At 43.7% G+C, this 57,671-nt stretch carries 44 protein-coding genes (2 of these 44 running past the window's edge); 23 read left to right on the plus strand and 21 right to left on the minus strand.

Annotation, left to right across the window (positions count from 1 at the left end; genetic code table 11):
- Positions 1–964 carry the 5' portion of a hypothetical protein gene (locus ABIB50_RS08975; protein ID WP_429379082.1) on the minus strand. It extends 923 nt beyond the left edge of the window, so the window shows 964 of its 1,887 coding nt (coding positions 1–964); the start codon lies at positions 962–964; its stop codon lies beyond the left edge, outside the window.
- Between the two features lie 881 nt (positions 965–1,845).
- Here ABIB50_RS08975 and ileS point away from each other — a divergent pair.
- From ileS to ABIB50_RS09015, 8 genes are all read left to right on the plus strand, one after another.
- Positions 1,846–5,268 (plus strand): isoleucine--tRNA ligase, encoded by a 3,423-nt coding sequence (gene ileS / locus ABIB50_RS08980; protein ID WP_429379084.1) that lies wholly within the window; start codon positions 1,846–1,848, stop codon positions 5,266–5,268.
- Positions 5,269–5,652 carry a TraR/DksA family transcriptional regulator gene (locus ABIB50_RS08985; protein ID WP_429379086.1) on the plus strand — a complete coding sequence of 128 codons (384 nt, stop codon included), beginning with the start codon at positions 5,269–5,271 and terminating at the stop codon, positions 5,650–5,652. It abuts the gene before it with no gap.
- Positions 5,653–6,258, plus strand: a complete 606-nt coding sequence (locus ABIB50_RS08990) for a lipoprotein signal peptidase (protein ID WP_429379088.1) — start codon at positions 5,653–5,655, stop codon at positions 6,256–6,258.
- Between the two features lie 200 nt (positions 6,259–6,458).
- Positions 6,459–6,824 carry a hypothetical protein gene (locus ABIB50_RS08995; protein WP_429379090.1) on the plus strand — a complete coding sequence of 122 codons (366 nt, stop codon included), beginning with the start codon at positions 6,459–6,461 and terminating at the stop codon, positions 6,822–6,824.
- Positions 6,825–6,936: 112 nt separating this feature from the next.
- On the plus strand, positions 6,937–8,244 hold the full coding sequence (gene amt / locus ABIB50_RS09000) for an ammonium transporter (RefSeq protein WP_429379092.1): 1,308 nt from the start codon (positions 6,937–6,939) through the stop codon (positions 8,242–8,244).
- Positions 8,245–8,649: 405 nt separating this feature from the next.
- Positions 8,650–10,179 (plus strand): ammonium transporter, encoded by a 1,530-nt coding sequence (locus ABIB50_RS09005; RefSeq protein ID WP_429379094.1) that lies wholly within the window; start codon positions 8,650–8,652, stop codon positions 10,177–10,179.
- Positions 10,180–10,268: 89 nt separating this feature from the next.
- Positions 10,269–11,486 carry a Na+/H+ antiporter NhaA gene (gene nhaA, locus ABIB50_RS09010; RefSeq protein ID WP_429379096.1) on the plus strand — a complete coding sequence of 406 codons (1,218 nt, stop codon included), beginning with the start codon at positions 10,269–10,271 and terminating at the stop codon, positions 11,484–11,486.
- 5 nt (positions 11,487–11,491) lie between these two features.
- Positions 11,492–11,683 carry a hypothetical protein gene (locus ABIB50_RS09015; RefSeq protein WP_429379098.1) on the plus strand — a complete coding sequence of 64 codons (192 nt, stop codon included), beginning with the start codon at positions 11,492–11,494 and terminating at the stop codon, positions 11,681–11,683.
- Between the two features lie 1,030 nt (positions 11,684–12,713).
- Here ABIB50_RS09015 and ABIB50_RS09020 read toward each other — a convergent pair.
- Complete coding sequence (locus ABIB50_RS09020; protein ID WP_429379100.1) at positions 12,714–14,351, minus strand: DUF6600 domain-containing protein; 1,638 nt, start codon at positions 14,349–14,351, stop codon at positions 12,714–12,716.
- Between the two features lie 164 nt (positions 14,352–14,515).
- Here ABIB50_RS09020 and ABIB50_RS09025 point away from each other — a divergent pair, with 164 nt between their 5' ends.
- Entirely contained in the window at positions 14,516–15,481 is a 966-nt protein-coding gene (locus ABIB50_RS09025) for an isopenicillin N synthase family dioxygenase (RefSeq protein ID WP_429379102.1), read from the plus strand.
- A 164-nt stretch (positions 15,482–15,645) separates the two neighbouring features.
- On the opposite strand, the gene ABIB50_RS09030 is transcribed toward ABIB50_RS09025, so the two are convergent.
- The 3 genes from ABIB50_RS09030 to tilS form a co-directional block, all read right to left on the minus strand.
- Positions 15,646–16,968 carry a DUF3472 domain-containing protein gene (locus ABIB50_RS09030; protein ID WP_429379104.1) on the minus strand — a complete coding sequence of 441 codons (1,323 nt, stop codon included), beginning with the start codon at positions 16,966–16,968 and terminating at the stop codon, positions 15,646–15,648.
- 58 nt (positions 16,969–17,026) lie between these two features.
- Positions 17,027–17,515: a hypothetical protein gene (locus tag ABIB50_RS09035; protein ID WP_429379106.1), complete on the minus strand. Its 489-nt coding sequence runs from the start codon at positions 17,513–17,515 to the stop codon at positions 17,027–17,029.
- 76 nt (positions 17,516–17,591) lie between these two features.
- Positions 17,592–18,932: a tRNA lysidine(34) synthetase TilS gene (tilS, locus tag ABIB50_RS09040; protein ID WP_429379249.1), complete on the minus strand. Its 1,341-nt coding sequence runs from the start codon at positions 18,930–18,932 to the stop codon at positions 17,592–17,594.
- A gap of 47 nt (positions 18,933–18,979) precedes the next feature.
- On the opposite strand from tilS, the gene ABIB50_RS09045 reads away from it, so the two are divergent.
- Positions 18,980–21,556 (plus strand): OstA-like protein, encoded by a 2,577-nt coding sequence (locus ABIB50_RS09045; RefSeq protein ID WP_429379108.1) that lies wholly within the window; start codon positions 18,980–18,982, stop codon positions 21,554–21,556.
- 2 nt (positions 21,557–21,558) lie between these two features.
- Here ABIB50_RS09045 and ABIB50_RS09050 read toward each other — a convergent pair whose 3' ends face one another.
- Positions 21,559–22,137, minus strand: coding sequence for a non-canonical purine NTP diphosphatase (locus ABIB50_RS09050; RefSeq protein WP_429379110.1), 579 nt, complete (start codon positions 22,135–22,137; stop codon positions 21,559–21,561).
- Positions 22,137–22,727 (minus strand): hypothetical protein, encoded by a 591-nt coding sequence (locus ABIB50_RS09055; protein WP_429379112.1) that lies wholly within the window; start codon positions 22,725–22,727, stop codon positions 22,137–22,139. The genes ABIB50_RS09050 and ABIB50_RS09055 overlap by 1 nt, the downstream gene beginning before the upstream one ends.
- Positions 22,728–22,902: 175 nt before the next feature.
- Here ABIB50_RS09055 and ABIB50_RS09060 point away from each other — a divergent pair, with 175 nt between their 5' ends.
- Both ABIB50_RS09060 and ABIB50_RS09065 read left to right on the plus strand, forming a co-directional pair.
- A complete protein-coding gene (locus ABIB50_RS09060) occupies positions 22,903–24,270 on the plus strand; it encodes a foldase protein PrsA (protein ID WP_429379114.1) in 1,368 nt (455 codons plus the stop codon).
- Positions 24,271–24,275: 5 nt separating this feature from the next.
- Positions 24,276–25,238, plus strand: a complete 963-nt coding sequence (locus ABIB50_RS09065) for an AAA family ATPase (RefSeq protein ID WP_429379116.1) — start codon at positions 24,276–24,278, stop codon at positions 25,236–25,238.
- Between the two features lie 142 nt (positions 25,239–25,380).
- Here the strand turns inward: ABIB50_RS09065 and ABIB50_RS09070 are convergent, their stop codons facing one another.
- From ABIB50_RS09070 to mutL, 6 genes are all read right to left on the minus strand, one after another.
- The gene (locus tag ABIB50_RS09070; RefSeq protein WP_429379118.1) at positions 25,381–26,247 is read right to left on the minus strand and encodes a hypothetical protein; all 867 of its coding nucleotides are present in this window, start codon (positions 26,245–26,247) and stop codon (positions 25,381–25,383) included.
- 85 nt (positions 26,248–26,332) lie between these two features.
- Positions 26,333–27,796, minus strand: coding sequence for a cysteine--tRNA ligase (cysS, locus tag ABIB50_RS09075; protein ID WP_429379120.1), 1,464 nt, complete (start codon positions 27,794–27,796; stop codon positions 26,333–26,335).
- Positions 27,797–27,914: 118 nt separating this feature from the next.
- On the minus strand, positions 27,915–29,027 hold the full coding sequence (locus ABIB50_RS09080; protein WP_429379122.1) for an endonuclease/exonuclease/phosphatase family protein: 1,113 nt from the start codon (positions 29,025–29,027) through the stop codon (positions 27,915–27,917).
- Positions 29,024–29,887, minus strand: a complete 864-nt coding sequence (locus ABIB50_RS09085; protein WP_429379124.1) for a rhomboid family intramembrane serine protease — start codon at positions 29,885–29,887, stop codon at positions 29,024–29,026. Before ABIB50_RS09085 ends, ABIB50_RS09080 begins: the two co-directional genes overlap by 4 nt.
- A gap of 13 nt (positions 29,888–29,900) precedes the next feature.
- Positions 29,901–30,614, minus strand: a complete 714-nt coding sequence (locus tag ABIB50_RS09090; RefSeq protein WP_429379126.1) for a rhomboid family intramembrane serine protease — start codon at positions 30,612–30,614, stop codon at positions 29,901–29,903.
- 19 nt (positions 30,615–30,633) lie between these two features.
- Entirely contained in the window at positions 30,634–32,496 is a 1,863-nt protein-coding gene (gene mutL / locus ABIB50_RS09095; RefSeq protein ID WP_429379128.1) for a DNA mismatch repair endonuclease MutL, read from the minus strand.
- Between the two features lie 122 nt (positions 32,497–32,618).
- On the opposite strand from mutL, the gene ABIB50_RS09100 reads away from it, so the two are divergent.
- Both ABIB50_RS09100 and ABIB50_RS09105 read left to right on the plus strand, forming a co-directional pair.
- On the plus strand, positions 32,619–34,250 hold the full coding sequence (locus tag ABIB50_RS09100) for an amidohydrolase (protein ID WP_429379130.1): 1,632 nt from the start codon (positions 32,619–32,621) through the stop codon (positions 34,248–34,250).
- Positions 34,237–36,042 carry a serine hydrolase domain-containing protein gene (locus ABIB50_RS09105; protein WP_429379132.1) on the plus strand — a complete coding sequence of 602 codons (1,806 nt, stop codon included), beginning with the start codon at positions 34,237–34,239 and terminating at the stop codon, positions 36,040–36,042. Before ABIB50_RS09100 ends, ABIB50_RS09105 begins: the two co-directional genes overlap by 14 nt.
- A 77-nt stretch (positions 36,043–36,119) precedes the next feature.
- Here ABIB50_RS09105 and ABIB50_RS09110 read toward each other — a convergent pair whose 3' ends face one another.
- A complete protein-coding gene (locus ABIB50_RS09110) occupies positions 36,120–36,542 on the minus strand; it encodes a VOC family protein (protein ID WP_429379134.1) in 423 nt (140 codons plus the stop codon).
- Positions 36,543–36,973: 431 nt separating this feature from the next.
- Between ABIB50_RS09110 and bshA the strand changes: the two genes are divergently transcribed.
- A complete protein-coding gene (gene bshA / locus ABIB50_RS09115) occupies positions 36,974–38,131 on the plus strand; it encodes an N-acetyl-alpha-D-glucosaminyl L-malate synthase BshA (protein WP_429379136.1) in 1,158 nt (385 codons plus the stop codon).
- A 300-nt stretch (positions 38,132–38,431) separates the two neighbouring features.
- Here bshA and ABIB50_RS09120 read toward each other — a convergent pair whose 3' ends face one another.
- The 3 genes from ABIB50_RS09120 to ABIB50_RS09130 form a co-directional block, all read right to left on the minus strand.
- A complete protein-coding gene (locus ABIB50_RS09120) occupies positions 38,432–39,124 on the minus strand; it encodes a response regulator transcription factor (RefSeq protein ID WP_429379138.1) in 693 nt (230 codons plus the stop codon).
- The gene (locus ABIB50_RS09125; protein ID WP_429379140.1) at positions 39,125–40,678 is read right to left on the minus strand and encodes a sensor histidine kinase; all 1,554 of its coding nucleotides are present in this window, start codon (positions 40,676–40,678) and stop codon (positions 39,125–39,127) included.
- Positions 40,679–40,996: 318 nt separating this feature from the next.
- A complete protein-coding gene (locus ABIB50_RS09130) occupies positions 40,997–41,467 on the minus strand; it encodes an Lrp/AsnC family transcriptional regulator (protein WP_429379142.1) in 471 nt (156 codons plus the stop codon).
- Between the two features lie 226 nt (positions 41,468–41,693).
- Between ABIB50_RS09130 and ABIB50_RS09135 the strand changes: the two genes are divergently transcribed.
- The 6 genes from ABIB50_RS09135 (at position 41,694) to ABIB50_RS09160 (ending at position 48,598) form a co-directional block, all read left to right on the plus strand.
- Complete coding sequence (locus ABIB50_RS09135) at positions 41,694–42,689, plus strand: fumarylacetoacetate hydrolase family protein (RefSeq protein WP_429379144.1); 996 nt, start codon at positions 41,694–41,696, stop codon at positions 42,687–42,689.
- 3 nt (positions 42,690–42,692) lie between these two features.
- Positions 42,693–43,331: a flavin reductase family protein gene (locus tag ABIB50_RS09140; RefSeq protein WP_429379146.1), complete on the plus strand. Its 639-nt coding sequence runs from the start codon at positions 42,693–42,695 to the stop codon at positions 43,329–43,331.
- A 3-nt stretch (positions 43,332–43,334) separates the two neighbouring features.
- A complete protein-coding gene (locus ABIB50_RS09145; RefSeq protein ID WP_429379148.1) occupies positions 43,335–44,492 on the plus strand; it encodes a homogentisate 1,2-dioxygenase in 1,158 nt (385 codons plus the stop codon).
- Positions 44,493–44,543: 51 nt separating this feature from the next.
- On the plus strand, positions 44,544–45,695 hold the full coding sequence (gene hppD / locus ABIB50_RS09150; RefSeq protein ID WP_429379150.1) for a 4-hydroxyphenylpyruvate dioxygenase: 1,152 nt from the start codon (positions 44,544–44,546) through the stop codon (positions 45,693–45,695).
- 123 nt (positions 45,696–45,818) lie between these two features.
- A complete protein-coding gene (locus ABIB50_RS09155; RefSeq protein ID WP_429379152.1) occupies positions 45,819–47,528 on the plus strand; it encodes an aromatic amino acid hydroxylase in 1,710 nt (569 codons plus the stop codon).
- A gap of 35 nt (positions 47,529–47,563) precedes the next feature.
- Positions 47,564–48,598 (plus strand): phosphotransferase enzyme family protein, encoded by a 1,035-nt coding sequence (locus tag ABIB50_RS09160; RefSeq protein ID WP_429379154.1) that lies wholly within the window; start codon positions 47,564–47,566, stop codon positions 48,596–48,598.
- Between the two features lie 9 nt (positions 48,599–48,607).
- Here ABIB50_RS09160 and ABIB50_RS09165 read toward each other — a convergent pair whose 3' ends face one another.
- Both ABIB50_RS09165 and ABIB50_RS09170 read right to left on the minus strand, forming a co-directional pair.
- A complete protein-coding gene (locus tag ABIB50_RS09165; protein WP_429379156.1) occupies positions 48,608–49,807 on the minus strand; it encodes a DUF1624 domain-containing protein in 1,200 nt (399 codons plus the stop codon).
- 101 nt (positions 49,808–49,908) lie between these two features.
- Positions 49,909–51,420, minus strand: a complete 1,512-nt coding sequence (locus ABIB50_RS09170) for a glycoside hydrolase family 76 protein (protein ID WP_429379158.1) — start codon at positions 51,418–51,420, stop codon at positions 49,909–49,911.
- Positions 51,421–51,606: 186 nt separating this feature from the next.
- Here ABIB50_RS09170 and ABIB50_RS09175 point away from each other — a divergent pair, with 186 nt between their 5' ends.
- Positions 51,607–53,319 carry an FAD/NAD(P)-binding protein gene (locus ABIB50_RS09175; protein ID WP_429379160.1) on the plus strand — a complete coding sequence of 571 codons (1,713 nt, stop codon included), beginning with the start codon at positions 51,607–51,609 and terminating at the stop codon, positions 53,317–53,319.
- An 8-nt stretch (positions 53,320–53,327) separates the two neighbouring features.
- A complete protein-coding gene (locus tag ABIB50_RS09180; RefSeq protein ID WP_429379162.1) occupies positions 53,328–53,912 on the plus strand; it encodes a DUF1543 domain-containing protein in 585 nt (194 codons plus the stop codon).
- 455 nt (positions 53,913–54,367) lie between these two features.
- On the opposite strand, the gene ABIB50_RS09185 is transcribed toward ABIB50_RS09180, so the two are convergent.
- Together ABIB50_RS09185 and ABIB50_RS09190 are read right to left on the minus strand one after the other, a co-directional pair.
- Positions 54,368–56,110 carry an arylsulfatase gene (locus tag ABIB50_RS09185; RefSeq protein WP_429379164.1) on the minus strand — a complete coding sequence of 581 codons (1,743 nt, stop codon included), beginning with the start codon at positions 56,108–56,110 and terminating at the stop codon, positions 54,368–54,370.
- 127 nt (positions 56,111–56,237) lie between these two features.
- On the minus strand, positions 56,238–57,671 hold the 3' end of the coding sequence (locus tag ABIB50_RS09190; protein ID WP_429379166.1) for an efflux RND transporter permease subunit. 1,704 nt of this gene lie beyond the right edge of the window; the window shows 1,434 of its 3,138 coding nt (coding positions 1,705–3,138); the start codon falls outside the window, past its right edge — the gene reads right to left on this strand; its stop codon occupies positions 56,238–56,240.

Below are 57,671 nucleotides of genomic sequence, written 5' to 3' on the forward strand. Positions count from 1 at the left end.
CCAGCGCTGCTTTCTGTTCTAACTGGCGCGCGCTTTTCCAATAAAACCCTTTGCCGTTCTTATCACTCATAAAACCCCAGGCCATCAGGTCCCACGGCTTGCCTTGCGGGGCCAGGGCGCGTGCCTCAAAATTTACATCGGGTACGGCGTCGCTGGTAAAATCGCCCGATAAATAGTCGACCGGCGATTCAACCGACCCCGGCATAAACGAAGAAAACGACCAATTGCTGGTGATAAGGAACCTGGGATTAAATTTATGTACCGCGTTAAAGTAATGGTTTAAATACTGCCTGAAGGCATAGCGCGTAAATTGTATATAATTTGCCCAGTCGGCATCTTTTCTTGAGTGCGGCACATCCACCTTACCGCTAAATTTTTTGTAGGCTTCTATGGCTGCCGGCGAGAAATCGGCTTGCAGCGCCCAGCATTCGCCATCAACCCAGGCACCGTTAATATTGTATTTATCACTCAGCTCTTTTAACTGCGGGATAAAATAAGCATCGGCATAGTTGCCAAAAATGGATGTCGCGCCGGCATCGGGCTTGCCATTGGCGTTTATGCGCGCCCAATCGGGATGATCTTTTACCGCCTGCGCATCCAGCACGCCCGAAAAATGCGAGAACAGGGCAACGCTTTTCTTAGCCGTTTCTTCGCGGAAGATCAGCAGCGGGTCCTTTGCAATTTCGGGTACGGCAACACCCACCTTTGTTGGGTAGCTTGAGATGCCGGGATGGCCCTTGGTATCTACCTGGATATAGTCGGGCTGTACATTGTTCAGCATGTAGGCCACATCTTCGTTGGTCAATGTTTTGCCTATGCCTTTGGTATCGGGGTTGGCATGAAAATCAAAATGTACGCCAAAAAACCTGTCGGTAGCTTTAAAGTTGTTGCTGCTTTGGGCGTAAGTGCCAAGGGGCAGGGCTATCAAAACAATTATATATCGCGTTAATTTATGTCTGATCATGCTGGTTCAAGATTGATTGTGGTTAGGGTAAATTTAATGAAAATTTATTGCGATGTGTTAAAGCTAAGTTATATGCATCGTACCTACGGCACTCGTTAAATGTTATTTAATCTTCACCACGGGTTAAAACCCGTGGCTACAAAATAAATCGAGCCTACGGCTCTTTATTAATTTGGCGTTATAAGTGAATTAATAGGCAAATAATCAAAGAAGAGGCGTAGCCCCGACCAATATTGCAATAATTATATGGATCGTACCTACGGCACTCGTTGCGAATTGTGTAACGTTTCCCACGGGTTAACACCCGTGGCTACAATATAAATCGAGCCTACGGCCCTTTATTTGGTGGTATAGGTGAATTAACGGGCAATTGCTCAAAGAAGAAGCGTAGCCGCGGCCAATATTGCAATAATTATATGGATCATACCTACGGCACTCGTTGCGAATTGTATAACGTTTCCCACCGGTTAACACCTGTGGCTACAATATAAATCGAGCCTACGGCTCTTTATTTGGTGGTATAGGTGAATTAATGGACAATCAATCAAGAGGGGTAGCTTCGCCAAATATTATAGCACAGGGGTTTAACGGTGTAATAAATAATAAAAAGAGGCGTAGCCTCGACCAATATTGTAGCGCCGGGTTTTAACCCGGCGAAAAAGAAAAAAAATAAATTGAGTGCCGTAGGCACGATCCATATAATAAAACGCTAATGGCAAACACCTACTACTAAATCTATCTGCAGACGCGGCTCTCTTCGCTGCGCCGAAAGCGGGTTTTGTTATTTTAATAACATAACCACAATTTCATCTTATAATATATGTATTACGCTGTAAATTACCTATTTTTGCAACCTCTAAAATTTGAGGTGTAATAGGCTAATGTACAAGGAATATAAGCAGTTAAATTTATCGGAAACAGGCAAAGATGTGCTGGAGTTTTGGAAGAAGCATAACATCTTCGAAAAAAGCATTAGCAGCCGCCCTGCCAATAACCCATATACATTTTACGAAGGCCCGCCAAGTGCCAATGGCATGCCGGGCATTCACCACGTTATGGCCCGCGCCATAAAGGATATTTTTTGCCGTTACAAAACTTTAAAGGGCTACCAGGTAAAACGCAAAGGCGGCTGGGATACCCACGGCCTGCCTATTGAGCTGGCGGTAGAGAAAGCTTTGGGCATCACCAAAGAAGACATCGGCAAAAAAATCACCGTAAAAGAATATAACGATGCCTGCCGCAAGGAGGTTATGCGTTATACCGATATCTGGAACGATTTGACCGAAAAGATGGGCTACTGGGTTGACCTGGAGCACCCGTATGTAACTTACGAGAACAACTATATCGAGTCGCTTTGGTGGATACTGAAGCAATTGCATGATAAAGGATTTTTATATAAAGGCTATACCATCCAGCCTTATTCGCCAAAATCGGGTACCGGCCTAAGCTCGCACGAGCTGAACCAGCCGGGCACTTATAAAATGGTGAAGGATACTACCATTACCGCGCAGTTTAAAGTTAAGCGTGATCAGGATTCGGAGTTTTTGTATGCTGATATTACTTCTGACCTATTTATCCTGGCCTGGACTACCACACCGTGGACCTTACCATCAAACAGCGCTTTAGCTGTTGGCGAAAAGATCAGCTACGTAAAAGTATCAACCTTTAACCCTTATACTTTCGAGCCTATTGCCGTTGTATTGGCAAAGGACCTGGTTAGCAAGTTATTTAAAGCTGATGGCGAAAATGCTTCGTTTGCTGATTATAAAGCCGGTGATAAGATCATCCCCTGGGAAATAAAAGGGACCTATAAAGGGGCTGAACTGGTTGGTGTGCACTATGAGCAATTAATGCCGTACGTAACCAACGACGATCTTCAAACAAATGGTTTCCGTGTTATAGCGGGCGACTTTGTTACTACCGAAGATGGTACCGGCATAGTACACATTGCCCCAACCTTTGGTAGCGATGACTTTAGGGTAGCTAAAGAAAACGGTGTACCTGCCGTAATGGTGAAGGACGAAGCAGGCAAAGATGTGCCGTTGGTTAACAAGCAGGGTAAGTTTGTTGATGAGGTTACCGAATTTGCAGGCTACTACGTTAAAGAAGATTATTGCAGCGCCGATGAGCGCGCGGTTGAAGGTTTTAAACCGACCGACGTACTAATATCGATAAAATTAAAGACCGAGAACAAAGCGTTCGACGTTAAGAAATACGAACACAGCTACCCGCACTCGTGGCGCAGCGATGAGCCTATTTTATACTATCCGCTGGATAGCTGGTTCATTAAAACCACTGCCGTTAAGGATAAAATGGTGGAGCTGAACAAAACCATCAACTGGAAACCGGAGTCGACCGGCACCGGCCGTTTTGGTAACTGGCTGGAGAATTTGGTGGATTGGAACCTGTCGCGCTCGCGCTACTGGGGTACACCACTTCCTATCTGGCGTGAAGAAGATGGCGGCGAGGAGCTTTGTATAGGCTCTATAAAAGAGTTAAAAGACGCACTGGCAGCTGCAGTTGAAAGCGGCGCTTTATCTGCCGAACAATTGGAGAAAAACAAATCAATAATTCAATCACTCCATAATTCAGAATTTGATTTGCATAGGCCTTATGTTGATGATGTGATCCTGGTTTCATCAACCGGCAACAAAATGTTCCGTGAGCCTGACCTGATCGACGTTTGGTTTGATAGCGGCGCTATGCCTTACGCGCAATGGCATTTCCCGTTTGAGAATAAAGAAGAATTTAAAAACTCCTACCCGGCCGATTTCATTGCCGAAGGTGTGGATCAAACCCGTGGCTGGTTCTTTACCCTGCACGCTATAGCGGTAATGCTAAGCGAAGCCAGCGACGAGATAAAAGCAGTTAATGCAGCCGTTGGCAATAAAGGTGTAGCGTTTAAAAACGTGATATCAAACGGGTTGGTGCTGGATAAAAACGGCAATAAAATGTCAAAACGCTTAGGTAACGGTGTCGATCCGTTTGCTACTATTGAGCAGTTTGGCGCCGATGCCCCGCGCTGGTACATGATTAGCAATGCCGCGCCGTGGGACAACCTGAAGTTTAACGTTGATGGTATTGATGAGGTCCGCCGTAAATTCTTCGGTACGCTTTACAATACTTATACATTCTTTGTGATGTATGCCAATATCGATAAGTTTACCTATGCCGAGCCGGAGATAGCCATTAATGACCGCCCTGAAATTGACCAGTGGATCATATCATTATTAAACAGCCTGAGCAAAGAGGTTGACGGTTTTTATGCTGATTTTGAGCCTACCAAAGCCGCCCGCGCTATCCAGGATTTTGTGGATATCAACTTAAGTAACTGGTTTGTGCGTTTAAGCCGCCGCCGTTTCTGGAAGTCGGACAACTCGGCCGATAAGCTTTCGGCTTATCAAACGTTATATACCTGCTTAATTGCGGTAGCTAAGCTGATGTCGCCGATAGCGCCGTTCTTTGCCGAGCGTTTATATACCGATCTGAACAGCGTAACCGGGAAAGAAGCTTTTGAATCTGTTCACCTGTCTTACTTCCCCGAATATAATGCTGATCTGGTAAACACCAAACTGGAAGAGCGTATGCAAATGGCTCAGGATATATCGTCGTTGGCATTGTCATTACGTAAAAAGGTAGAGATACCGGTACGCCAGCCGTTAAGCAAAATATTATTGCCGATACTGGATAAAGGCTTTAAAGCACAGGTCGACCAGGTTAAAAACCTGATCCTTTCTGAAACAAATATTAAGGATATAGAGTACATTACCGATACCGCCGGCTTTATTAAAAAGAAGATCAAGCCAAACTTTAAAGCATTAGGCGCAAAAGTGGGCAAGGATATGAAAGCCGTTGCAGAAGTGATCAACAATTTTACGCAGGACGATATAGCCGAACTGGAAGAAAAAGGAGAGATTGCAGTACTTGATACTAAATACTTGATACTAAATACTGACGTAGAAATCATCGCCGAAGACGTTCCGGGATGGCAGGTAGCAAATTTAGGCAAACTAACCGTGGCTTTAGATGTTACCCTTACCAACGAATTAAAAGAGGAGGGGATATCGCGTGAGTTTATTAACAGGGTACAAAACATGCGTAAAAACACAGGTTTTGAAGTTACCGACAGAATAACTGTTATAACAAACGCGGCCGCAATTATTCAAGAAGCGGTAAATAAGAATTTATTATATATTTGCGCCGAAATTTTAGCTGACAGCATAACCTTTGATAATCAGCTAAATGACGGTGAAAAACACACCATTGGTGAACACGAATTAATTATTGCTATTAATAAAGTATAAATGAAAGTAGAAAACGAAAAGACCAGGTATAGTGATACCGAGTTGAAAGAATTTAAAGACCTGTTATTAGATAAATTAGCAAGCGCTAAAGAAGAATTAAATGCCCTGGCAACTTCTTTAAGCTCGCCAAACGCTAACGGTACAGATGATACCGCCGGTACTTATAAAACGCTTGAAGACGGATCGGCAACTTTAGAGAAAGAGCAGATCAATCAATTAGCCGCGCGCCAGAAAAAATTTATTGAGCAATTAGAGGCCGCATTAGTGCGCATTGAAAATAAAACTTACGGTATTTGCCGCGAAACCGGTAAATTAATACCGAAAGAGCGTTTACGTGCCGTGCCGCACACCACCCTTACAATGGAAGCTAAATTGAAGCAATAAATGAAGGCTGTTTACGTCAAACCTTTTTTAACCGCTTTATTAATAATTATTGCCGACCAGATCATTAAGATCTGGGTGCATACCCATATGTACCAGGGCGAGGAAATAAAATTCCTGGGCGACCGCGGCATGCTGCACTATACTGAAAACAATGGCATGGCCTTTGGCATGGAGCTGGGTGGCGATTGGGGTAAACTGGCTTTGACCTTATTCCGCATTGTGGCGGTGGTGGTTATTTGCTGGGGTATTGTTTATTTAATTAAACATAAATACCACCGTGGCTTAATAATGAACGGCGCTTTAATATTAGCCGGCGCGGTTGGCAATATCATCGACTCTACTTTTTATGGTGTTATCTATCACTATGCGCCGTTGTTTCATGGCCGTGTGGTTGATATGTTTTATTTCCCGCTGATATCCGGCGTGTTCCCTAACTGGGTACCGCTTTGGGGCGGGCAGGATTATATATTTTTCCGCCCGGTGTTTAACCTGGCTGACGCTTCTATATCTGTAGGCGTTATTTTAATCCTGATTTTCCAAAAACACTATTTTAAACAGGAAACCGTAGAAGAAAGCGCTCCAAACAGCGAAATGGTCGAAGATTAACCCATCTTTTACTTTATATAATAAAAAAAGCCTTTTCGGAACTAACCGAAAAGGCTTTTTTTATTAAAATGATTTTTTTAGCCTCACAAATCGTTAATAAATTTCCATAATTATATTTTATACATTCAAATTATACTTTTTTTACTAAAATTTACGCTATTGATCTATTTTTTTAAATAAATTGTACTTTTAGAGCCTAAATGAAAGCAAATAGTAAATTTTTTATATTTTTTATCATTCTTTTAGCCTGTTTTATACATTCAGGGCAATTATTTGCTGCAAATGCCAATCAAAAAGGGAATCCACAAGCCCATCAGTTAAAAACGGGGCAAATCCGACACGATAATTCCGAAAACAACAGCGATGTGTTTTCAAACAATGGCAATCCACTACAAATCGCCCATTACCGACTCGTAAAATCGGCCCACTTTCTTAAAATATTTTTTATTGACCTGTTTAGCACAGTTATCCTGCTGCGCTACTTAAAGAATAATCGTAAGCGTATTTTCAGCAGTTATACTCGAAAGCTCAAACTGCTTTTATATCCCAATCATGTATTTTGGTAAGATCAAACCTTTGATCATTATTTATCGTGCTTAATATTTTTTTTCACTTTAAATGTGTGCAGTTACTTGCGCTCTCCAATTCACAGTATTTTAACTATTAAACTTATCAAAAATGAAAAAAGTTATACCCTTTGGTATTCTTGTAATTGTGGTTATCCTGGCATTTGCATTTCCGGGTAATAAAGCAGCAACACCGGCTGCAACAACTTATAATGGCGCAGATATTGCCTGGATGCTTATTTCGACAGCGCTTGTATTATTAATGACCCCCGGCCTTGCCTTCTTCTACGGCGGAATGGTTAGGAAGAAAAACGTAATCTCAACTATGCTGCAAAGCTTTGTTTGTATGGGCTTGATCACTATCATCTGGGTAGTATTTGGTTTTAGCATGGCTTTCGGTACTGACGTTGGCGGCTACGGCATCATTGGTAATCCCGGCTCATTCTTTATGATGCAAAACACATTGGGCGTTGCCTGGTTAGGTGGTACCATACCGGTTATATTGTTTGCTATGTTCCAATTAAAATTCGCGGTTATTACACCGGCGTTAATCACTGGTGCATTTGCAGAGCGGATCCGTTTCAACTCTTACTTAATTTTCATCACCCTGTTTATCATCATCATCTATATCCCGCTTGCCCACGCAACCTGGCACCCTGAAGGTATCTTCTATAAATATGGCGTATTGGATTTTGCGGGCGGTACCGTAGTACACATGTCTGCAGGTTGGGCAGCTTTAGCATCGGCCTTATATCTTAAAAAACGTACCGGTGCAGAAGAAGCACACACTCCGGCCCGTATCAGCTACGTAATATTGGGCACCGGCTTACTATGGTTCGGTTGGTTTGGCTTTAACGCTGGTTCTGCATTAGCGTCTGGCGAGTTAGCTGCTACCGCATTGGCTACTACAACTACAGCATCAGCTGCCGCTGCCATGTCATGGATCTTTTTTGATATCTTAAGAGGTAAAAAACCATCTGCATTAGGTGCCTGTATCGGCGCAGTTGTAGGTTTGGTAGCTATTACGCCTGCTGCAGGGTATGTAACCGTATCAAGCTCATTAATTATTGGTATAGTCGCCGCAGTGGTAAGTAACCTGGTAGTTATCTGGAGAAGCAGAACCAATATTGATGATACGCTTGACGTATTCCCCTGCCACGGTGTTGGCGGTATGGTTGGTATGCTAATGACGGGTATATTTGCCACAAAAGCAGTAAACGGCGCAGCTGCCGAAGGTTTATTTTACGGCGAGACTACCTTATTTGTTAAACACCTGGTAGCGCTGGTTGCTGTATCGGCATTTGCATTTTTAGGTGCATTTGTCCTGTTAAAAATAACAGACCTTATAAGCCCATTGCGTGTTACTGAAGAAGAAGAACTTGCAGGCTTGGATATGAGCCAGCACGACGAAGAACTATAAAATTATTTTATCTTTCGAAAAAGCCCATATTTATCAATTAAATATGGGCTTTTCAATTAAAAAAATTTAAAAAGGCTTTTATAAACTCTAATAAGTCAAATTCTATTTAACTATTACAATAATTAACAAAACTTTGATAAATAATACTATAATAAACAACTAATTCTATTATTTAATCCAAAATACTTTAATAACAACATTAAAAATGCACTAAAAAAGTGTTTTTGCTAATTTTATTTGATTTTTTTTATTAATTTTTATAGGAAAATTAAAATGTATTATTAATTTAGCAAAAGCAATCTTTCAAATCATCGTTTTTTCTATAAGTTTTAACCTTTTGTTGAATAATTTCGTGCAATCAACTCAAACACATATATTATTAACACTATTTAACCGTAAACAACTATGATTTTTAAAACTTTACTCAAAAAACCATCAACGTACCTATACTTAGGTATTGCGCTGATCATGCTCTGTTCGGTGTGTCAACCCCTTAACGCACTCGCACAAGATGCCACCGGCGCCAAAACAGGTACCATTAATGATGTAACTGCAGCCAAAGCAGGCGCGCCTACACTTACTGAAGTAGCAGAAGCAGCAGGCCACAACAAAATTGCCATTAACATTGTGTGGACCTTAATTGCAGGCTTCCTGGTAATGTTTATGCAGGCCGGTTTCGCCCTCGTTGAAACAGGTTTTACACAAAAGAAAAACGTTGCCCATACCATAGGCATGAACTTTATGGTTTATGCAGTAGGTATGTTTGGTTTCTGGCTATGCGGCTTTGCATTTATGTTTGGCGGGGCCTTGAACGCAGGCACCCTTGGTGGTGCACCCGGCGTTATCCCTCATGAATATGTTGTACATATGTTCGGCCATGATTTTGGTTTAGTAGGCTATGTAGGCTTTTTCTTAAACAGCAAAGTTTATGACGTTGGCGTTTTCACATTATTCTTATTCCAAATGGTATTCATGGACACTACAGCAACTATTCCTACCGGCTCTATGGCCGAAAGATGGTCGTTTAAGTCATTCCTTCTTTTTGGTTTCTTCATCTCTATGTTTGTTTACCCAATTTATGGCAACTGGGTATGGGGCGGCGGCTGGTTATCGCAATTAGGTGCTAACTTTGGTTTAGGCCATGGTGTAGTTGACTTTGCAGGCTCATCCGTTGTTCATCTTGTTGGCGGTGTAGCTGCTCTTGCGGGCGCTATTATTATAGGCCCACGTATTGGTAAATTTAATGCAGATGGCACTCCTAATACCATTCCAGGGCATAACATCCCGATGGCAATGTTGGGTACTTTCATTCTTGCTTTAGGCTGGTTTGGGTTTAACCCAGGTTCAACCTTAGCAGGTGGCGACTTCCGTTTGGCGATTGTTGCTGTAAACACCATGATGGCAGGTACTGCCGGTACTTTAGCTGTATTGGTTATACTTTACATGCAAGGTAAAAAACCCGATCCGGGTATGCTGGCAAACGGTATGCTGGCAGGTTTGGTTGCAATTACCGCACCTTGCGCGTTTGTAAACTCAATCGGATCAGTAATTATTGGTGCAATAGCCGGGGTACTTGTTGTAGCTACTATTTATATAATGGACCATAAATTGAAAATTGACGATCCGGTAGGTGCTTTTGCTGTACATGGCGTTAACGGTGCCTGGGGCGTTATTGCATTAGGCTTATTTGCTGATGGATCATACGGAGACGGCTGGAACGGCGTAAAAGGAACTGTTACAGGTTTATTTTATGGCGATGGCAGTCAACTTGGCGCACAATGTATAGGTGTAGTTGTATGTTTTGTATTTGTATTTGTAATAATGTACGCATTCTTCAAAATATCAAATAAAATTACTCCTATCAGAGTATCTGCCGAAGATGAAATTCAAGGCCTTGACATGCCGGAAATGGGTGTTATGGGCTACGTAGACTAAAATATTTTTTGTACGTTGATTCAAACAGATGGCCGGCTGCACTTTGCAGCTGGTCATTTTTTACCACTGATTTTTAAAGGTACAGGACCATGCGAAAGGTTATAGGAAGAGCGGTTGATCCACTTTGGTTGTTAATTAATGATAGCCGCTTTACAGGTATAATGCTTATAGTATGTACAATAGGCTCGATCTTTTTAGCCAATTACCATGAGTCGGCCGATGCATATAAAAGCATTTGGGCCGTTCAATTATTCCCATCTTCCTTTCATCTCCCTGAAACTTTTATTAGTTGGATAAATAATTACATGATGGCTTTCTTTTTTATGATGGCCGGAATGGAAATAAAAAGAGAACTGATTAGTGGCGAGTTATCATCATTAAAAAAAGCAATATTACCTTTTGGAGCTGCTTTGGGTGGCATGATCGTACCCGCATTGATCTATGTTGCTTTTAACGCACATACCCAATATGCAAAAGGCTGGGGTATCCCTACAGCAACCGACATCGCGTTTTCTGTAGGTATTGCTTCTATATTGGGCAAGCGTGTACCGGTAGGTTTAAAAATATTATTAATGGCATTAGCCATAATTGATGACCTGGGTGCTATAATAGTAATAGCATTATTTTACGGCGGCCACCTTAACTGGATGTTTTTAGGTTTAGCTGCTGCACTTTATGGGGTGATTATCTTTTTAAACTATAAAAAAATATCATCACCATTCATTTGGATAGTAGCTTCTCTGGGGCTTTGGTTCGCTTTATACAATTCGGGTGTAGAGGCGAGTATCGCCGGAGTTTTAATTGCATTTGCGATGCCTGTAGACATGTTGCCTAAAGTAGAGCAACGCATCCACCGGTACGTCAACTTTTTAATTTTACCGCTTTTTGCCTTTGCTAATACAGCTATAATTTTACCAAACGATGTTATGGGTTCGTTTGGCAGCACCTTAAGTTTGGGCATTATGTTTGGCCTGGTAATAGGCAAGCCAATTGGGATATTTTTATTTAGCCGTGTTTTAGTAGCATTAAAAATAGCCAGCCTTCCTAATAAAGTTCAATGGAAACAACTGTTTGGCATGGGTACTTTGGCTGGCATTGGTTTTACAATGTCAATATTTACTACTATGCTGGCATTTAAGCAGCAGGAGTTTCAAGACATTGCAAAGGTTTCTATTTTAGCAAGCGTGCTTTTGTCATTAATATTAAGCCTGGTTTATTTTGTTGCGATAAATGTTAAAGAAAGTATAGATCACGCGCCCGAAAAAGACAAAAAAATAGCAGGCAATACCGCATTAAACATATCCTGACGCGTATGGCACTAAGCATACTTAAGATTGCACTCCTGCTCTTTATTTTGATCATCCCGCTTCGGGGGCCATCAAAAAGAAAAGAGTCAAATTGGAATGTCCGCCTTGACAAATCTATAAGACGTTCTAAGTATGGGGTAAATGAAGATGGCAACCTTGAAGAGTTACCCGACGAAAAAGACAAAAAAGGAGATTAATAATTTACTTTAAATTATTTTTTGTACATTTAAAACAAGGGCATATTTTATTGAAATGGAGCTAAAAAATTTCATAAAATTATTTTTTTTACTGCTTTTTTGCTGTTCATTCTTTGCCAGCAAAAGCAATCCGCATGCTCCTGAAAATCAAACTAAAAAATCAACTTTCTATTCAAAAGTTTACGGCAGTACAACCTGCCCTTTTGCACCTTTTATAAAATTCACTCTTGTTGATAATAACCAGGAAGCAATACGACAGGTGCATAAAACAACCAATCCTGTTTTTACATTTTATTTACTGCCGCACAAAACAACCACCTGTGTAAAGTATTTTAATTTTTTCTCCGGATATAACGACCACAGATATACGCTTCGAAACGCAGATTTTCTGTTTCCTTTCCACGCCTTTTGGTAGCACCAGTAAGGTATCTGTCGCTTGCTAAAACCTATCAATATTATTGATAATAAGTGCTTGCTTTATGCAGGTATCTATAGGTTTATGCCAGCGGATACTTACCCAAATCTTACTATTGCTTGCTACAAGCAGTACGGCACCCAATAATTAAATCATTGCCTTATGCAATCTTTATTGGGCCAGCCTTACAAGCACACATTATTAGATTTGATTGATTGCTACAACAACCCTAACATACGTGCATTATTTGTAAGTGCTGACCCTTTATCCCAACTGAATCAACACCAGGGGTTAATAAAGATACCATAGCAGGGAAGGCTGGTCCCAGGGGATCAGCCTTTATTTAAGCTTTACAACGCCGTACCGGTAAACAGGTATAAAATTATATTCCACTTGTAGTATATCCCGAGGATAAATTTATCCGGGATAATACATTGCAATAAAGATTTTTAATCGTTTGTTGTTGATCGGTTAAATGTGAGGGCCTGCATCCTGTTAACAGGGGCAGGCTTTTTTGTGGAGTTTAATGATCAAATATTCGATCCTGATCGCCCGTTACAATAAAGGCCGTCCCGGTATTATCGGGACGGCCTTTATGCGCTATAATAACAGGTATTAATTAACCGGTTTTACAGGTGGCTCTGGCGGCCTGCGCTGCTGCCTTTGTGGCTGCTGCTGTTGTTGCTGGCGTTGCTGTTGCTGAGCCTGTTGTTGGGCACGTTGCTGCTGAGCCTGCTGGGCGGCTTGTTGTTGCTGGGCGGCTTGCTGAGCCTGTTGTTGTTGGGCACGTTGAGCGCGTTGTTGTTGGTCGGCCTGCTGTTGGGCCTGACCATGTTGTTGCTGTACCTGCTGAGCGGCTTGTCTCTGCTGCTCGCGCTGTGCTTGTTGTTGTATCTGCTGAGTCTGTTGCGCACGTTGCTGTTGCTCTTGCTGCCATTGTAGCTGGCGGCGCTGCCCTCTTATAGCACCCTGCTGCTGTTGTTGCGGTGTTTGGCCGTTAATGGCCGGCGCTTGCTGAGTTTGCCCTACACTTTGCAACTGCTGCTCGCGCTGATATTGCTGGCGTCGCTGCTCGCGCAAAGTACGCTGCTCGTCATTTAGCTGTTGTTGCTTTTGCTGCAGGTCATTATTTGGCGGCGTTGTAGCGGGGCGGTTATCATTACCGTTGCGCCCGCCGCCCCTGTTAAATACGGGCTGTTGGCCGGGTTGCGTTTGCGTTGGCGGCGTTTGGGCGGGCTGCGATTGGTTAGGCCTGTTAGCTTGTCCCTGTTGATTTGGTTGACGGTTACCCTGTTGATCCGGACGACGTCCCTGCTGATCGTTATCAGGCCTGTTGTTTACGCGCACCACGTTATTATTGCCGTTGGCGCTACGGGCCACGTTAGCCAGTTTTGCAGCATTATCATGATTAAAACCTGGCGCACCACCGGGGCCGCGGCGGGCGATACCCTGGTTAGGGTTTTGCTGCTTGTAAGCATTAGCATCAACAACGCGTTGCGGGCGTGCATCCCCGTTGCGCCTAACAGCTGGCCTGAATATACTGACCGTATTATTTTGCACATTCATGGCGCCCGGTCTTGCGGCATTATTTATAGCATAAACGCGTGGGCGCTGGTGTGTATAACGCGCGATGTCAACAGCCCGCGGACCGGCAATATACTGTCGGCCACCGCTTGAATAAGTATAGTTTACTGTTGTTGTATTGCGGATAATACTTCCCACCCTGGTATGCGGCACATAATAATTATAAATATTAGGGCGGTTGATATAAGCCTCGGGAGCGAACGCCCAATAGCTATCCGGCACGCGGTAATTGCTGCCAACTGATAAACCGATACTCATGCCCGGTATTAAAGGTGCCCAGCCATAATAACCGCCGCCATGGCGCCAGCTAACCCAGGCAGGAGCCCATTCATAACCCGGGATCCATTCCCAACCGTAAAAATCATCATAACGCCAGCGGCCATAATGGAAAGTTGCCCACCCCCATGGATACTCAGATACCCAGGTGTTACCATACTCTGTTAATACCCAATGGCCCTGTGTTTGGTAGGGCCTAAAATCTTCGGCAACATCCGGGATCCAAACGTCGCCATATTGCGGGTCGCTTACCCAGGTACCGTAAGGTGCCAGTTCATCATAAAAGTCCTGCTCAGAAATATATTCATCCTGTGCTTTACTTATATGCGGGGCGGCGGCTATCAGCAATAACGCCAACAGGCCTATGCCCCATATTTTATTTAAGATTTTCATAGCTTTATAGTTTACGGCGTAATACTTACGCTTTTGTTATATGGACATAACAAACTATAAAACGTTTAGCCCGTTAATTGTTTTAATATGTTTAGTTAGCTAAGTTTACAATAGCGGTTTTCTATTTAATAATTAATAATTTTACCTTTTATATTTGATATACTATGAGCACAGAAATAAATATCCCACGCCTTGACCTGAATACCTACACCAATGGTACCGAAGCCGAGCGCAAACAATTTTCGGACGAGATAGGCAAGGCTTTTAACGAAACCGGTTTTGTTACTATTACCAACCACGGTTTAAGCAAAGAGCTGATTGACGAATTATATGCACAGGTTAAAGCCCTTTTCGCATTACCTGATAGCGTAAAATCAAGCTACGAGATAGCCGAGCTTGCTGGCCAGCGCGGTTATACCGGCAAAGGCAAAGAAACCGCCAAGGGCTTTAAAACGCCCGATTTGAAAGAGTTTTGGCAGATAGGCCAAACGGTTGAGGGCAATGACGCGCTTAAAGCCGAATACCCTGAAAACCTGGTTGTAAAAGAACTGCCCGCTTTTAACCCTACTACTTTAGCGATCTACAAAAAGCTGGAAAATGTTGGCAAGCAATTATTGCAAGCTATTGCTGTTTACCTTGGCCTTGATGAGCATTACTTTGATAACAAGGTAAATAACGGTAATTCGATATTACGCACGTTGCATTACTTCCCTATTGAAAACCCGGATGCTGTGCCTGCTGATGCGGTACGTGCCGGCGCGCATGAGGATATTAACCTGATTACTTTGCTGATAGGCGCCAGTGCCGATGGGCTGGAAGTGCTTACCCGCACCGGTAGTTGGTTCCCGGTAAAAGCGCATGGCGAGGATTTGGTGGTTAACGTTGGCGATATGTTGCAGCGTTTAACCAACAACAAGCTAAAATCAACCACGCACCGTGTGGTTAACCCGCCGCGCGAGCTGATGAAAAATTCGCGTTACTCGGTGCCTTTCTTTTTACACCCGGTATCTGATATGGATCTGACCTCGTTACCGTCAACCGTTGATGCCGGGCATCCTAAATTATACAGCGATATCACCGCCGGCGAGTATTTAGATGAGCGCCTGCGTGAGATTGGATTGAAGAAATAAGTTGGCAGTTATTAGTTTGCAGTAGGCCGGCTAAAATCAATAAACACCCCTTCATCGCGAGCGTAGCGTGGTGATCTCTACACGATAGATAAACGCAATACAGTTTTTCCGCCTGGCGTGTAGAGATTGCCACACTCGTACCTCGTTCGCAATGACGGGTTATTTTATGGCAGTTTGCTAAAATCGATCTGCGGACGTGGTTTTGCAGATGGCGTTTTGGTAAACGATGTTTTAAGGGGAACAAAATCATCAAAGAAACCGCAATTGCGCAGGTAAAATTGATCGCCCTGCACACCGCCGGCATAATCTTTACGGTAGTTTACTTTGGCGGTGTTATCGCCCGTAAACAGGGCATCGTTTAACGGGTACCATTTACCTTCTATATCAACTATCCATTGGTTTCCAAAAAATACCCAGCGAGTTTTATCGCCCTGCTTTGGGTCAAAGTTTTCAAGGAAAGAATGCAACCCTTTTAAATATGAGCCCGACTGCGGGCGTTTAAAGCTGGCGACCAAAATCCATTCGTCCGATTCCAGGGGTTTAAAATATGCTGTATAAATTGTTGTCTCGGCTGCTATATCGCCCTGCGCATGTATTAAAAAGCAATACGTTTTGCCGGCAACCCAAGGGAAGGTTAGATAACTTTGACCACCCGAGCCTTCGCCGCCAAACTCGCAGCCATGTGTTTTTTCGCCTTTCTTTAACAGCTTTACCTTTAAGCTCTCAGGGATAGTTTTAGGATCATCAGTAGTATATGGGCTCCAAACCGAAAATAAGATGCGGCGGGTATCTGCCGAGTTTACCTGCATCCCAAAATAGCCACCTGTAAAGCCATCAGCCATAAAATACGAGCCGATAACGTCATTCCCAACCGGCACGGTAACTTCATTATAGAACCATTCGGTCGTGTTTTTAACAGCATCGGGCACCGTATAGTTAAGGTGCACCGAGGGGCCGCGATGTCCCCAGTAAAAAAAGTTACCTTTGTTATCCTTTACATAAGCAGCGTCATTTTTTAATGCCGTGCCTATCAATATCATATCGTCTATATCAGCAAAAACATTTCCTGTTTTTGAAAGGCCTTGCAGCTCTACTTTTAAATAACCCGGCTTATCAATATTTATCTCACCAAAAAACAAAAAGTTATACCCGGTAGCAGCCACTGTTTTAGTCAACGTATGGCCTGCTGTCTTTACGCTTATGGTGCTTTCGCCTGATGGTACACGCATTTTAAAGCCAATGTTTAGGCTACCCGCCTTTTCGGGGCGAACATAAACGGTAACCACATCTTCGCCATTGGTCCAATTGCTAAGCCCGCGCGCGTTTATTATAGCTTTAGCATGCGGACCAACAAAAGCATTACCACCCAGCGGTACCACAACCGCCGCCGTATCCAGCCTGCTTTGCATTGCCAATGCATTAAACACGCAGCCCATACCAATAGCAAGGATGAAAAATATCCGGGTAATAAATTTATTGATCGTCATGGATATATAGAGATAAGGCTCTATTGCAAATACCTGCTACTGCAACTTTAAGCTGCTGCTATAACTTCCCGTCCATTTCGGCCTTTATAGCCCTTAAAAACTCGTTAGGGTGGTGCGAGCCTATAATGTAAACCAGTCCGTCCCGGTCTGTAAGATGCACTGCATCCCGGCCGGCAGCAAAAAAGCGAATAGTGCCTTTGCTATGCAGGTTATAAACCGGGTTGTTAACCAAATATTTACTGTAAGGCGCAACCTCTGCTTTTACAATGCTGTTCAGGTCTATTTTTACCAGGCGGCTGGTCCATAAACCATTTAATATGATGCTTTTATTCTCAACCCTGGTTTTAAAATGTACCAGGAAACCCATAACTATCGAGATTACCAGGATAGCGAAACCTACAACGGCTAGCAGGTCGCCGTTCGAGTCGCCGACTGCTGTAAAAGTATAGGCAGCAAAACAAAATATAGCCAATACCAAACGGATAGACAGCGGGATAAACTCGCGCCCCAGGTATTGCTTCTCTGTAAAGATTAATTTCTCGCTCATTTTTTAATTTGGAGGATTTGATGACCTGTTAATCTGACATTTAATTTTCAAATCTTCAAATTAACACATTCTCAAATTATCTTACTTTATACAATTCGAAGATAGTTACTTTTTTGGTGTTTTTAGTTACTTTATATCTGTCGTCAAGCCGGGCACCGCCCACCCATATAATTTCGCCGTTGCCATTTATTAATAAAGGCACCTGGCTTTTTTGGTGCAGGGGCATTTTTTGGCCGATAAAAAAATCGCTCAGTTTCTTTTTAGTTTTCATCCCCAACGGCCGGAAACTATCGCTTCGTTGCCAGGCACGGATGGTAAGCGGGTAACTCAATTTATCCGCATCAACAGAAACAGCTAATGGGTTATCTTTGATGATGAGCGGCGTATCATCATGCAAAACGGTTAACTTATAGTCGCCGTAATTAATAGCATGGTCTTCGGCTGTAATACTTACATCCGGCTGTTCTGCTTTATTTTTTGCGGCGATAATTAAATTGTCCCTGTCCACTATCAGCCTAAAACCATCAGACTCGAGTACCCTGCCCGAATGTTTATTTAATGCTGCTATCAAGTTGTCAATAGCGGTTTCATTAAAGCCAAAATCCTGCAATAATTTAAACAGCAATAACCTTTGCGGATTTAACGCTTTAACGACATCAATTGCTATCAACACATCCCCATCCCGATAGGAAAATAGCTGCGTCTTCAATTCGGCAATGCGCAGCTCCAGTAATGTCTCCAGGTCGCGGAAGTGTTGCAGGTTGTTCTCGAATGTTTTCTCAAGGCCCGGGTTAAGTTTTTTTAGCGCGGGCACAACCTCATGCCTTAACATATTGCGCGCATATTTTACCGACGCGTTCGAGCTATCCTCAACATACAGGTAGTTATTGTCCGCTACCAATTTTTCTATTTCCTGACGGGATAAGAACAGCATGGGCCTTACCAGCCAGCCGTTTTTTGGCAGGATACCATGCAGGCCGGCAATGCCGGTACCGCGCACCAGGTTTAACAATATTGTTTCAATTGCATCGTTTTGGTGGTGCGCAAGCGCGATGGCGGTGTAGTTATGCTGCTGCCTTATTTGCTCAAACCATTGATACCGAAGGTCGCGCGCCGCCATCTGGATAGATATTTTGTTGATAGTGGCAAAGTTTTGGGTGTCAAAGTTTATAGTATGAAAAGGCACGTTGCATTGTTGGGCCAGTTGTTTACAAAATGCCTGGTCGGCATTGGCTTCATGGCCCCGCAATTGGAAATTACAGTGCGCAACAGCAAATTTATACCCCGATGATAGTAATAAATGAACCATCAATACAGAATCCATTCCACCGCTTACTGCCGCCAGCAAGGTGCCGTTACGTTCAAACAGGCTGTTTTGGCCAATAAAATCGGTGAATTTTTTATCCGGGAGCATCATCAAAATTATTAATTTAATAACCCCAACAAAAAACTAATTTTGCAGTAGTGAATAAATACGTCTTAAGTTTATCGTTTTTACTGTCGGCGATGGCTGTTTTGGGTCAAAGCAAATCAAGGGTCAACCTAATTAGTTCGTCGACCATGGAGATGGTGCCCGCGCCGGGGCAAGGTAACCAGCGGATAATAAAAGTGCATAACGGCGTATTTAAACAAGACTACTCTACCTTAACATCAGACAGCGCTTATTTTTACCCCGACCTTAACCTGGTTGATGCTTTTAGCCACGTAGTTATTAACCAGGGCGACACGGTACATATTTACTCGGATCTGTTACATTATGACGGTAACACCAAATTAGCCACGTTAACCAACCATGTTATAATGGTTGATAAAGATGCTACCTTAACTACTGATAACTTTACCTATAACACCGCTACCCGCATAGGCACCTATATTGAAGGCGGCAAGCTGGTTAACAAAGGCAATACGCTTGTTAGTAAAAATGGTTATTATTTTTCGTTCACCCGCGATGCTTACTTTAGGTATGATGTGGTTTGTACCACGCCCGATGCGGTTATAAAAACGGATACCATGCGTTATAACTCGGGCACCCGCATTACCTATTTTTACGGCCCAACCATTATAACCGGGAAGGATAAGGATGTTTTATACACCGAGAACGGCACCTACAACACCGTAACCGAGCAGGCAGCTTTTGGCAAACGGAATTTATATATCAATAAAACAAAATCATTGCGTGGTGATAGTTTGTTTTATGATCGCCTAAAAGGTTATGGCCGCGCGGTTAAGCACGTTACTTTTAACGATACCCAGGACAAGATGACCCTTAAGGGCGAACTGGGCGTATACCATAAATCGAACGAAGAGGCATGGGTAACTGACAATGCCTACATGATATTTGTAACTGAGGATAGCAGCGCTGTGAAAAAGCCGGCGACAGATTCTTTACTTAAAAACACAAAGGCCGGCGCTATTGACAGCCTCACAAAAAAGGCGACAGCTGCAGCCAATGCCCCACCTAGCGATAAAAAGCTAACCTTAAAAGGCATTACTGATTCGGTTACTAAAAAACTGCCGGGCATTACACAGCTTATCGCATCAAATAGTAAAGCTATAAAAAGCGTGGCGGACTCTATTTTAAAAAAACTACCCGTTAAAGCCCCGGTTACTCCTGCGCCCAAAAAGGCGCCGGTAAAAGCTGTGACGCCGCCTGTTAAAAAACCGGTAGTATCACCGCCGGTTAATACAACTATGCCTCAGGTTAAAGGCCCCAATACCCAGCCTACAATTAAACGAACACCACTACCACCGCCAAGTGTTACCCCGCAAATTGTGTACAGATTTGCCGATACCGTAAGGCAGGAGGAAAAACCCAAACCGGGCATGCGGTATGACTCGCTGTTTTTTGCTGCTGATACTTTAAAAACCCAGGTAATGACCTTCAAGGATTTTAAAATATTAAAGCAGAAGCAGTATGATGCTACGCATATTGACACATCCATTAAAGTGGTTAAACGGAAACCATCTTTTATGTATAAAACCCCGCCTAAGTATATAGAGTTGGAGCCTATCCCTTTCCCCAAGGATACCACGTTTTTAAAGCCCTACTACTTTGGCAAGCCAAAGCCGCCTGCGCCAAAACCAGCGCCTAAAGTTATACTGAAACCAGTTGTGAAAGCTCCGGTTATTAAATTAAGTCCGAAGGATTCGCTTAAAGCTAAAAACAGGGCCGATTCAATTGCTTTACGGATGCCGAAGCCATTGAGTGATACTTCGCATATAAGGATAGTCAGGGGATACAATCATGCCAAGCTGTTTAAGTCTGATTTGCAGGCTAAAGCCGATTCGATGTTTTACAGCACCAGCGACTCCACCATCCGCATGTACGTAAACCCGATGATCTGGACACAGGCGTCGCAACTATCAGGCGATACGATAAACCTGCAGATGAAGAATAAAAAGCTGGATAACCTGGACATGTACCCGGCAGCATTTATCGTCAATTTGGAAAAAAACGACTCGACCTTTTATAACCAGGCCGGTGGTAAAAAGATGCACGGTACTTTTAAAAACAGCAAGCTAAACGCGTTTGTTATCACCGGCAATGCCGAAACCATTTATTTTAAACGCGATTCGGTTAAAAACGAAGTGACAGATATGTCGCGGACAGTCAGCGGCGTAGCATTTTTTAATTTTGATAAGGGCGAAATAAGCAGCAATGGTTTTGTTGGGAAATATGAGGGCCATGGCTCGCCATTAGATAAGGTAAAAGAAGAAGACAAAATACTTAAAGGCTTTATCTGGAAACCAAAAGACAGGCCGGTATCAAAAGAAGCTATCCTATCGGGTTATAATAAAAAGCCGGTGGTTAAAAAGCCGGCCGCCAAACCCGGCATTACCGCCAAAAAAACAGGCAAACCTTTACCTGTAAAAACGGGCGCTGTTAAATTAGGTAAGGATACGATTTCCAATAGTCAGCCTGCTTTAAAACTGGGTAAGGATAGCATACTTAGCAAACCAGCGAACCTGAAAACAAGTAAAGACAGTGTAGCTAAAGACACGGTTACGCAGCAGCGGCGGTCTATTATTTTAAAGCCTTAGTATTACAGCGTATTTAAAAACGCGACAAGTTTTTCAACAGCAATAGCGCGGTGGCTTATGGCATTTTTTTCTACCAGGGTCATTTCGGCAAAGGTAACCGTATAACCATCGGGTTGAAATATGGGGTCATAACCAAAGCCGGCGGTACCGCTTACTTCCCGGCGGATGGTCCCGTCAACTGTTCCTTCAAAAAAGTGTTCGGCCCCGTTCCATACCAATGATATTACCGTACGGAAACGTGCCTTACGGTTTGTCATTCCTTTTAAACTCTGCAATACCTTTGCTGTGTTAGTAGCATGGTTACCATGCCCGCCCGCATACCGTGCCGAGTAAACGCCGGGGTTGCCATTTAAGGCGTCAATCTCTAATCCGCTGTCATCGCCAAAGCAATTAACCGCGTACTTATCATAAATATAGTGGCTTTTTATTGATGCGTTTTCGCGGAAAGTAGTGCCGGTTTCGGCAATATCATCCTGGCAGTTAATGTCATTAAGGCTTAGCAGTTTTATACGTCCTGCAAGCTTGTCCGAAACCTCTTCCAGCTTATGCGCGTTGTTGGTGGCAAATACTAATTGCTGCATTATAAGTTTTTCATTTGCTCCCAAAACGCTTTTTTATTATCGGTACTACTCATCATTTCATCAAAGCTAAAGCTATGCAGCAGCACGCCATTTTTCATTTTTTTAGGCTGATTAAGCGGCGGCACGCCCATACCTCCAGGCACGGCAGCTTCACCCAATATCAATAGCTTTTCGGGTTTAAAATAATTCACCAGGTCGGTAACAGCAGTAACAGCGGATGTAGCTATGTTTAAAATCGCCACATCATCCATATCATAATCCTTACGCTTCAATATATTTTGCAGCGCGGCAAGGTGGTCGGCTGCTATAAACTCTTCGGTTGGGTAATGGGTGATGATTAAAAAACGCTTTTTATTACCGCCCATATAATTAAACTGCACGGCAGGCGTTTCTGTAACAGTAATTTGCGGGGTAGCAGCAGGCGGCTCTGGCAAAGTGGCAGTTGTAGTAGCAGTTGGTATTACTACCGTTGGCGAAATTGTTTCAACAGGTGTTTCAGGTGCCTGGCTTACAGCCGCTTTATCGCTTTGCAGCAGGTAAATGTCATCCTGTAATATAAACCTTAATGCTGCCGTGTTCTCTGATCTCATTTTAACAAATTTTAACCAAAAATAGTTAAAGTGTTTGAAGCTTTATTGGCATATTCGCATTATTATAAATCCGGGTGTATTAAAACACCCTGGTTAGCAGTTATAATTGATAAATTTTACCGAAATTCGGGACGTTTTTGCGGGCAGAAATCCGCAGTGTATTTAAATAGGATAAATGAGAAAGTTTGGGATAGTTGTTTTAAGTGTGGTTTTGTTTGCTTCTGCCGCTAACGCGCAGAAAATAGTGTTAGATAAAATTGTAGCGGTAGTAGGTGGTAGTGTTATATTACAATCGGATATTGAATTATTAAATGCGCAGTATGTTATACAAAATGTGCACCCTGATAAGTGTTTATTAGTTCAGAGCTTAATAACACAAAAATTATTGGTACAGCAAGCCGCTATAGATAGTATCGAAGTAAAATCAGACGACGTTGATAACGAGGTTGACCGCCGTATGCGCGGTATGACCCAACGCGCAGGCGGGCAGGAAAGACTGGAGCAGTTTTTGGGCCGATCATTATTACAATACAAAGAAGAGATCCGTGGTGATGTACGAGAGATGATGGTTGCCGAAAAAATGAAGGGACACATCACCGAAAAATTGAATACTACCCCGCAGGATGTGAAAGACTATTTTAACAGGATGCCGAAAGATAGCTTGCCAACCTTCAACAAAGAAGTTGAAGTTGGCGAGATCGTTTTTGAACCTAAATTAAGCAAGGAAGAAAAAGACGTGTACCGCGAAAAATCACAGGCCCTGTTGGACAGGATAAAAAAAGGTGAAGACTTTGCAACATTGGCTACAGCTTATTCGCAGGATCCGGGTTCGGCGCCGCAGGGTGGTGATGTTGGCTTTGCCGATAGGAATATGTTTGTTAAAGAGTTTACAGCCTGGGCATTTAGGCTAAAAGCAGGCGAATACTCGCCGGTATTTGAGTCGCCTGATTATGGCTTCTTCTTCCTGCAGGTATTAGAGCGCCGGGGCGAGCAGGTACACGTGCGCCATATTTTAATTACGCCGCCTACAACAGCAGCAAGTTTAGAAAGAGCGAAAGGCAAAGCCGATACCGTATTTACCTTAATAGACAAAAATCGCAAGGTTGATTTCTTTTCGAGCGCGGCATCTTTCTATTCGGACAATAAAGAAACCAAGTATAATGGCGGTATGATCATCAACCCTGAAGGCGAAACACGTACCACTTATATCCCTACCGATAAGCTTGACCCGCAAATTGCATTGGTGGTTGATACCATGAAAGCCGGCGGTATATCAAAACCGGTATTGTTTACAGATCGTGCCGGCAAAAAAAGCTACCGGATATTCTATTTAAAATCGGTTACCAATGCCCATAAAGCTAACTTAGATCAGGATTTCCCTAAATTAAAAGCATACGCTACTGATGATAAGATCAATCGTACTATTAGCCAGTGGTTTGCTAAAAAAAGGAAAGAAACTTATATAAAAATTGATCCGCAATACCAGGGTTGCTCCGTATTGAAAGACTGGGGCACACCAACGACAGCACAGGCTAAACCTTAAAAATTATGCAGCACAAGTCCGATGTAGAAGCAGCCGATGCTTTAAAACATGCCTATCAGCAAATACGTACAGAAATAAGTAATGTAATAGTTGGGCAGGATGAAGTTGTAAAGTTTGTGCTCATATCTATTTTCAGTAATGGCCACTGTTTACTGGTAGGCGTACCGGGGCTGGCAAAAACCTTGCTGGTACAAACCGTATCGCAGGTGCTTGACCTTGATTTTAACCGCATACAATTTACACCCGATCTGATGCCTTCGGACATTATCGGGTCTGAAATATTGGGCGAGGACCGGACTTTTAAATTCATCCCCGGCCCGGTTTTCTCTAACATTATTTTGGCGGATGAGATTAACCGTACGCCGCCTAAAACGCAGGCTGCATTATTAGAAGCCATGCAGGAAAAATCGGTTACTGCCGCAGGCGTTACCCATAAGCTATCGCCGCCATTTTTTGTATTAGCTACCCAGAACCCAATTGAGCAGGAAGGCACCTATCCGCTCCCTGAAGCGCAGTTGGATCGTTTTATGTTCAAAGTATCACTAAACTATCCATCGTTTAAAGAAGAGCTCCAGATCGTTAAAAACACCACCAGCACAACGCAGCAAAGCGTAAGTAAAATATTAAATGCCGAACAGATCATTTATTTCCAGCAATTGGTAAGAAATATCCCGGTTGCCGATAATGTATTGGAATATGCGGTAAAGCTGGTAGCAAAAACCCGCCCCGATGGCGAATTTGCTGCACCACAAGTTAAACGTTTATTAAACTGGGGCGCAGGCCCGCGTGCATCACAGTTTCTGATACTGGGTGCCAAGTGCCATGCGGTCATCAACGGCAAATATTCGCCTGACATTGAAGATGTACAGGCAGTAGCCAGGCCCATTTTAAGCCACCGTATTGTACGCAGCTACCATGCAGAAGCCGAAGGGTTATCTACGGATGATATTATTGAGCAACTCTTTTAGAGTTGAGTGACTGGTGATTAGAGGTTAGTCATTGCCATTTCAAAAAAAGTTATAACAAAAGAGGCTGACCGTTGTGGTCAGCCTCTTTTGCTTTCTATATAAAGCGATTGGCAACTAATCTTTAATCACCAACCTCTAATCACTAATTTTCAATCGCCGAAAACACTTCCAGTAGTATATCCCATTTATGAGAGGCATCAAGTTCCCATATACGCACATAGTTAAAATTGCTCACAATGTTTCCCTTTTTAATACGCGCGCGGCCATAGCTATAGGCCAGGTCATTACTTGTTGAACGACCACCGCTGATAGTTTCGGCTGATATGCTGATAGCCTCGTTATTTAAAAACTTTAAGATCCTGTCGCTACCGGTCATCGGCTCAAAGCCAGGGAAATAATAACGGCCCTCGGGGCTCAAAAACTCTTTGTATGCACCCAGCGAAGATATAGTTAAAGCATGGTTTAACATTTTATCTGTGTTAAGGATAATTTCTTTACCTACAAACGGATCTTTATTTAAAACAGGTTTTATTGATGCGTCAGGCTCTTTAAAATCTATCAACGCATCTTTCTCAGCTTCGGGGTGTTGGATACCCAGATCTATCAATAGCTTTAATTTGCCGTCGCCATCGGCGCGCCAAACAGATACATAATCGCCGTACACCTTATCATCATCAGTTTTACCATTTTGGTATACATACGGGCCGGCCGTAAATGCCAAATCACCGTTGTAAGAGATCCGGGCAATTTTTGGTGTCCAGCTTAATGAACCGGCTTGTTTTTCAATGTTTGCGTAAAAATCAGTGATTTTAACCGGCTTCGGCCTGAATACAATACCGTCCGGATCGGCAACGGTTAAAAAGCCACCTTTCATGCCTTTTTTTGCCACTAAATTATTAAAGCTTTTTTCGGCTTCAACTACGGTGTTAACCTTGGCTGGTGTTGTTTGTGCCACAACTATTGAAGTTGCAAAAACAAGGTAGAGAGCGGCCAATACGTTTTTTTTCATTGTGTTAGATTTGTAATTAATGTAATCCGCATGTTTTGCGCGGACTAATGTATCTGCTTTAATTTTTATAACGTTTAAAACTGAATTAAATTTTACTCCAGTTTGTTCCTTCTTTACTATCCTTTAACTGGAAGCCTATTTTTTGCAGGCCGTCGCGTATTTTATCAGAGGTAGCATAATCCTGGTTAGCCTTGGCTTCGTTGCGCAAGGTAACTATCAGGTTCAACACTTTGGGAAGATCGTCATTTGCGGCTTGCTCATCCTTCAATCCCAAAACATCAAACACAAAAGTGGCGATGATGTTTTTTAAAATTTCTAAATTAGCTGCATCTATCTTCAATTTACCATCGTTTACCGAATTAATGATGCGTGCCGCTTCAAACAATTCGGCTATTAAAACCGGGCTGTTAAAATCATCATTCATGGCATCGTAGCAACGTTGCTGCAAGGCCGCCGCATCAACATCTGTAGTGGCAGATGTCTTCAAGCCATCCAATAACGCAACAGCGTTCATCAGGCGTTTAAAGCCCTTGTCAGACGCTTCCATAGCTTCGTTTCCAAAATCAAGCGTGCTGCGGTAATGTGCCTGCAGCATAAAGAAACGCACGGTCATCGGGCTATAGCCCCTATCTAATATGGAATGCTCGCCGGTAAACAGTTCGTACGGCAAAAAGCTATTGCCTAATGATTTTGACATTTTTTGCCCGTTTACCGTAAGCATATTGGTGTGGATCCAGTAAGTAGCCGGATTTTTACCGCAGCTGGCCACGTTTTGCGCAATTTCATTAGTATGGTGCGTAGGCATCAAATCAATACCGCCGCCATGGATATCAAACTGGTCGCCCAGGTATTTATGGCTCATGGCAGAGCACTCCAGGTGCCAGCCCGGGAAACCAACGCCCCATGGCGAGGGCCATTTCATTAAATGCTCGGGCTTCGCTTTTATCCACAAGGCAAAATCAAGCGGGCCGCGTTTGTCGTTCTGTCCGCCTAATGTACGGGTATTTACCAGCAGGTCTTCTAAATTACGGCCGTTGAGTATGCCGTAGTCCTGGGTTTTATTATATTTTTCCACATCGAAATAGATAGAGCCATTTACCTCATAGGCATAGCCTTTTTCCAGTATCAGCTTAACCAGTTCAATCTGCTCACTAATATGGCCGGTAGCTGTGGGCTCTATGCTTGGCGGCAGGGTATTAAATATCGCCATCACGTCATGAAACCCAACCGAATATTTCTGTACAATTTCCATTGGCTCCAGCTGTGTCAGCTTCGCCTTTTTAGAGATCTTATCTTCGCCCTCGTCGCCGGCATCGCCCTCTAAGTGGCCCGCATCAGTAATATTACGCACATAGCGTACCTTATAGCCAAGCAGCATAAGGTACCTGAATATCAGATCGAACGAGATATAGGTACGACAGTTGCCTAAATGTACATCACTATAAACAGTAGGGCCGCATACATACATACCCACATGCGGGGCATTAAGCGGCTTAAATTCTTCTTTTTTACGTGTTAATGTATTGTAAACAAATAAATTTTGTTCCATGGGGGCAAACTTACGATTTTTAGGTTTTAGTTGAGCGGTTGGATTGAGTTGATTCCGTAAGTGGTTTTATTTTACATTAGTATAACTTAATCAACTATTCACCTAATAAACTACTCACCTATTTTAACACCAGGTCAGCAATTACCGGGTAATGATCTGATAATTTTTTCTCGGCTATGGTATAGCTGGCAACGTTAAATTGCGGCGACACCAGTATATAGTCTATCTGGTAATTCGGGAAATCGCCGTTATAGGTACGGCCCAGGCCAAATCCTTTTTCAACAAAGCTGTTTTTAAGCCCCTTTGCCATTTGGTTTACCGCGTATGATGATGGCGTATCATTAAAATCGCCGGATATAATGTATGGGTACGGGCATTGCCTGGCGTGGGCTCTTATCAAAGCTACCTGTTCGCTGCGTTTCATAAATGCTCTTTTTAATTTGCCGCCTAAGCGTTTGGTCGAGCTAAGATCGGGTTTGCCTTTTTGGGTTACGGTATCTATGTACTTATAGTCGGCCGGTTCAAACTGGATGGATTGCAGGTGTACGCTATAAACCCTGAAAATATGATCGTTTTGTTTGATATCAGCATATAAACATTGGTTCCCGCTGTATAGTGGCGATAGCTGTATAAGGCCCTTTGCAATAATGGGGAATTTTGAAAAAATAGCTATACCAAGTTTTTCGTCTTCACTCCCACTAAAATTTTCAAAATAATAATTAGCCGACCCAATGATTTTTTTCATAGAATCAACCATAGCATACTGGCCCCGTTTGCGGGTATAAAACTCCTGCATACCAATAACATCAGGTTGTTGATTGGTTATGAGTTCTAAAATTTCATGCTTGGTAGATATATCTTTTCCTGAGCCATATTTTTTAAAATCGTGCACGTTGTAGGTCATCATCCTAACGGCGTTACCGGCATCTGGCTTAGCTATATTACTATTGCCGGGATGCAGCCCGATATTTTTTTCTAAAATGCCAAAACCGCAAAGTATACCCAATACGGATATCAGTACCAACCAGTTTTTGCGTAACAGCCAATAGGCAATCATTATTAGGTTAACCAATAATAACGGCGGGTAAGCCAGCCCGAAGAACGCGATGACCCATGTTGTTTTAGGATCGGTTACGGGGGCAAGGTAACTTACCAGCAAAGCCAGGCATAAACCGCAGTTTATCCATAAAAACACTTTATCGAAAAAAGGCAATTTTTGCTTTTTCTTCATTTTTTGCTGGCGCGAAATAAAGTTTCTTTTTCCTGCTTGCTCAGGTTATCATATCCCGTTTTTGATATTTTATCCAATATCAGGTCAATCTCATCCTGCCGCGGCACACCCGAAGGCGAACTTTTGTCGCGGTTGGTCGAGGCTACTTTTAGTTTAGATTTTTTCTTAAACAGTTTGGCTATCCCGCCCATCATATCACGCCCCTGTTGCACCTGTTTAACGTATATAAACCCAAACAGCGCGCCGCCTAAGTGCGCTATTTCGCCACCGGCATTGGGGCCTAATATGCCTAAAAAATCAATCACCAGGTAAAATATAACCAGCCATTTTAACCGCACAGGGCCTATAAACATTAAGGATATGGTATAATTTGGCGCTATGGTAGCCGCGCCAACAATTACCGCCATAACCGCTGCCGATGCGCCCACCACCGAGCTGTTTAACAGTAACCCACTTTGCGTAAACGCCGGGAAAACATTATAACTGATCAGGAACAACGCGGCGCCGGCCAGCCCGCCTAATAAATATAAGCCTAATGTGCGTTTGGTGCCTAAATACTCTTCAAATATCTGCCCCAGCCAGTAAAGCCAAAGCATGTTAAATAATATATGGAAGATACCCGCATGCAAAAACATATAAGTAAACGGTGTCCAGAAACGTACGGCCAGTTTGGGCAGATAAGCTGGCATGTATAAATATTCGCGGGTAAGGTCGTCAACTATGGTCGTTCGGAATACTAACCGCTCAAATATGGATAACACGCCAATCACCAAAAAAACAATAACATTAATGCCGATAAGCACGTATAGTTTACTACCCGACCGGAACACTTTGTTATTTATTTCTTGCCACAACGTCATGATCTGTTAATACTTAAAATTGAAAGTCTTTGGGGCCCTGCAAGCGCCAGGCTTTTACTAAAATAAATCCTATTAACGCTCCGCCCAAATGCGCAAAGTGGGCAACATCATCACCCGCGAACCGGGTTACACCTAATGATAGCTCCAACAATACATACACCGGCATAATGTACTTTGCTTTTACCGGTACCGGTATAAACATGATCATTAATTCTGCATTGGGGTACATCATACCAAAGGCTATTAATAAGCCAAATATGGCCCCCGATGCACCTACCATTGATGACATATAAATGCCAGCTAATTTTTTAGCGTCTTCTAAAGGAATACTGTTTAAGGTAGCATTAATATCAGGCGTTGTAAATGTGCCTATTATGCCGTGAACCTCAATAGCCTGCACTATTAACTGTAAGGCTATACCCCCAAGCCCGCAAATAAAATAAAACAACACAAACTTTTGCGAACCCATTGAATACTCTAACACGGCGCCAAACGAGTATAAGGCAAACATGTTAAAAATAATGTGCATCCAGCCGCCATGAAAAAACATGTAGGTAATAGGCTGCCATGGTTTGAACAAAGGCGAATCAAAGTAATGTGCCGAAGCGAGATTATAAATTTGATTTACCATCGCCTCATTAAACAGCAAATAAGGCAAAAAGCATATAACATTTATGATCAGCAGGTTTTTTACTACCGGTGAAAGGTTTGCGAAAGGTGATTGCATATTCTATATATCGTATCGGTTATTTTTCAAACCGTTCTATTAATTCATTTAGTGTAAAGGTACTAATTACAGGCTTGCCATTTAGCGCAACATTTGGCATTTGACAGGCAAAAAGTTGATCAGTTAGCTGGTTCATTTCTTCGGCCGATAATTTGGTGCCCGCTTTAATGGCCGCGTTACGTGCCAATGACCGGGCCAGGTTATCGCGCTTATCCAGTTTTAGTATCGAAAGGTTATTTTTAAAGCCTTCCAGCAAACGCTCTAATAACTCGTGTTCGCCAACATTGTTCAGGTCGGCCGGGATACCTTCTACAACCACGGTGTTTTTACCAAACTCGCGAATATCAAAACCCAGCGCGCGGATATCGGGCATCAACTCTTTCAATAACTCAAAATCGGCCCCGTTTAGTGTAAGCGATTGCGGGAATAAACTTTGCTGGCTAACGCCTGAATGATTTTGCAATTGCTGCAAAAAACGCTCGTACAAAATCCGCTCGTGCGCGGCTTGCTGATTAATCAGCATAAAACCCGACTTGATCTGCGACATGATAAACCGGTTATGGATCTGGAAAAACTGCCTGTCGGTTGATTTGACAATTTCCTGGTCATTCACAGCTACGGTTTCTTCCGTATGGATCTCGTGCTGTGTATTCGTATCTTTTTTGCTGATCTCGTACAATGTATCCCAGTTATTTGGGATAGGGTTGATCCTGTTAGGGTTGCTGCGACTGCCGCCCGTATCGCGCAAAAATGGTAACTCCCGTTCGGTTTTGGTAAACGGGTTAAAATCGGGGTTAAAAGCAATAACCGGGGCTATGATCTCCTCGAAAGGTTTTGGGGTGATCAGGTGCTCAATGCTGTTCTCCTGGTCGAAATCCAAACTTGGGGTAATATTATATCGCCCTAACGACCGTTTTACCGCAGAGCGGATGATGGCGTAGATGGCTTTCTCGTCCTGATACTTGATCTCTGTTTTTGTGGGATGTACGTTGATATCAATTTTTGAAGGATCGATATCTATAAACAACACATACAGCGGATAGGTATCATCTGGCAACAGCTCTTCGAAAGCCGTCAGCACCGCATGGTTTAAATACGGGTCCTTTATAAAACGGTTGTTTACAAAAAAGAATTGCTCGCCACGGGTGCGCTTGGCAAACTCGGGCTTGCCCACAAAACCACGCAGATTAATAATAGTGGTATCTTCCTCAACCGGTACCAGGCGCTGGTTATAATTGTTACCAAAAAGGTGGATAACCCGTTGCTTTAACGTAGTGGCCGGTAAATGGTAAACCTCCTGCCCGTCATGATGCAGCGTAAAGAATACTTCGGGATGCGCTAACGCGACGCGCTGAAATTCGTCAATAATATGGCGCATCTCCACCGGGTTGCTTTTTAAAAAGTTACGGCGCGCCGGAATATTGTAAAATAAATTCTTTACGCAGATAGAAGTACCGGCAACAGCCGCACACGCCCCCTGCTTAATAACTTCTGACGCTTCAATAAAGATCTGTGTACCCAGCTCATCCTCGTGGCGGCGGGTTTTTAGCTCCACCTGCGCAATAGCGGCGATAGATGCCATAGCCTCGCCCCTGAAACCCATGGTGCGGATGGCAAAAAGGTCCTCGGCTTTCTTAATTTTTGATGTGGCGTGGCGCTCAAAGCTCATGCGCGCGTCGGTGCCGCTCATGCCGCAGCCGTTATCAATAACTTGTATTAATGATTTGCCGGCATCCTTCACAATTAATTGAATCTTGTCCGCCCCGGCATCAATAGCATTCTCTATCAGTTCTTTTACCGCAGATGCCGGCCGTTGCACCACCTCGCCCGCGGCGATCTGGTTAGCGACTGAGTCTGGTAAAAGCTGAATTATGTCTGACATTTATAAAATTCCCCTTCAATTACGTTTTCGGTGCTAAATTAATTATTTGATGCCATAACTTTATCATTTGATAGTTGTATATACTGTTAAGTGCAATATATTTACATCCTTACATCAACTGTATGAAAAAACTATGGCCCATCCTGCTGCTTTTTGTTGCAGCCTGCAAGCAAAAAGAGTACAATGCCGACCTGTTGGTTAAAAACGCGGTGGTGTATACGGTTGACAGCACCTTTACTACCGCCAATGCGTTTGTGGTAAGCGGCGGCAAGATTATATCAGTTGGCAGTGCCGATACCTTAGAAGAAAAATACCTGGCCCGCGAGGTTATAGACGCAAAGGGCAAAGCCATATATCCCGGTTTTATTGATGCGCATGCTCATTTTTATGAATATGGGCTGGGCCTGCAGCAAGTGCCATTAAAAGCTCTTAAAAGCTGGGCCGAAGTAGTTGATACCGTAAAAGCTTATGCCGACCGTAATACCGACGGCTGGATAATAGGCAATGGCTGGGACCAAAACTTATGGGCCGGCAAAAAATTCCCGGATAAAGCCCTGCTTGACGAGTTTTTCCCGGTGCGCCCGGTTATATTGCACAGGGTTGACGGCCATGCCGTAATTGCCAACCAGGCAGCGCTAAACATAGCAGGCATTAAACCGGGACAAAAAGTTGCCGGCGGCGAAATTGAAACCATAAACGGCAAACTTACCGGCTTATTAATTGATAACGCCATAGGCATTGTTACCCGCAAAATTCCCGACCCAACTGAGCAGCTAACCCAAAACGCGCTTTTAAGCGCGCAAACCAATTGCTTTGCTGTGGGCCTTACTACCGTTGACGATTGCGGCCTGCCCTACACCATGGTAAGCACCATTGCCGAACTGCAGCACAAAGGCGCGCTAAAAATGCGCATGTATGTAATGCTGGCCGACAGGCCCGAAAATTATGAATACTTATTTAAACGCGGCGTATTTAAAACTCCGGGGTTAGACGTACGCTCATTTAAAGTTTATGCCGATGGTGCATTGGGTTCGCGCGGGGCGTGTTTGCTAAAGCCTTATAACGATCAAAAAAACTGGAGCGGCTTTTTACTAAGCAGTCAGAAACATTTTGAAGAAGTTGCCAAAATAATAGCCGAAAAAGGCTTCCAGATGTGCACCCACGCCATTGGCGACTCGGCTAACCGGGTGATATTAAAAATATACGCGGCAGCATTAAAAGGTAAGAACGACCGCAGGTGGCGCATAGAGCATTCGCAGGTGGTAGCGCCTGGTGATGTGGCTTTGTTTGGGCAGAATAATATTATTCCATCAGTACAGCCTACACATGCTACCTCTGATATGTACTGGGCCGGGCAACGCTTAGGTGCCGAAAGGTTAAAATCGGCTTATGCCTATAAAAACCTATTGCAGCAAAACGGCTGGATGCCGCTTGGTACTGATTTCCCGGTCGAGAATATTAGTCCGTTTTATACGTTTTACGCGGCAGTAGTGCGTAAGGACCTGAAAGGGTATCCGGCAAATGGCTTCCAGGTAGAAAATGCTTTAAGCAGGACCGAAGCGCTAAGAGGAATAACCATTTGGGCAGCTAAAGCTAATTTCGAGGAAAAAGAAAAAGGCAGCATTGAGGTGGGCAAGTATGCCGACTTTATAATAACCGACCAGGACCTGATGAAGGCCGATGCAAGTGTATTACCAAATATAAAAGTTTTAAAAACCTACATAAACGGAGAAAAGGTGTATGAGAAAAAATAATAATTGTGTTCTTTTAATTTTATTTGTATTTACTTTATTTAATTCGGCTTGCGCCCAAAACGCCGGGCTTGCTTATCTGAAAGAAGAACGGTTGGCCGAGAAGTCGACCATATTATTGAATAATGATAATTCCCTCATCCCTTTACGTAATGTTGGCAACTTAAAAATTGCCAGCATCCATTTATCAAACCCATTTGCCACAGGGTTTGACAGTTTGTTAAACAAGTATGCAAGGGTAGAATCTTATAGCATGGCGGGTTACGTAGGTAAACGGGCGCTTACACAACTTTCTACCGATCTTAAACCATACAACACAATTATTGTACAGCTTAACGAGGCTGATCTGAATAATACCGAATTAGTAAAATTTATTACAGACAATCAAAAATCCAGGAATGTGGTGATAGCCTATTTTGGCAAAGGTGAAGAGCTGGCTAAACTAACCGATGTTACCGCACCCATAATTTATGCTGATCATGCATCGGCTGTTACCGCTTATTATAGCGCGCAGGCCATATTTGGCGGGGTTGCCATCACCCAAAAACTAACCGGTAGTATTACCCAGAAATACCGTTTTGGCATGGGTTTTTTAACAGAAAAGACCCGCCTGCAATATACCGTACCCGAGGCTGTTGGCATTAACGCTAAAAACCTGCAGGATATAGACAAGATAGCTAAAGAGGCTATGGATGCACACGCTACCCCCGGCTGCGTAGTACTGGTTGCCAAAGAGGGTAAGGTGATATTTAATAAAGCCTACGGTTACCATACCTATGCCGCGGACATGCCTGACAAGATCACCGATATTTTTGATGTGGCATCCATGACCAAGATCTCGGCGACTACCATTACAGCTATGCAGCTCAAGGACGAAGGTAAGCTTAGCGTTGATTCGACCCTGGCTTATTACCTGCCGATGGCCCGCAATACCAATAAAGCTGATATACAGGTTCGTGAGGTATTAATGCACCAGGCCGGGCTGATACCTGATATCCCAACGTTTGATAAAATTAAACCGACCGATCATAGCGCCGACTCATCTGCCGCGTTCCCGGTTAAGGTTAATAAAGGTTATTTTTTGCGGAAGGATTATTATAAAGACATTATGCTGCCGGCTATGTATAACTCTCCGCTTAAAACACGCGGCCAATATGTTTACAGCGATATAAGCATGTTGCTGATGCAGCAAGTGGTTGAAAGTATTATGAAAACGCCGCTTAACCAATACGTGCAGCAGCAATTTTACAACAGGTTGAGCATGCAAACGGCTGGCTTTTTACCGTTATACCGTTTCCCGGAAGCGCAGATCATCCCGTCAGAAGATGATGAGGTTTACCGGAAATCTGAACTAATAGGTTATGTTAACGACCCTACCGCCGCGTTAATGGGCGGTGTAGCGGGCCACGCTGGATTGTTTGCCAGCGCTAATGACCTGGCTATCCTTTATCAAATGCTATTAAACAAGGGCACCTATGGCGGCGATAAATTCATCAAATCCGAAACAGTCGACCTGTTTACGGCCAAGCAATCGGCCATAAGTCGCCGGGGCTACGGCTTTGATCGCTGGGACCCGATAGCCGACAGGAAATACCCATCTGAGCTGGCATCGCCGGATAGTTATGGCCATACCGGCTATACCGGCACCTGTATTTGGGTCGACCCGAAATATAACCTGGTTTATATCTTTTTATCAAACCGCACTTACCCAACTGTTAGCAGTAAACTGGGCAGCTTAAATATAAGGCCAAGGATCCAGGATGTAATTTATAAGGCGATAGCGAAGGGGATGTGATGAATGCGGAGCGCGGAACTTTGAATGCGAAATTATAAATCCCAGTCATTCCGCATTCGGCAATTCGCATTCCGAAATCACAGTACCTGGTTAAACTCCAATCGTTCACCATCCGGCCCGGTAATGTTGAAATACTTGCAACCGTTGTTCCAAAATTGCAGGAACACCGGCCCGGGTTCTATGATGTTAAATCCGCCTGCTTTTACTGTGGCGTAGGCTTCATCAATATCGGCTACGTCAAAAGCTACATGGTCTACATGGCCGTCTTTTCGGGCAGCAATTTCGGGCAATACGCTGTCGGGCATTTGGTATAGCTCCATTATCATGTTATCGCGTTTCATCATTACGCAGGTGCCTTGTTCGGCGTTATAGGTAAACGGCTTTTCCATCGCGTTAGCAAAACCAAGCTTGCTGTAAAATGCTGCCGATGCTTTGATGTCAGTTACAGGTATACCGATATGCTGTATGGCCCTGATGTTTAAATTTATTGCGCTTTCCATAAGTTAAAGATGCGGTTTATTTCGGATGTCGATGTGATTTCTGATTTAAAATCAGGAGTATTTGAAGATTTCAATAGAGGCGTAGCCTCGGTCAATTTTGTAGCAACGGGTTTCAACCCGTTGTATATCTAAACAGAATAAATAAAGTGCCGTAGGCCCGGCCCATATAATATGTGTCGTGCCTACGGCACTCGTGTTTATATTTTTTACCATTCACCGGGTTAAAACCCGGTGCTACAATATAGGTCGAGCCGATGGCTCTTAAGCATTCCACAACTTTATTTAAAATCGCCGGGATCGCAAAAACAAACCGAAATCGCACATCCGAAATCCTACATCATATTAATATTACAAATGAAAAACACTAAATCCATTATTTGCTGTTAAACTTGCATTATATTATCACAACAACATATCCACATCCAGACTAAATGAAAATCGGAATAGTTTGTTACCCAACTTTCGGCGGTAGCGGGGTTGTAGCCACGGAGCTTGGCAAAGCACTTGCTGATAACGGCCACCAAGTACACTTCATAACCTATAACCAACCTGCCCGATTGGATTTCTTTTCGGAAAATCTTTTTTACCACGAGGTATCGGTATCTAAATACCCGTTGTTTGATTATCCGCCCTATGAGTTGGCTTTGGCCAGTCGTATGGTTGATGTGGTACGATTTGAAAAGCTGGATATCCTGCACGTACACTACGCCATTCCGCATGCTTCGGCGGCGTTTATGGCAAAGCAAATCTTACAAACGTATGGGATTTATATCCCTGTTGTTACCACGCTGCACGGTACTGATATTACGCTGGTTGGTAAGGACCGCACCTATAAACCGGTGGTAACTTTTTCTATCAACATGTCCGATGGGGTTACTGCCGTATCAGAAAACTTAAGGAAGGACACTTATGAGTTTTTTGAGATCGAGAACGACATCAAGGTCATCCCCAATTTTATAGACCTGCACCGCTTTAACCTGCAGGCCAAAGATCATTTTAAAAGAGCTATTGCGCCAGAGGGCGAAAAAATCCTGATCCATACTTCCAACTTCCGCAAGGTTAAGCGTACCGAGGACGTGGTAAGGATCTTCGCTAAGATCCTCGAAAAGATCCCATCGAAACTATTAATGGTTGGTGATGGCGGCGAGCGCAGCGATTGCGAGCAATTATGCCGCGATTTGGGCGTAGGTGACGACGTGCGCTTTTTAGGCAAGCAGGATGCTATTGAAGAAATCTTATCGGTATCTGATTTGTTCCTGATGCCGTCACAATCTGAAAGTTTTGGTTTAGCGGCATTAGAAGCTATGGCCTGCAAAGTGCCTGTGGTAAGCTCGAATGCCGGCGGCCTGCCCGAATTAAACATAGACGGTGTAACCGGATTTTTAAAAGACATTGGCGACATACAAGGCATGGCCGACAGCTCTATTTACATTTTAGAGGACGAAGTACGCCTGGCAACCTTTAAAGAAAACGCCCTTGCCCGCGCCAAAGAGTTTGACCTGGCGAAGATCTTACCGATATATGAAAACTATTATATCGAAGTTATTGCCAAAACAAGAACTAAGGCGGCAAGTTGCGCAAAGAAATAACTTCTTACTTTGCGACAGGAAGAATGCCATACCGGAGTTTCATCTAAGCACGATTGCTTATTTTACTACCATATTTAATAATGATATTGAAGCGATTGCCCCGTTAGGGCTACTTGTTTGTAGTAAAATAGATAAAAATAAAAATCGCTCCTTAGGTGCGACCCTGAATTGACAGGCGGCGACTAATTTATTAAGGGTTGCACCTACGGAGCAAAATATCTGATGGATTAATTTCTACAAACAGGTAGCCCCTATGGGGCAAGTTTGTTTAATCACTTTGTCTATAACAACAATTTTTTTTCAATAAACCAACTTATACCCTATCCCCCGCACATTAATGATCTGCACTGATTGATCGGCCGACAGGTGCTTGCGCAGCTTGGTAATAAAAACATCCAGGCTGCGGGCGTTAAAAAAACTATCATTGCCCCAAAGTGTTTGCAGTATAAACGGGCGCTTCACTACCTGCTGGTAATTCTGGCAAAGTATTTTTAAGATCTCGCTTTCGCGGGATGTTAGCTGTGTTATGTTTATGCCCTGTTCGATCAGGTTTTTGCGTGGGTTGAAGATAAATTCGCCAAACTGGAACACTTCGGTCTCACTAATTGGTTTGGCGTTTAATACGCCTTCTTTACTCAATTGCACCTGGATGCGTACGATCAATTCCTCAATGCTGAATGGTTTTTTCAGATAGTCGTTTGCACCTAATTCAAACCCTGCTACCACGTCTTTTGATTGTGATTTAGCGGTTAGGAAGATAATAGGTGTTTGTCTGTCTGTCGCCCGTATTTTTTGGGCTACTTCAAAACCATCCATCAGGGGCATCATTACATCCAGTACCACAATGTCCGGTTTATGTGCCTGGTATTGCTCGAAGGCTACCTTCCCGTTAGGGCATAAAATAACTTTGAAATCGCGCTCTTCCAAACTCTCGCGGATGATATGCGCCAGCGAGGTTTCGTCCTCGGCCAGTAAAACTTTAGTAGTACCCATCTATTTTAAAGGTATGGAAATGATGAACTCCGTTTTGATATTTATTTCACTATTTACGGTTATGGTACCGCCATGCGCTTCAATAACCGATTTGACATAGCTTAAGCCCAGGCCGCTGCCTTTAACATTATGCACATCGCCGGTAGGCACACGATAAAACTTATCAAATACATGTTTAAGCTCTGCTGCTGGGATGCCTATACCATTATCAAGGACAGTAAAGTAAGCAAAGCCCTTGTCCTTCACTCCAATAATCGCTATCTCAACCGACTCCTTGGAATATTTTACCGCATTGTCTACCAGGTTGATCAACACGTTTTTAAAATGCAGTGGATCAGCCTGGATATGTTTTACTTCATCAGCTATATCAACCGTAAACTTAACCGGTTTAACTGATCTGAATTTTTCCATGCCGATGATCTCATCTGTCAATGCAACTATATCTAAATGATGCAGGGAGACTTTTAACTTATTCTTATCGTACACAGAAATATTAAGCAACTTGGTTACCATATCATTTAGTCGGGTAAGTTCGTTTTTGCAGATGTCTAAATAGCGATTGGTTTTTTCTTTATCATCCAGTGCCTTAAAGTTTTGCATCCCCTCTATAGCTGCCGATATGGTGGCGATAGGTGTTTTAAACTCGTGGGTAAGATTGTCGATAAAATCATCTTTAATATCGGCTAATTGTTTTTGCTGTTTAATTATTTTGATGAGGTAGCTGAAGGAGAAGATCAATATTAAAATCAACAAAATACCTATAGCTACCCTGGTCGCCATTTGAGAAATTACCCAATACATTCTATTAGGGAAATACAATGCTACCTTTCGTTTTTGGGGATACCCATGCAATACATTCTGCCTAAAAGGTTGGATAAATACGTCGTGTTTTGGCGAATAGGGCAAATAGGGCAAATTATTCCCAAAGGCTAAAACTAAACCCATCTTGCCAGGATCTGTCACCCTAAAGTGTAGCAAGCCTTCTATAAGATATTTATAAATCTTAGCCGAATCGTCTTTAAATGCCTGGTCGCGGGTCTTACCGACCATTTCCCGGAAAAATTTCTCTTCCTCGTGATAGCCCCAATGAAAAAACTTTTGGAGCGAATCATCAAGTCGCATGTTCTTTTTATTAGTAGCAGCAGTCGTCGATTCAATAAATTTACCAGTACTAAGTATTCCAGGCGACATGATCGAAACCCCATCAGGAGATGAAAGACCCATATGCATATAATACCCGGTTTTTATGTTAGGCCGCGTAAGTGTTGGATGCAAATACTCCAAATCGATATGCAGCGAATCACCACCATTAATGTATTGCATTTTTACTGTATCCACCCATTTTTTTAGGTTAGTAGCAATATAGGTAGAGTCGATCGCTCTTTGCTCGGCCTTTACTTTTGTAAGTGCATCGAATAATGCTACGCTACTTTCACTCATTATAGCTGCCACCTCTGTGTTATTGGTTTTAATCATCCAGTCTACCTGAAAACACATAATACCAAATATGGCCAGCGTGATAGGTATAAGGATAAGGTTTAGTTTTCTTTTCATCGTTTCTGATATTTAAAACGAAGATATACGCCGCATTTATAAAAGCTCTTTCCTGTTAACATACATTAACATTGTTTAATAAAGGATAAGGAAAATGAATGGCAAAAAGTGTTTCACTCAAAGTGTTTCACTTCGATCCTTAAAATCGCGCAAAAATCAAACAAGTAACTTATTATCAATAATTTACCGCCAATCACTTAAACTATTTGTGCTGTTGCAAAGTGTTTCACTTCATTTTAAACAACATGCTTATTTACAGGCCATTACAATAAAAAAGTGTTTCAGGTGTTTCAAAGTGTTTCACTATTTGTGAAACACTTAAAAGGTAATAGGATAAGCCATTTCGGCTTTTGCCTCGCGCATTACAAAGGTGCTTTGCAGCGCGCCCATGGGCACGGTCTCAAACAAATGGTTCATCAGGAACTGGTGGTAGGCATCCAGGTCCTTCACCGCTACCCGCAATATAAAATCATACTGGCCTGACATATGGTAACATTCCATCACCTCGGGCACTTTTATTATCTCGTTCTCAAAATAATTAAGCGTTTCCTTGCTATGGTCGCGCAGCTGTACATGCGTAAAGGCAATGAGGCCGCGATCTATCTTTTTATTATCCAGTACAGCCACGTATTTCTTGATATAGCCCTGCTCCTGCATCCGGCGGATGCGGTCGTTAACGGCGCTGGCGCTTTTGTGCAGCTTCTCGCCAATTTCTTTGTTGGTCATGCGGGCATTGTCCTGCAATATTTGCAGGATCTGCTTATCAACGGTATCTAATTTATTTAACATAAGTAAAGTATTCGGAAAAGGGATAAATAACTATCATCAAACAGGATTAAATCCTGTCTTATATGGTAATAACAGTACAATCTACGGATTATATATTGGTATACTGTTAATTAAACAGCAAATCCTGAAATTTATATAGAATTACGACTTACGGTATCCGCAACAGCTACAAACTAATTGAAATTGCGATTGTTGCCTTAGATACAACCTGTTAAGAGAAGACCTAATGAAATTAGTTACCTATAAAACCGCCACCCGCGAGGGATTGGGCCTGATTGTTAATGACCAGCTTTTTGACCTGAATACCTGTGGGGTGATCCTGCCCGGGTGCATGACCGAATTTTTAAACGGCGGCGAGGTGCTGATGGAGAAAGCCAAACGCATTGAGGAGCAGATCAAAGCCAAACAGATCAATGCGCGGGTGATTGAGCAGTATGAGCTGTTGGCCCCTGTACCTAATCCAACATCCTGCCGGGATGGATATGCTTTCAGGCAGCATGTGGAGTCGGCCCGCCGTAACCGTGGCGCCGATATGATTAAAGAGTTTGACCAGTACCCGATATTTTATTTTACCAACCACAATGCTATCTATGGGCCAGGCGACATCAACTGCATGCCCGACCATTTCAACAAGCTTGATTTCGAGTTGGAAGCAGCTATAGTAATTGGCAAGCCCGGCCGCAACATTAAAGCTGTGGATGCTGATAGTTACATAGCGGGCTACATGATCATGAATGACCTTAGCGCACGCACCCTGCAAATGGAGGAGATGCTGCTCAACCTCGGCCCGGCCAAAGGCAAGGACTTCGCCACCGTAATAGGCCCCTGGCTGGTTACCGCAGATGAGCTGCAACCTTACAAAACGAAACCCAAACCGGGCCATACCGGTGCTGCCTATAATTTAGAAATGACCTGCAAGGTAAACGGTATCGAGGTATCAAAAGGGAATATGGCTGATATGGACTGGACCTTTGCCGAGATCATTGAACGGGCATCGTACGGTGTTGACCTGTATGCCGGCGATGTGATAGGCTCGGGCACGGTTGGTACCGGTTGCTTTTTAGAATTGAACGGAACAGGAATATTAAACGATTATAACTATAAAACCCAATGGCTGCAACCCGGCGATGAGGTAACGATGGAGATAACCGGCTTAGGCACGTTAACCAATACAATGGTAGCCGAGGCGACTGATTGGTCGATACTAAAACAAAAGAAATAACCGATGAAAAGCTTTGAAACAGCAGAGATGAGCACCGGTCAGGTACATAACTACCTGCAGCACGCCATTGCGCCAAGGCCCATCGCGTTCGTATCCACCATTGATAAGAATGGCAAGGTGAACTTAAGTCCGTTTAGCTTTTTTAATTTGTTTAGCGCCAACCCGCCGGTTTGCGTGTTCTCGCCCTCGCGCAGGGTTAGGGACAATACCACCAAGCATACTTTAGAGAACATACAGGAAGTTGCGGAATGCGTCATCAATATCGTTGATCATAACATCGTTTACAAAGTAAACCAGGCCAGCGCCGAGTATCCAAAGGGTGTGAATGAATTTCGCGAATGCGGCTTAACCGAACTGGCATCCATACACGTTAAACCGCCCCGCGTTGCCGAATCGCCGGTGCAACTGGAATGTATCGTTAAACAGATCATCCCATTAGGTGAGGGCCCCGGCGCAGGCAATTTGGTTATAGCTGAAGTAAAAACCATCCATTTCAGGGATGACCTGCTGGATGATAACGGACGCCCAATACAAGAAAACTTTGACCTGGTTGCCCGCCTCGGCGGCGACTGGTATACCCGCGTAACCTCCGAAAGCTTGTTCGCGTTACCTAAACCTATTAATGAACCATTAACCCAATAGATCATGCCAAGCTATCATACCTTAGGAAAGATCCCGCATAAACGGCATACCCAGTTCAGGAAGCCGGATGGTACGCTGTATGCCGAGGAGCTGGTGTCGACAGAAGGCTTCTCAAGCGCTTACTCGCTTATTTATCATGCTTACCCGCCAACCATGGTTAAAGAGCTGGGCGAGCCATATTCTGTAGAGCCTAAAATAGCCCGCGAAAAGCACTTGAAGCATACCAGCCTGATCGGCTTTAACATCGAACCCGAAGACGATTACCTGCAAAGCCGCAAGCCGGTACTGGTAAACAGCGATCTGCATATCTCGCTGGCAGCCCCGCGCAAATCAATGACCGACTATTTTTATAAAAACAGCCAGGCCGATGAGGTGGTGTTTATTCATGAAGGTACCGGTACTCTAAAAACCGGTTTCGGCAATATTAAGTTTGCCTACGGCGATTACCTGGTGATTCCGCGTGGGACGATCCATCAAATGGAGTTTGATACAGAAGCAAACCGACTGTTTATTGTAGAGAGCTTTAGCCCTATCCGTCCGCCAAAAAGGTATTTGAATAGTTATGGCCAATTGATGGAACACGCGCCGTATTGCGAGCGCGATATCCGCCAGCCTGAGAATTTGGAAACGCATGATGAGAAAGGCGATTTTAAGATCCTCATTAAAAAACAGGGTTTGATCTACCCTTACATCTACGGCACGCACCCGTTTGATTTTGTAGGCTGGGATGGCTTTCATTACCCATGGGCATTCTCGATCCATGATTTTGAGCCGATAACCGGTCGCCTGCATCAGCCACCGCCGGTGCATCAAACCTTCGAGGGGCATAACTTCGTGATCTGTTCGTTTGTGCCGCGCAAGTTTGATTATCACCCGTTGTCTATCCCGGCACCATACAACCATAGTAATGTAGATAGCGACGAGGTGCTATACTATGTCGACGGCGATTTTATGAGCCGTAAAAGTGTAGTGAAAGGACAGATCACCCTGCATCCCGGCGGCATACCGCATGGCCCGGCACCGGGTTCGGTTGAGAAATCTATCGGCAAAGAGTCGACAGATGAGCTGGCCGTAATGATAGACCCGTTCAGGCCATTAATGCTGACGGAATACGCGATAGAAATTGAGGATGAGAATTATTATAAGAGTTGGATAAGCTAAGGCCAGCCCCACCCAAACCCTCCCCTGAAGGGAGGGCTTTAAAAAAACACCATGACAACACAAACAATCGAAAATAAAAAGGTCTCCCCTGCCGGGGGAGATTTAGAGGGGGCGACAGATTTTCTGCCCCTTAACGGCACCGATTACGTAGAGTTTTACGTAGGCAACGCCAAGCAGGCAGCGCATTATTATAAAACGGCTTTCGGGTTCCAGGACCTGGCTTATGCCGGCCCGGAGACGGGCGTGCGCGACCGTGCATCGTACGTTTTGCAGCAGGGTAAGATCAGGATTGTTTTGACAACACCCCTGCATTCAGATCACCCTATATCAGACCATATTAAAAAACACGGCGATGGTGTAAAGGTGCTGGCCCTTTGGGTTGATGATGCCTACGACGCTTTTAAGCAAACTACCAGCCGTGGCGCTGTGCCATACCAGCAACCGCAAACTATTACCGATGAATTTGGCGAGGTGCGCACCAGCGGCATTAAATTATATGGCGAAACGGTGCATTTATTCATCGAGCGCAAAAACTATAAAGGGTTGTTCCTGCCGGGATATAAAGCACATCAAACCAATTACCAGCCAAGCGATACCGGATTGCTCTATGTAGACCACTGCGTAGGTAACGTAGGCTGGCATAAAATGAACGAGTGGGTTAGTTTTTATGAGGACACCATGGGCTTCAAAAACATCCTGACGTTTGATGATAAAATGATCTCGACCGAATATTCGGCTTTAATGAGTAAGGTGATGAGTAATGGCAACGGCTATGTAAAGTTCCCGATAAACGAACCGGCCGAGGGTAAAAAGAAATCGCAGATAGAAGAATACCTGGAGTTTTATGAAGACGAAGGTGTACAGCACCTTGCATTAGCGACGCATGATATCGTTAAAACCGTTACCGAGCTGCAAAGCCGGGGGGTTGAATTTTTAACCGTACCAACATCATATTATAAAGAGCTAACCGCCCGTGTAGGCCATATTGATGAAGATTTAGGTCCGCTGGAAAAGCTGGGCATTTTAGTTGATCGCGACGACGAGGGTTACCTGTTGCAGATCTTCACCAAACCGGTTGAGGACAGGCCGACCTTGTTTTTCGAGATCATCCAGCGTAAAGGTGCCAAATCATTTGGAGCAGGTAATTTTAAAGCGCTGTTTGAAGCAATTGAGCGTGAACAGGAATTAAGAGGGAACTTATAGGCCTCACCCAACCCTCTCCAAAGGAGAGGGCTTTAATGAACGGTTTGAAAAAATAAAAATAGTCCCGCGCCAGCACCCTCTCCTTTGGAGAGGGCCGGGGTGAGGCTACGACACCAAACTTATATGGACTTCGAAGATTTTAATAATCCCCAGGTAAAAGCATTACCCAAGCATCTGCGGCAATATATTGTACCGCAGCACTACGAGCATTATACGCCCATAGATCAGGCTATATGGCGGTATGTGATGCGGCAAAATTACAACTATTTAAAGGATGTGGCTTATTATCCCTATATCCCCGGGTTAGAAAAGGCGGGCCTGACCATTGAACATATCCCTAACCTGCAGGAGATGAATGACGCGCTGGCCAAAATTGGCTGGGGCGCGGTTACGGTCGACGGGTTTATTCCGCCGGCGGCGTTTATGGAGTATCAGGCTTATAAGGTGTTGGTTATCGCTGCGGATATTCGCCAGTTAAAACATATTGAGTACACGCCTGCGCCGGATATTATCCATGAGTCGGCGGGCCACGCGCCTATTATTGCCGATCCGGATTATCACCAGTACCTGAGTTATTTTGGGTCGATAGGCGCAAAGGCGATGTTTTCGGCACAAGACTATGAATTGTATGAGGCCATTCGCGCCTTATCCATTCTGAAAGAAATGCCCGATGCTGATCCTTGCGAGTTAAAAGCCGCGCAGAACCAGGTAGCTTATTGCCAGCAAAACATGGGCGAACCATCTGAAATGGCGCTGCTTAGCCGCCTGCATTGGTGGACGGTAGAATATGGTTTGATCGGTAATCTGGAGAACCCTAAAATTTATGGTGCGGGGCTATTATCATCTATTGGTGAAAGCGCGACCTGTATGCAGCCTGACGTTAAAAAACTATGGTATAACCAATACGCGGTAAACTACCCGTATGATATTACCCAACCGCAACAGCAACTATTTGTTACCGAAACGTTTCAGAACCTGATAGATGTATTGGAGCAGTTTGCCAATAAAATGGCTTTTAGAGTAGGCGGCGTCTATGGCCTACGCAAAGCTTTGGAAAGCAATAACACCTGCACAGTTGTGTATAGCTCGGGTCTGCAGGTATCGGGCACATTGACTGATTTTATCCAGCACAACGGCAAACCTGCCTTTATAAGGCTTACCGGTCCGGCTGCATTAGCCGTCGATGGTAAACAGTTACATGGGCATGCGAAGGATTATCATAAAGACGGTTTCAGCTCGCCTGTGGGGCAGTTCAAGGCTGATAGCGAATTAATTATAGGCAACCCGGTACAATTAGATTTTGAAAGCGGCATTACCGTACAAGGAACCATAAAAAATAGCACGCCGCAGATCATCACTTTTGAAAACTGCACGGTAACCTCGGCCGGTGGCGAGATTTTATTCGACCCGGCATGGGGTATTTATGACATGGCTTTGGGCTATGATATCGTTTCTGTTTTTAGCGGCGCTGCTGATAAAAACACTTTCGAAGAGCTTGCTTATCACCCAAAAACTACCACTTATCACCCAACATATACCCAAAAACAACAAGATTTGCACCGGTTTTACCAACGTGTGCGCAACTGTCGTGAAGATACTGTGGGGCATGAACGGCTGGCTTATATCTGGGAACAATTACAAACGGATTTCCCCGACGATTGGTTATGCGCGCTGGAAATTTTAGAGATCCTGGATCGCGAAAAACAGGAGCCTGAAGTGGCGACAGCCATCACCCAATTTTTAGAGGATAAAGCCGATAAACAACCCGGGCTTAAAAAACTGATCGGCGATGGGTTTTATTTGATCAAACACCCGGTAGAGCAATCGGCGTAAACAATAATTCTGTAAGTTTGGGCTTACGCCTATATATGTTTAAAAATATTTTAAGCGCCTTTGGTATCGATGCTGATCTTTCGGCTGTTGTACCTTTTGGCTCGGGCCTGATCAATGGCACCTGGAAAGTAACGGTCAGCGATGACGCTTATATTTTACAACGCATCAACACCAACATCTTTAAATCGCCGCAGGCTATTGCCGATAATTTGGTTAGCCTGCAAACCTATTTAACGCAAGCAGCCCCGGACTATATTTTTGCCGCACCGCTACCAACACTTAGCGGCGACTACCTGGTGATTGATGATAACCAATATTATCGCCTACTGCCTTTCATTAAAAACTCGCATACGGTTGATGTGGTGTCTGAGCCTGCGCAGGCTTTCGAGGCGGCAAAGCAGTTTGGCAAGTTTTCGCGCCTGCTGAATGACTTTGATGCGGATAGCCTGAAATATACCTTACCTGATTTTCATAATTTGAGCCTACGTGTCAATCAATTTAAATCAGCCTTAAAAAACGCGACTGCTGATAGATTGGATAAAGCGGCCATTGAGATCAAAGAGATAGAGAAGCATGAAGATATTGCCGATATCTACCGCCAATTGGTTGAGGAAAAAACAATCCCGCTACGCGTTATCCATCATGACACCAAGATCAACAATGTACTGTTTGATGCTGATGATAAGGGATTAGGTGTGATAGACCTTGATACCGTTATGCCCGGCTATTTTATAAGCGACGTGGGCGATATGATGCGTACTTACCTATCCCCTGCCAACGAAGAGGAAAAGGACCTGGATAAAGTTTTTATACTGGAAGATAACTTCGCCGCTATTTACAAAGGCTATATGGCTGAGATGGGCGAAGTGCTGACATCCGCAGAAAAAGATTTGTTCTTCTATTCTGGCAAGTTTATGATCTACATGCAGGCGGTTCGTTTTTTAGCTGACTACTTAAATGGTGATATTTATTACCATACCACTTATGCCGGGCAGAATTTAGTGCGCGCGCAAAACCAGCTGAGCCTGTTAAACAAATATATTGCCGCCCAAACCCGGTTAGAAGAATAGGCTACCTTGTTACAAATAGCTTAGCCACCATTGGGTATGTGTCTTTTTGTATTTGGCAAACCAGCGACATGGGAAGTATAAAATAAATATCGCTAAAAACCATACGCCGTAAACACCTGCTAAGCTTAACCCAAAGCCCTGCGGCTCGAACAGGAACGGCGCACCTGTAGGCAATATTTGGCTGGTTTTAAAGCCCATCGCAAAAAACAGGATAATATGTATAGTTTGGATCAAATACCAATGGCATACATAGTAAAAGAATGGCACATTGCCATAGGTTACCATAATTGCGGTGAATTTATTTTTAACCCCTTCTAATACTGAAAGCAATATAAGCGCTGTGCCTAAAGTCATGCCCAGGTATAATAACGAGCATGGATATTTGGTAACATTAAAAAATGATATGATGCTTAATGCCGTAGTTTTTTGAACCGACCATGGCGAAGGATCGCCATAAACATTAAAGTACCTGAATACCACAAACAGGGCCAATAAGCCCAGCCCGGTATACAATAAAGTTTTACGGCGCTTTGCCGCATTGTAGGTGCTCTTGTATAATGTGCCAAACACATAGCCCAGCAACATTACGCCGGTCCACGGTAAAAGCGCATAGGCTATTAATATAAAATGCTGGTGGCCCACGTTAACAATACCATTGCCCCCGAAACCGCCTGCCGATAAAAATAATGTCCACGGGATAGTCTTACCTATGGGCCCTACATTAACAACATCCAATATATTGTGCCCGAAGAATATGACAGCGCCTATTATCCCGATAACTATTAACGATGCTCTTAGCCTAACCAGCAAAGCCAATAAGATCATGCTGCCGCCAATGGCCCATATTACCTGTAATATCAATACGCTGAATATCGGGTTGAGTGTAATGCCAAAGCTTATAAAAATCAGTTCCACCACAATCAGCCATAAACCTCGTTTAAACAAAAATGTGCATAGTTGCGTGGGTGTACGGCGCGTGCCTGCTATGTTGGCCGATACCCCGCTCAGGAAAACAAAGGTTGGCGCACAAAAATGCGTTATCCACCGAGTGAAAAACAAAAACGGATAAGTAACCGCCAAGTCGGTAGGCTCGGGCGCACCGTGAAAAATATCGCGGGTATGGTCAATCGCCATAATGAGCATTACCAGCCCACGTACAATATCAATTGATTCTATCCTGTATTTTGTTGAAGCGGCAGTTGTTGTCATGGCTTAACGTATTGATTTATAATTGTGATGCACGAATATAATAAAAAAACAAAAAGCCCCCAGCTTACGCCGAAGGCTTTTAAATATCATAGCCGGTGGTCTTACTTCTTTAACGGGTACGTATTAAAAAATAACGACACCGCGGTTGACGGCCCGAAACCCTTCTTTAACACCGGGGCAACCTCAGGCGTACGGGTGGCCCATTTTGTTTGGATGATCCCGTACGTATTACGGTTATTGTAAGCCACTTTACTGTTTAAGTTCAACCAATCTACCAGGTCGGTCTTTCCGGTTTCAACTGTATACATACGGGCATAACGAAGGAATATACCTTTAAAGCCGGGCAAGTCGCCGCCGCTGTCTTCGTTGTTCATCACTTTTCCTCTATATATAGAATCGCGGGTAAATTGCGCTATTTTCTGGGCCTCATCTAAATAGGTAGCTTCTTTGGTATATTTATAAAGCATAGTTGCTGCGCCCAAAAACGTCCCTTCATTATAAGTGAAGCTTACGTTGCTGGTTCGTAGCAATCCGGTTCTTTTATTCAGGTCGACGTTGTCTTTAACCTTGCCGGTAGCCGGGTTAAGCAAGTAAATTTTAGACCAGCTATACAGCGCAACTGCTTTATCCCAATAAGTATTGTCACCGGTAGCCTGGGCAAGATAGCAAGCCGCTACTGCTGCAGGACCCTCGATACAGGCATTTTTTGAAGTCTTAGTTTCAAACCAGATCAACCCGCCGCCGTAGCTGTTGGTAAAGGCGCGCTTATACATTTTATCATATTGATCTTTTGCTTTATCTAAATAGGTTTTATTGCCGGTAAGCAGGTAACCGCGCACGCTAAACAGCACTGCCCAGGTTATATCATCGTTAAATTTATTATACATCCAATCCTCTTTGTGGTTGGTAATAAAATTGGTGAACAGTTTGGCAAAACGATCTTTATAAACAGGGTCCTTAGTAACCTCGTAAGCATCTAATACGGTTTCCATCATTTCGGCCTGGTCCCAAAAACCTTTGTGGTCTTCTATTTTATAACCATTATACCAATCATTAAACGCTTTAGTCGCTGTGGCTAAAGAGGGCGCGGCTTCCTGCGCCTTTTCCTTAGTGAACACCCATTTTTGCACATCAGTTTTTGCCACTGTAGCTAAATTAATTTTAGTGCCGTCGGCGGTACCGGCTGCATTTAAATTAAGCGCAAATTTTGGATTAGCAGCCGATTGCAATGTATACACCCCGCTGCCTGCTTTGGTAATTATCCATTTAACATAGTCGTTACCTGAATCATCAAATTGGTCTATACTAACCGAGTCGGCCGGTGTTGCTGCCACGTGCAAAAATTTACCGCTGCCTACATTAGTTAAGGTGTAAGTGTTTTTACTGATGAGCTTAACTATCCAGCGTTGCGCGTCAGATCTGGCATCCGCCCAGCTGTAAACAGCGGCGCCGTTATCAACCGATGAGTTGGTGACATCCAGCATTTTACTGTTTGATTTTGATTTGATGGAATAGATAGCACCCGAAGTGATGCCGCCGGTTTGCGCGAAAACTGAACTTGCGGTTGCAAGGAAAGCCACTATCGCTAAGGTGCGTAAGTAAATTGATTTCATATTAAGGGGATTATTAAATTGATATTGCTGGTTATTGTAAACAATATTCAAGATAAATTTCAGCTTTTATAGCAATGTGGTGAATATGTTACATTGCAATCGATTGCAGAAAAAACAGCACCCTGTAAAACAATTTCACCAGCTTTTTAATTAACAGTTAGCACTTACCATAGTGGGCTAATTTAATTGGAAAACAAAAGACGCATTGCCATATTGGGCGGCGGCCCCAGCGGCCTATTTATGTTTAAGCGATTGGTGGACACTAACGGCACCGACATCGCCATAGATATATTTGAAAAAAAACACCAGTTAGGTGTGGGCTTGCCCTATAGTAAGGATGGCGCTAACGACGAGCATATCACCAACGTATCCGGCAATGAGATCCCAGAGCTGGTAACATCCGTTACCGATTGGATAGCTACTGCTCCTAAAGCTTTATTGGATCATTTTAACATCACCCCAAAAAAATATAATGATTATAAAGTATTGCCCCGCTTACTATTTGGGCAGTATCTATCGGCACAGTTTGAGCTGCTAAAGCAAAAAGCCGAAGCACAGGGAATACCCTATAAAATCCATTTTGAAAGCACCGTAACAGATATTATAGATTATCGCGAACAAAATATTATAAAGGTTGAGATAGCCAATAGTGACCAATTTGAATACGACCAGGTGGTTATCTGTACCGGGCACCGCTGGCCGGTAAAATATGAAGGTAAAATACCGGGTTATTTTGATTCGCCATACCCGCCCGCAAAGCTGAGTTTAAAGTTGAATGACCCGGTGGCTGTTAAAGGTGCTTCGCTTACTGCTATTGATGCTGTGCGAACGCTGGCGAGGGCAAACGGAACTTTTACTGTGGCCGAAGATGGCCATCATCGCACTTATCAATTGGCCGATGATAGCGCCGGATTTAAAATGGTGATGCACTCGCGTAATGGGTTATTGCCTGCGGTGAGGTTTCACCTGGAAGATCCGCATTTATCAAAAGATGCGACGCTGAGTATTCAAGAAATGCAATCTTACCGCCGGGAACATGATGGCTTCCTATCACTTGACTTTTTATTTGAGCAGGATTTTAAGGAGCAGTTTCGTGATAAACGGCCCGAATTTTATGAGCGGATAAAGGACATGACCCTGGAGGGGTTTGTAAACACCATGATGGATCTGCGCGAAAGCATCCGGCCTTTTGATCTTTTTAAAGCGGAGTATCTTGAAGCCGAAAAATCGATCAAACAGCACCATTCGGTTTACTGGAAAGAGATGCTGGCGATATTAAGTTTTACGATGAACTACCCTGCCAAGTACCTGCCAGCAGAGGACATGTTACGCTTGCAAAAAGTTTTAATGCCGCTAATCTCTATTGTTATCGCGTTCGTTCCGCAAAGCTCGGCCGAAGAAATGCTGGCGTTGCACCAGGCGGGCGTATTAGAAATTATATCCGTTGGCGATGATAGTTATGTTGAGCCCGGAGACAAAGGCGGGGCTACTTATTTTTATGATGACGAAGCCGGCGAAAAGCAAACTGTTTATTTTAAGACCTTTGTTGATTGCGTGGGCCAACCCCATTTAAAGTATAAAGATCTGCCCTATAAAAGCCTTGTCGACAAGCAAACCGTAAGCCCGGCGCGGCTTCGGTTTAAAGATAATGAGCAAGGTAAAGTTCAATTAGATGAAGGCAACAAGGATGTGGAAACCGACGACAAAGGCTATTACTATCTCCGCGTTCCGGGCATCGCAATCAATGATGATTTCCAACCGGTTGATGAGTATGGCGCGTTAAACGAGCGGATCTATATGATGGCGGTGCCGTACATTGGTGGTTTCAACCCGGATTATTCGGGACTTGATTTTTGCGAAGCGTCATCAGAACGGATCATTAAAAGTATGTTTAAATAACACAAGGCATGGACCAGCAAACAGCAGCTCCGCTAAAATTATATATGTTATTGCTTGGCTCGAAAGCGCCGGGCAGGCATGTAGAGCAGCATGATTTTTTCTTCGGGATATCCCACGAGCTGAGTGAGCTTGTTCCGGATATTAAGAAATTTTGGAAAGGCGCTGTAGGTAATCTGCACATTGATGGCTGGCGCGAAGTGAACAGTGTAGACGGGTATCAAATTAAAGTTTTCCCTAAAGACGAATCGAACATAACATCAGAGAATAAATTGTTCTTTATAAACCTGGGCGGTTATATGGAGGGGAAACTGGAGGAGCAGCATTATGTGATCCTGTCAGTCAAACCCGATCGCGCACAAGCTATCCAGGATGCCAAGAAAGCAGCCTTCTTCCGCACCAATACCATCGCCTCGGTTAAAGGCGCTAATGCCCACATCGATGATAAGTATGGCATTGATGTAGATGACGTTTATAAGATCGAAGAAATGCTACCCGTGGCTCAAAAATCTTTATACCATCTGGAAATAACCTCAGCATCAGGCTTGCCAGAGGATGAGGTGCATTTGGGATATTTTAGGTTGGATAGGTTGTAAACTGTATCTTCAATGCCCGCATCTTTATTAATCTGCCACTCCAGTAATCTTACCCATTATATGAAAAGATAACGCCAAATTTATTACTATTAAAAGAGTTATTATTATAACAATCAACGTCCCCCTTGCATTTTTTCTTTTTGGTAATTGGTCGAATTCATGAACATAATTTTTCCAATTGTCGTTAGCTAAGAATGCCATATAATTAATTAAAAAAACGATGAACAGGGGAATTAGGGTTACATAGGATCCAAATTCGAAATCACAACTTCGATCAATGAAGTCAAAGTAATAGACCCTTAGCGAACTTAAAAAAAGCACCTCTAAAAACACTATTGAGGCAGTAGCGGTAAAGTCGCTTGGAAAAGATGAATACGACAATTCCCCGAATTTATAATATTTATAAAACAGATAGTAGTATGCTTTTTTAATTGTCATTTTATTAAGATCACCTTTTACTCTACCTTCTTCCACGGCCCCGGCAACACATTGCAACGCTTTGCATAGGCATCCCACATATCATTCATCTTTTTAACCAGGTCGGGGTGTTGCGCGGCAAGATCGTGCATTTCGCTGCGATCTTTTGATATATCGTATAGTTCCCACGGCGATGATTTATAGGTCATACCTTTGAGAAGATCAGCCTCGCTTACCAGTTTCCAGTTACCCATGCGAACGGCTTTGTTCATTTCATGATCCCAATAAATGGCCTCGCGCTGTAGTGGTTTATTTTCAAAGCTTGGCGCCAGGCTTATTCCCTCAACCGGGGTAATATCATGCTGGTTATAGGTTTTAGGGTATGGCGTTTTAGTAACATCTAATATCGTCGGCATAATATCCATTTCATGGCCCGCCTGGCTTCGTAGTTCGCCTTTGGCTTTTAAGCCTGCAGGCCAGTGCACAATTAACGGTGTAGAGATACCGCCTTCATGTACATAATGTTTAAACTTACGTAGCGGCGTGGTTGATACGTTTGCCCACTCCTGCATGTATGATACATAGGTATCTGCAGGACCTGCCATTAATTTTTTGCCCTGCATTACCAGCTTACCCTCGCGGGTGGTTACCGGTTTGTTGGAGTAGATCAATGAGTCGGGGCCAAGCTTACGTACCCTGTTTGGATTGGGTGCCACCGGCCTTATCTCGCCTGTGCCGATGATCTCGGCACAGGCGCCATTATCCTGTAAAAAAAAGATCAGCGTGTTATCATACATGCCGTCGGCTTTTAATTGTTTGATGATACGGCCAATGCCCTGATCCATAATATCAATCATAGCGGCATAAGTTTCCATACGGCGCAGCATGGCGGGTTTATCTTCCTCGCCGGCCCATGATTTGCCATCAAATGCCGATAACGCAACATCTGGCTGTACCACACCCAGTTTTTTCATACGTTCGAGGCGCTCTAAACGCAATGCTTCATAACCTTTGTCAAAGCGCCCTTTGTATTTGGCAATAGCAGCTTCGGGAGCCTGCATCGGCCAGTGGGCGGCGGTATACGCTACGTACATAAAGAAAGGTTTATTTTTATCGCGCTCTTTGATAAATTTTACCGAGTTGTCTGATATCGCATCCGTAAAATAATAATGTTCGGGTTTATACTCAGGGTCGTTAGTTGTGTTTACCAGCTTGTTGCCGCGGGTAAGATAGCCCGGGTCATAAAAATTAGCAGCCCCCAGTATGGTGCCGTAATAATGATCAAACCCGCGCTGTAACGGCCAGTTCTCTTTACCAAAGTTTGGTTTAGGGTCGAAGTTTAAATGCCATTTACCCGTCATTGCCGTTTCATAACCGGCAGATTTTAACACCTCGGCAATAGTAACCGCATTATGGCTCAGGTCGCCGCGGTAGCCGGGCAGTTTAAAATCATTGGTGGTCATCCAGCCCATGCCTGCCTGGTGCGGATCAAGCCCTGTCATCAGCGATGCGCGCGACGGGCAGCATCTTGCTGTATTATAAAATTGGGTATAGCGCAGGCCTTCTTTGGCTAACATATCCAGGTTTGGTGTAGCCGCTTCGCCGCCGTAGCAGCCCAAGTCCGAATAACCCATATCGTCAGACATGATCAAAATAATATTTGGCCTTTTTTGCGCCTGTTTTACTGGTGCAGGTTTAGGCGCATTACCACGCCATGATATGATGCTAACTGCAAAAATTACGGTTAAAATAAGGAGGAGCCCAAATCTTAAATTCTTCATAATAGTGGTGTATATAAGTTATTCTGATTTACTAAGATATACTTTTTATGATAACCCCTAAAATGCAAAAGCTCCGGGTCCCTCAACCCGGAGCAATTTGCGAACTAAACCTAACATGCAATATCTGTTAACCGTGCACTGCACCTATTTTCTTTAATAGTTTCCTGTTTTCGCGTTTATGTATTAAGCGATGTACCAATGCGTAAATACAAGGTAATATCAACAGCGTAAGTATGGTTGATGTTACCAATCCCCCAATAACTACTACCGCCAACGGCTTTTGTGTTTCGCTGCCTATACCTGTTGATATGGCGGCCGGCATCAGGCCTATAGCCGCCATCAGGGCCGTCATCACCACCGGGCGCACGCGCGATATCACACCTTCCAGTATAGCGGTATCCAACGGCATGTGCTCTTCTAAGTTTTTCTTGAATACTGATATCAGGATAACCCCGTTCTGGATACAAACACCAAATAAAGCTATAAACCCAATGCCTGCCGAGATACTGAAGTTGATGCCGGTAATGTGCAAGGCCAATATCCCGCCAATTAACGCGAATGGCACATTCATAATAACCAACGATGCATCTTTAACGTTGCCAAAAGTGATAAACAGTATCAGGAAGATAACCAGCAGGCACAATGGCACCACATGAGCTAAGGTGTTTGAGGCGCGGGTTTGGTTCTCAAACTCGCCTACCCATTGTACCGTATAACCTTGGTCGAGTTTTACAAAGCGGTTTATCTTTTGCTGTGCTTCGGCAATGGTACTGCCCAAATCGCGGCCACGGTTTGAGAATTTTACAGCTATGTGCCGCATATTGTTATCCCGGTAAATAAATGCCGGGCCGGTAAGCGTTTTAATGGTGGCAATTTCTTTTATGGCGATCTTCGATCCGTTTAGCGTTGGCACCATCAGGTTCTCTATTTTATCCTGGGTATCTCTAAATTGCTGTTGGTAACGCACGCGGATATCAAACCTGCGCTCGCCTTCATAAAGCTCGGTAGCGGCTTTACCGCCTATGGCCATTTCAATAACCGAGTTAGCATCGGCGGTTGCAACCCCATACAGCGCCATTTTACGCTGATCCAGTTCTATCCTAAATTCGGGTTGGCCCAAATTGCGCAGTATGCCCAGGTCATCCACCCCTTTTACGGTTTTTAACACGCGCATTATTTCGTTGGCTTTTTCGTCTAAAACTTTAAAGTCGGGGCCAAATACTTTTACCGCAAGCGCGGCATTAACCCCCGCAACGGCTTCTTCAACGTTATCGCGTATTGGCTGCGAATAATTAAATACTACGCCGGGTATCTTCCTTAGCTGCTCGTCCATCTGATCGATCAAACCATCAGAAGTAACTCCTGCTGGCCAGTCTTTCTTATTTTTAAGGTCTACCTGGATCTGGACATCAAAAAAACCTTTCGGGTCGGTACCATCATTGGTACGGCCAACCTGTGCCAGGGTTTGTTTAACCTCAGGAAACTTCGCCAGGATCTGCATCATTTTTTGGTTGATGCTTTCGGCTTCAGGTAAGGATACGCTCATGGGCAATTCGGCCTC

This window comes from Mucilaginibacter sp. UYCu711, from assembly GCF_050433825.1.
Lineage (GTDB): Bacteria > Bacteroidota > Bacteroidia > Sphingobacteriales > Sphingobacteriaceae > Mucilaginibacter.

Excerpts from the sequence above, each read along its gene's own strand:
- ileS (WP_429379084.1), top strand. The coding sequence starts at position 1,846 with ATGTACAAGGAATATAAGCAGTTAAATTTATCGGAAACAGGCAAAGAT.
- ABIB50_RS08985 (WP_429379086.1), top strand. The coding sequence starts at position 5,269 with ATGAAAGTAGAAAACGAAAAGACCAGGTATAGTGATACCGAGTTGAAA.
- ABIB50_RS08990 (WP_429379088.1), top strand. The coding sequence starts at position 5,653 with ATGAAGGCTGTTTACGTCAAACCTTTTTTAACCGCTTTATTAATAATT.
- ABIB50_RS08995 (WP_429379090.1), top strand. The coding sequence starts at position 6,459 with ATGAAAGCAAATAGTAAATTTTTTATATTTTTTATCATTCTTTTAGCC.
- amt (WP_429379092.1), top strand. The coding sequence starts at position 6,937 with ATGAAAAAAGTTATACCCTTTGGTATTCTTGTAATTGTGGTTATCCTG.
- ABIB50_RS09005 (WP_429379094.1), top strand. The coding sequence starts at position 8,650 with ATGATTTTTAAAACTTTACTCAAAAAACCATCAACGTACCTATACTTA.
- nhaA (WP_429379096.1), top strand. The coding sequence starts at position 10,269 with ATGCGAAAGGTTATAGGAAGAGCGGTTGATCCACTTTGGTTGTTAATT.
- ABIB50_RS09015 (WP_429379098.1), top strand. The coding sequence starts at position 11,492 with ATGGCACTAAGCATACTTAAGATTGCACTCCTGCTCTTTATTTTGATC.
- ABIB50_RS09020 (WP_429379100.1), bottom strand. The coding sequence starts at position 14,351 with ATGAAAATCTTAAATAAAATATGGGGCATAGGCCTGTTGGCGTTATTG.
- ABIB50_RS09025 (WP_429379102.1), top strand. The coding sequence starts at position 14,516 with ATGAGCACAGAAATAAATATCCCACGCCTTGACCTGAATACCTACACC.
- ABIB50_RS09030 (WP_429379104.1), bottom strand. The coding sequence starts at position 16,968 with ATGACGATCAATAAATTTATTACCCGGATATTTTTCATCCTTGCTATT.
- ABIB50_RS09035 (WP_429379106.1), bottom strand. The coding sequence starts at position 17,515 with ATGAGCGAGAAATTAATCTTTACAGAGAAGCAATACCTGGGGCGCGAG.
- tilS (WP_429379249.1), bottom strand. The coding sequence starts at position 18,932 with ATGATGCTCCCGGATAAAAAATTCACCGATTTTATTGGCCAAAACAGC.
- ABIB50_RS09050 (WP_429379110.1), bottom strand. The coding sequence starts at position 22,137 with ATGCAGCAATTAGTATTTGCCACCAACAACGCGCATAAGCTGGAAGAG.
- ABIB50_RS09055 (WP_429379112.1), bottom strand. The coding sequence starts at position 22,727 with ATGAGATCAGAGAACACGGCAGCATTAAGGTTTATATTACAGGATGAC.
- ABIB50_RS09060 (WP_429379114.1), top strand. The coding sequence starts at position 22,903 with ATGAGAAAGTTTGGGATAGTTGTTTTAAGTGTGGTTTTGTTTGCTTCT.
- ABIB50_RS09065 (WP_429379116.1), top strand. The coding sequence starts at position 24,276 with ATGCAGCACAAGTCCGATGTAGAAGCAGCCGATGCTTTAAAACATGCC.
- ABIB50_RS09070 (WP_429379118.1), bottom strand. The coding sequence starts at position 26,247 with ATGAAAAAAAACGTATTGGCCGCTCTCTACCTTGTTTTTGCAACTTCA.
- cysS (WP_429379120.1), bottom strand. The coding sequence starts at position 27,796 with ATGGAACAAAATTTATTTGTTTACAATACATTAACACGTAAAAAAGAA.
- ABIB50_RS09080 (WP_429379122.1), bottom strand. The coding sequence starts at position 29,027 with ATGAAGAAAAAGCAAAAATTGCCTTTTTTCGATAAAGTGTTTTTATGG.
- ABIB50_RS09085 (WP_429379124.1), bottom strand. The coding sequence starts at position 29,887 with ATGACGTTGTGGCAAGAAATAAATAACAAAGTGTTCCGGTCGGGTAGT.
- ABIB50_RS09090 (WP_429379126.1), bottom strand. The coding sequence starts at position 30,614 with ATGCAATCACCTTTCGCAAACCTTTCACCGGTAGTAAAAAACCTGCTG.
- mutL (WP_429379128.1), bottom strand. The coding sequence starts at position 32,496 with ATGTCAGACATAATTCAGCTTTTACCAGACTCAGTCGCTAACCAGATC.
- ABIB50_RS09100 (WP_429379130.1), top strand. The coding sequence starts at position 32,619 with ATGAAAAAACTATGGCCCATCCTGCTGCTTTTTGTTGCAGCCTGCAAG.
- ABIB50_RS09105 (WP_429379132.1), top strand. The coding sequence starts at position 34,237 with ATGAGAAAAAATAATAATTGTGTTCTTTTAATTTTATTTGTATTTACT.
- ABIB50_RS09110 (WP_429379134.1), bottom strand. The coding sequence starts at position 36,542 with ATGGAAAGCGCAATAAATTTAAACATCAGGGCCATACAGCATATCGGT.
- bshA (WP_429379136.1), top strand. The coding sequence starts at position 36,974 with ATGAAAATCGGAATAGTTTGTTACCCAACTTTCGGCGGTAGCGGGGTT.
- ABIB50_RS09120 (WP_429379138.1), bottom strand. The coding sequence starts at position 39,124 with ATGGGTACTACTAAAGTTTTACTGGCCGAGGACGAAACCTCGCTGGCG.
- ABIB50_RS09125 (WP_429379140.1), bottom strand. The coding sequence starts at position 40,678 with ATGAAAAGAAAACTAAACCTTATCCTTATACCTATCACGCTGGCCATA.
- ABIB50_RS09130 (WP_429379142.1), bottom strand. The coding sequence starts at position 41,467 with ATGTTAAATAAATTAGATACCGTTGATAAGCAGATCCTGCAAATATTG.
- ABIB50_RS09135 (WP_429379144.1), top strand. The coding sequence starts at position 41,694 with ATGAAATTAGTTACCTATAAAACCGCCACCCGCGAGGGATTGGGCCTG.
- ABIB50_RS09140 (WP_429379146.1), top strand. The coding sequence starts at position 42,693 with ATGAAAAGCTTTGAAACAGCAGAGATGAGCACCGGTCAGGTACATAAC.
- ABIB50_RS09145 (WP_429379148.1), top strand. The coding sequence starts at position 43,335 with ATGCCAAGCTATCATACCTTAGGAAAGATCCCGCATAAACGGCATACC.
- hppD (WP_429379150.1), top strand. The coding sequence starts at position 44,544 with ATGACAACACAAACAATCGAAAATAAAAAGGTCTCCCCTGCCGGGGGA.
- ABIB50_RS09155 (WP_429379152.1), top strand. The coding sequence starts at position 45,819 with ATGGACTTCGAAGATTTTAATAATCCCCAGGTAAAAGCATTACCCAAG.
- ABIB50_RS09160 (WP_429379154.1), top strand. The coding sequence starts at position 47,564 with ATGTTTAAAAATATTTTAAGCGCCTTTGGTATCGATGCTGATCTTTCG.
- ABIB50_RS09165 (WP_429379156.1), bottom strand. The coding sequence starts at position 49,807 with ATGACAACAACTGCCGCTTCAACAAAATACAGGATAGAATCAATTGAT.
- ABIB50_RS09170 (WP_429379158.1), bottom strand. The coding sequence starts at position 51,420 with ATGAAATCAATTTACTTACGCACCTTAGCGATAGTGGCTTTCCTTGCA.
- ABIB50_RS09180 (WP_429379162.1), top strand. The coding sequence starts at position 53,328 with ATGGACCAGCAAACAGCAGCTCCGCTAAAATTATATATGTTATTGCTT.
- ABIB50_RS09185 (WP_429379164.1), bottom strand. The coding sequence starts at position 56,110 with ATGAAGAATTTAAGATTTGGGCTCCTCCTTATTTTAACCGTAATTTTT.